Genomic DNA, 43,206 nt, shown 5'->3' on the forward strand with positions numbered 1-43,206 from the left:
CCAACCCGAGGCCCTTCGTGTGGACCAAGACCGCCGAACAGATCCTCGGCAAGCTCGGCCGACTTATTCAACGAACTTCAAATTCGGGACACTAGCTTGCCTTCTTCTTCGCGGTCTTCTTGGCGGCGGCCTTCTTCGCAGGCTTCTTCGCGGCCGGCTTCTCGTCCGCCTCGCCGGCGTCGTCGTCGGACTCCTCGCCGCGTGCGGACTTGGCCGCCTGGACCGAGCGCTGCAGCGCCGCGAGCAGGTCGACGACCTCGCCGGAGGACTTCACCGCAGTCTCGGTCTTCTTGACCTCACCGCCCTCGACCTTGGCCTTCACTAGGGCCTCGACGGCGCCGGCGTAGTCGTCCTCGAACTCATCGGGGTCGAAGTCGCCCGACAGCGTGTCGACGAGCATGTGCGCCATCTTGACCTCGGCGTCCTTGACCTCGCCGGCCTCGATCTTGAAGTCGGGGACGCGGACCTCGTCAGGCCACATCATGGTCTGCAGCACGATCACGTCGCCGCTGGCGAACGAGCGCACCCGGAGTACGGCGACCGTGGTCCGCTGCCGCAGCGCGACGGTGACCACGGCCATCCGGTCGGCGTCGGTCAGCGCCTGCCGGAGCAGCGCGTACGGCTTGGCGCCGGACTTCTCCGGCTCGAGGTAGTAGCTCTTCTCGAACAGCATCGGGTCGATCTGGTCGCTCGGTACGAACTTCTCCACCGCGATCTCACGGCTCGACGTCGACGGCAGCTCGGCCATGTCGTCGTCGGAGAGGATGACCATTTCGCCGTCCTCGGTCTCATAGCCCTTGGCTATGTCGGCGTACGCCACCTCCTCGCCGTCTATCGAGCAGACCCGCTGGTACTTGATCCGACCGCCGTCTTTGGCGTGTACCTGCCGGAACGACACATCGTGACTCTCGGTGGCGGAGTAGAGCTTGACCGGCACACTGACCAGCCCGAACGACACCGCACCTTTCCAGATCGCGCGCATACCAGACAGACTCTCAGGTCTCAGGAACTCATTCCAGCAACTCGGGTTCCCGGGGACCCCAGGCACGTCTGGGCCAGCCCGGTCTGGCTATTGAGACCACTCATGGGCAAGCGAAGGATGACGGTGCCCAAAGCGGACACATCACCGAGACCCGGGAATGTCCCCCTGGTATCCGGCCGGTGCGCTTCCGCGCCTGCCAAATACTTGGGGAGACGGCATCATGCACCTTCGTTCCAGGAGTCTCGCTGCCACCGCCGCATTACTCCTTCCACTCGCATTCCTCGCCACCACGAGCGGTAATGGCCTCGCCGCCTCCAGCTCTGCGCCCGACCCGGGCGATCTCACCGCGACGTCCCTCACGCCGAGCGGCCGCGTCGACGGCTTCAAGTCCGCCTCGGCCGCGCTCGCCAAGTCCAGCCCGGGCCTGCTGAAGCGCACCGACTCGACGCTGGTCCCGGTGATGATCAAGCTCGACCACGACGCGCTCGCCAGCTACCGCGGCGGGATCGAGGGGCTCGCCGCAACCAGTCCGGCCAAGACCGGCAAGGACCTCAACCTGAAGTCCCAGGCGGCGCGCGACTACACGGCGTACATGAAGAGCACCGAGCAGGCGGTTACCAGCGAGCTCGCGAAGGTGGCCCCGAAAGCCGACGTCAGCGGCAGCCAGCGGGTGGTGTACGGCGGGCTGTCGGCGCTGGTGCCGGCCAACAAGGTGAAGGACATCGTCAAGATCGACGGCGTCGTGGCGGTCCAGAAGGACCAGCTGAACAAGCTGCAGACCGACGCCAGCGCGGCCTTCCTCAACACCCAGCCGGTGTACAACGCCCTCGGCGGGCGGGCCACTGCGGGCAAGGGCGTGATCTACGGCAACCTCGACAGCGGCATCTGGCCCGAGCACCCGTCGTACGCCGACAACGGCACCCTGTCCGCCCCGCCCGCCCCGGCCCGTGAGTGCAACTACGGCGACAACCCGCTGACCCCGGCAGTCGACGTGTTCGTCTGCCAGAACAAGCTGATCGGCGGCGCGCACTTCACCGACACCTACGACGCGGCGATCGGCGACGACACGTACGCCGGTACCGCCCGTGACAGCAACGGCCACGGCACCCACACCTCCTCGACGTCCGCGGGTGGCGTGGTCAACAGCGCGCCGGTCTTCGGCGTCAACCGCGGCCCGATCGCCGGCATGGCGCCGGGTGCCTGGGTGATGGAGTACAAGGTGTGCGGACCCCAGGGCTGCTTCTCGTCCGACTCCGCCGCAGCCGTCGCCCAGGCGATCCTGGACGGCGTCGAGGTCATCAACTTCTCGATCTCCGGTGGCACCGACCCGCTGACTGACCCGGTCGAGCTGGCCTTCCTCGACGCGTACGCCGCGGGCGTCTTCGTCGCCGCCTCGGCCGGCAACGCGGGCCCGGGCGCCGGGACGGCCAACCACCTCTCTCCGTGGGTGACCACGGTCGCCGCCTCCACCCAGAAGCGTGAGTTTGCGAACACGCTGTCGCTGACCGCCGGCAACGGTGACACCTTCACCGCCGACGGCTCGTCGATCACCGCGGGTGCCGGGCCGCTCCCGGTCGTGCTGAGCTCGGCCCCGCCGTACAGCAACAACATCTGCAGCGCCCCGGCCGCGCCCGGCACCTTCACGGGCATGATCGTGGCCTGCCAGCGCGGTGGTGGACCGGGCCGAGTGCAGAAGGGCTTCAACGTCCTCCAGGGCGGTGCCGCGGGCATGGTCCTCTACAACCCGACGCTGGCCGACGTGGAGACCGACAACCACTGGCTGCCGACCACCCACCTCGCCGACGGCACGGACTTCGTCGCCTTCATGAACAGCCACACCGGCGTCACCGGCTCGTTCACCGCCGGCGTGAAGCGCAACGGGCGCGGCGACGTGATGGCGGCGTTCTCCTCGCGCGGACCGGCCGGGAAGTTCATCAAGCCCGACGTCACCGCGCCCGGTGTCCAGATCCTTGCCGGCCACACGCCGACCCCGGAGGACGTGGCAGGCGGCCCGCCTGGAGAGCTATTCCAGGCGATCGCGGGCACCTCGATGTCCTCGCCACACGTGGCGGGCGCGGCGATCCTGCTCAACGCCGCCCACCCGACGTGGACGCCGGGCCAGATCAAGTCCGCGCTGATGACCAACTCGATCGTCGGCGTACTCAAGGAGGACCTGGTGACCCCGGCTGACCCGTTCGACATGGGTGCGGGCCGGATCAACCTCGAACGCGCCAACCTCGCGCCGCTGACCTTCGACGAGAGCGCTGCGGACTACGCCGCATTGACGGGCGATCCGGTGCACGCGGTCGACCTCAACCTGCCGTCGATCAACGCGCCGGTGCTCCCCGGTCAGCTGACCACGACCCGGAACGTCAAGAACGTCACCGGCCAGCAGCTGACCTTCAACGTCGTGGCGAGCGCCCCGGCGGGCTCGAAGATCACGGTCTTCCCGAAGACGTTCAAGCTGAAGAGCGGAGCGAGCCGGAACCTGACCATCACGATCGAAACCGACGCGCCGATCGGCGTACAGCAGTTCGGCCAGATCAAGATCACGGCCACGAACCCCGCGTTCAGGCAGATGCACCTGCCGGTCGCGTGGATCCACACCCAGGGCACGGTCGCGCTCAGCCAGTCGTGCATCCCGCCGACGATTCCGAAGGGCGACCAGACCACGTGTGACGTCGTGGCGACCAACAACTCCTTCGACAGCCAGGCCATCGAAATCACGTCCAAGGTGTCGAACCACCTCACGATCGAGGACGTGACCGGCGCCCAGCAGCCCGACCTGCGGACGGCACACCTGCCACTCCGGACCCTGGCCGGTGCCAAGCTGGGCGTGCCGAGCGTGGACCCGGGTGCGTTGTTCGGGTACATCCCGCTGTCGTCATTCGGAGTCACGCCGATCCCCATCGGGGACGAGGAGATCATCAACTTCAACTCGCCGGCGTTCTCCTACAACGGCAAGTCGTACACCCGGTTCGGCATCGACTCCAACGGCTACGTACTGGCCGGCGGTGGCACCTCGCAGGACAACAACTGCTGCGACCTGCCGGCGGGTGCCAACCCGGCGCCGCCGAACAACATGCTGGCGCCGTTCTGGACCGACCTCGACGGCACCGGTGCGCCGGGTGTCTTCGTGGCCACCCTGACCGACGGGGTGAACACCTGGATCGTCGTGGAGTACCAGGTCAACGTGTTCGGTACGACGAGCAACCGGACGTTCCAGACCTGGATCGGCGTCAACGGGACGCAGGACATCACCTTCGCCTACAACCCGGCCAACCTGCCGGCCGACCCGAACGGCCAGCCGTTCCTGGTCGGCGCGGAGAACGAGGCGGGCCAGGGCGACATGGTGGCAGTGCTGCCGACCGGCGACCAGCGGGTGACATCGACCGATCCGGCGCCCGGTGGCACCGCGACGTACTCGATGTTGATCAATGGGGTCAGCGTTGGCACCGGTACCGTCACGACCACCATGACCGCGACCGGTGTACCCGGGAAGACCATCGTCCGGACGCCGGTCGCCATCACACCCTAGGAACGGGAGGGGTCCCACCCCTTCGGGTGGGTTGAGGGCGGCGACCAGCCAGGTCGCCGCCCTCGGCTCGTTCTTAGAGCTTGTGGGCGCCGGGGCGGCCGTCTTCGACGACGAAGGAGGCGTGGGTGTACTTCGGTGCGTCGCGGCGGCTGACGGTGGTGACCATCTGCAGGTCGGTGCGCAGCTCGTCGCGGTCCAGGCGGCAGCGGACGTAGCCGCGGCGGTCGCCGTCGAAGAACTTGATGTGCGGGTTGAACTTGATCATCGGGCCGTAGTACGGACCGTAGACCTCGCCGTCGCCGTTGCTGCTCAGCGAGGTGCCGACGAACTCGGTGGCCAGCAGCTTCGAGTCCGGGCGGTCGAAGTCGGCGTGGATGTCGTTGACGAACGTCGAGTGCCAGTCGCCGGTGAGCACGACCGGGTTGCGGGTGCCGGCCTGCTGCCAGGCGCGGGTCAGCCGGTTGCGGGCGGCCGGGAAGCCGTCCCAGGCGTCGTGCCAGAGCAGGTCGCCGGCGGTCCCGTCGTGATCGAGCCGGCCGACCATCACGTTGCTGGCCAGCACGTCCCACCGTGCCTCCGAGCTCTTGAGGCCGTCGTACAGCCAGCGTTCCTGGTCCTTGCCGAGCATCGTGACCGCGGGGTCGTACGCCGCGTCGCAGGCGTCGGCCTCGCCCCAGCCGCAGGGCGGGATCGAGCGGTATTGCCGGCCGTCGACCAGGTCGAACTGCGCCAGCCCACCCCACTTCACCCGGCGGTAGATCCGCGGCTCGGCGAGGTTGGCCGGACGCCGTACCGGCTGGTGCTCGTACCAGGCCTGGTACGCCGCGGTGCGGAGCGCGGTGATGTCGCCTTCGTACTGCGACTGGGTGTTGGCGTAGTCGTTCTGGACCTCGTGGTCGTCCCAGGTCACCAGCCACGGGAAGCGGGCGTGCGCGGTCTGCAGGTCCGGGTCGGACTTGTACAGCGCGTACTGCATCCGCCACCGCTCGACGTCGCGCGGCGCGGTCTGCAGCACCGCAGGCACCGGCGTCTTGCGGTAGCCGCCATCGGCCGGGATCCCGCCCTCGTAGACGTAGTCGCCGAGGTGCAGGACCAGGTCGAGGTCCTCCTCGGCGAGGTGGGCGAGGGCCGAGTAGTAGCCGCTGGCCCAGTCCTGGCAGGACGCGAACGCAAAGCTCATCGCCGCGTGCCGGCCGGTGCGGCGCGGGGTGGTGCGGGTGCGGCCGACCGGCGAGACATCGTGGCGGTAGCGGAACCGGTAGAACCACTCGCGGTCCGGCGCCAGGCCTTCCACCTCGACGTGTACCGAGTGCGCGAGCTCCGGCAGGGCCCAGCTGCGGCCCTCCATCACCACATGCCGGAACCGGGCGTCGCGGGCGATCTGCCACTGCACCGCGACCTTGCGCCGCGGCATCCCGCCGCCGGCCTCGAACGGCTTCGGCACCAGCCGCGTCCACAGCACCATCCCGTCCGGGGTGGGGTCGCCGCTGGCCACGCCGAGCGTGAAGGGGTAGTCGCCCCCGGCAGGCCGCGGCGCGGCCTCGGACCGGCCGACCGGTAGCTGGGCAAGGGCGGCCAGGCCGGCGACACCGCCGGCGACGCCGAGCATGCTGCGGCGGCCCATCGCCGCCTGGCTGGGGTGGGAGGCAGGGGAGATCATGGCGAGCAGGCTAGGGCCGTCAGTTGTCGGTGGCGTTGACCGCTGGGGAAATCCCGGGGCCGTCCGTTAGCCGGCAGGCGGCGTCAGCACCGCCCGCAGCCGGCGCCAGCGGCCGATCTCGCAGCCGTCGGTGAGCTTGTACGACGCGTGGACGGCGCGGCCGCGCCAGGTGCCGGTGATCGTGGCGGTCTCGGGGCCGCCGTACTGCTGGGTGCACATCATGTCCGCCGGTACCGGTGCGAACGGGTCCACGCCGGAGTCCAGGATCTCGTCGAGGGTCGCCGCAGCCGCGGCGGCGTCGGGATGGCTGCCGCCGGGCGGATCGCAGGTCAGCGTCCAGCTGACGACCGGCAGGCCCGGCCCGTCGCTGACCGAGATGGTGAGCAGGCTGGCGGCTGCGGTCTGTTCGGTCACCACCACAGCATCGCTCATCAATCGCTCATCAGGTCGAGATGCCGTTGGAGCACGGCGCACGCGAGGTCGTGGTCGAGCGGCACGTGCGGGTCGCAGAGCCTGCGGCGGAGTCCGTCGACCACGGCCTGGAGGTGGGCCAGCTCGATCTCGTCGAGCTCAGCAGACGTCTCCCAGCGGAACCAGGCCAGTGCGAGCTCGCAGAGCTCGGCGAGCCGGTGTTCGGCACCTTCGGCTGCGGCCGCCAGGGTCGGATCGGTGCGGGCGGCGGCGATCAGGTCTCCGGTGACCACCGCACTGCGGTAGCTGTTCTCATCCAAGGGAAGCAGGCCCTTGAGCAATGAGTGCGCCATCGAGCGTCCTCGCCTCGGGTCTCCCGGCGCGGGTATCCACCCCTGTGGTCCGAACGACCGGGTCGCACGGGTCAGCACATAGCGGAGCAGCCGGCCGCGGTCGTCGAAGTGGTGACGCAGCGAGCTGGTACTCAGGCCGGCCGTCCGGGCGACTCCTCGCGTGGTCGCCGCGCCCACGCCGCCCTGCGCGATCAGCTGGCAGATCGCGTCGTAGAGCAGGTCGGCGCGGAGGCCGGTGTCGAAGTTTCGGGGCATGGCGTTGTGTGTACCCGAACCGACGCGACCGGCGCAGGCGCTATCCACAGGCACGGCGCTCGCGTGACCCGGCCTGAGGGAGGGCGAATCTCTTTTGGTGATCCAGGTGTGTCATCTCGCCGGTTCGTAGTGACACCTGGATCACCAAACCGAAAAGGGCCTCCCCGCGAGCGGTGCCGCCGCGGGTGGTGGCCGGGGTGGGCATGATTGCCTCATGCGTCCGATGCTTGCGACCCGTGGCGATCACGTCCCGACGACGGGGGAGTGGCTGCACGAGGTCAAGTGGGACGGCGTCCGCGCGCTCGCTGACTGCCGCAAGGACCGGATGTGGCTGACCAGCCGCAACGAGAACGACGTGACCGGCGGCTACCCGGAGCTGCACGGGCTGGCCGGCCGCGACCTGCTGCTGGACGGCGAGATCGTGGCGTTCGCCGACGGCCGGCCGAGCTTCGCCGCGCTGGCCGAGCGGATGCACGTCCGCGACACCCGACGGCTGAGCGTGCTGATGGAGCGGGTGCCGGTGACCTACCTGATCTTCGACGTGCTCCGCATCGACGGCCGGGCGCTCGACCGGGAGCGCCTGGACACCCGGCGCGAGCTGCTGGCGTCGCTGGACCTCGCCGACGTGTCCTGGCAGGTGCCCACGGTGTACGACGACGGCGCGATGCTGCTGCGGGCGACCGATGAGCAGGGGCTGGAGGGGATCGTGAGCAAGCGCCGCAGCTCGCGTTACGACTTCGGTGCCCGCAGCCCGCACTGGCTGAAGTTCCCGCACCGCCGGCGCACCTCGTGGGTCGTGGGTGGCTGGCGGCTGGAGACCGACTCGACCAGCCGGCTCGGCGCCGTACTCGTCGGCGAGCCGACACCCGACGGCCTGATTTTCCGGGGGCGGGTCGGCAGCGGCATCGCCGGCAAGGTCGGGCCGCTCCTCAAACAGCTGCTGGAGCCGCTCGCTAGGCCGACCAGTCCGTTCGCCAACGAGGTGCCGAAGGTCGACGCGCTCGGCACCCGGTGGGTCGAGCCGGTGATCGTGATCGACGTGGAGTCGCTCGGCCTCGGCGGACAGGGGCGGTTGCGGCAGCCGGCGTACCGCGGCGTCCGCGACGACCTCACCCCCACCGACCTGCTTGAAGCCGGCCTCCTAGGAGAAGACCAATGACCAAGTCATCAGGGGGCAGAACCGAGGTACGCGTCGACGTCGAGGGCCGCACGCTGACCCTGGTGAACCTGGAGAAGGTCCTCTACCCGCAGACCGGGACCACCAAGGGGGAGGTGCTCAACTACTACGCCCAGGTCGCGCCGGTGTTGCTGCCCCACCTCGCGCACCGCGCGGTGACCCGGATCCGGTGGCCGCACGGCGTGCAGGACATGAGCTTCTTCGAGAAGAACGCGCCGGCCGGTACGCCATCGTGGGTGCACACCGTCGAGGTGTCGACGACCGGCAGCCGGACCGCGTCGGGCGAGTCCGGCACCCTCACCTTCCCGATCGTCGACGACCTGGCAACCCTCACCTGGCTGGTCAACCTGGCCGCGCTGGAGCTGCACGTGCACCAGTGGACCGTGGGCCGCAACGGCCGCCCGAAGCGCCCCAACCGACTGGTCATCGACCTCGACCCGGGCGAGCCGGCGGGGCTGCACGAGTGCTGCCAGGTCGCGCTCCTGGTCCGCGACAAGCTCGCCGAGCGGAAGCTCGACGCCAAGCCGGTGAGCAGCGGCAGCAAGGGCGTGCACCTGTACGCCGAGCTGCCCGGCAAGCTGGACTCCGAGGGCACCAGCACGCTTGCCAAGGAGGTTGCCGAGGAGCTGCAGGGCGAGCACCCGAAGCTGGTGACCGCCACGATGACCAAGTCCCAGCGCCGCGGCAAGGTGTTCCTCGATTGGTCCCAGAACGCCGGCTCCAAGACCACGATCTCGCCGTACTCGCTGCGCGGGAAGGAGAAGCCCTGGGTGGCCACGCCACACACCTGGGACGAGATCGAGGAGGGCGCCGACGACGAGTTCGGGCTGGAGCAGACTCGGATGGAGGAGGTTCTGGAGCGGGTTCAGGAGTACGGCGACCTGTTCGCGTGATTGCCGTGCGGTGATCCTGGGCAGGAGGGGCCGCATGAAGCTTCCAGTAGCAGTCGTCGCCGCCCTGACCGCGGCCCTGCTCGCCGTCCCCGCGACCGCGAGCGCCGCCGCCCCCACCTGCTTCGGCAAACGAGCCACGATCGTCGGAACCAAGGGCGCCGACCGGCTGGTCGGGACCGACGCCGCCGATGTCATCGTCGGGCGCGGCGGTAAGGACGTGATCAAGGCCGGCCGTGGCAACGACCTGATCTGCGGCGACTCAGGGGCCGACCGGCTGTACGGCGGCGGAGGGCACGACCGGATCGACGGCGGCTTCGGCACCTACGTCGCCGACCAGGGCCCGCCGACCCACGGCCCGGACGTGCTCCACGACGTCATCTGGCCGGGCTCCGGCAACGACGTGATCCGGCCGGGCTACGACAACCGCGTGGTCAACGCCCGCCGCGACCGGATCGTGTACAGCGACGCACCTAAGGCGGTCACCGTCGACGTCGCCCGGCACCAGGTGACCGGGCACGGCCGGGACCGGATCGTGCCCCGCCCGGGCGGCAAGGCCGCGGTCGTGGCGTACGTCGGATCTCGGTTCGCCGACCGGATGATCGGCGGAGCCGGCCGGGACGACTTCGACGGCGGCCGCGGGGGCGACACCCTGCGCGGGAACGGCGGCGCGGACACGCTGGCCGACGGACCGTCGTACTACTGGTCGACCGATCAGGACCGCGACACGCTCGACGGTGGCGCCGGACACGACACGGTGTACGCCGGCGGTGGGCGCGACTCGCTGGTGGGTGGGGACGGGTCCGACGCGCTCTACGACTTCGGCCGGTCGGCGGACCGGATCAGCGCCGGACCGGGCTCGGACCGGGTCGAGGACTACTGGGTGCTGAGCGCCGGGTCGGCCGTGTCCGGTGGCTCGGGCCGCGACGACGTCACGCTCCGTCCGCGGCTGCGCTCCGGCGACACCGCCCGGCTCACCGTCGACCTCCGGTCCGGGAGCTCACGGCTCGTGGGCCGCACCACCGTCACCGCCCGGCTGAGCGGCGTCGAGGACCTCACTGTCCGGGACATGTCGCTCCGCTTCCACGGCACCGGCGCCGACGACATCGTCAGCAACTTCGGGTTCGGCATCCGGCTGGTGGCCAACGGGTACGCCGGCGACGACGTCTTCTTCGCCGACGGTGGCAACGACGTGGTGGACGGCGCCGGCGGTGAGGACTCCGCGCACGTGGGCGGTGGCCAGGACCGCTGTGTCGCGATCGAGAACGCCTTCGACTGCGAGTCCAACGGCTAGCCAAAGTGCCCCTGGTTGGGCGCCCGTTCCGGGCTGAGAATGGTGCTGCGGCCGTCCGGTGACGCCGTTGTCCCTATGGTCCTGCGAGGCCGTCGGCTAGCCGGGTGCGGGAACCGCGTGGTGGGCCCTTCAATGCTGCCGATCCGGTCGCCGGTGACGGTGGTCGGTGTGAGCGCGAGGACTAGATTCGCTTGTTGCCCTGGCGGTTCCCCCGGGCGGTCGCACCCAGGAGTGACCGAACCGATGGAAGGGAGCAGGTGATGGTCTTCGCTGAATCACAAGACGATGAGCAGATCATCGAACGGGTAGCGGCGTTGGACATCGGCAAGGCCGAGATCGTGTGTTGTGTCCGCCTCCCAGCGCCCGATGGCGGCAAGCGTCGGGTGCAGGAGGTGACCACGCACACCACGATGGTCGGTGCGCTGAGCGACCTGGCGGAGCGGCTGGTCGACCTGCGGGTCGAGCGGGTGGTGATGGAGGCCACCAGCGACTACTGGCGGCCACCGTTCTACCTGTTCCAGGCCCACGGCCTGGACCCGTGGCTGGTCAACGCCAAGGACGTCAAGCACCTACCCGGGCGCCCGAAGACCGACGTGCTCGATGCGGTGTGGCTGTGCAAGGTCGCCGAACGCCAGATGCTCCGCGCCAGTTTCGTGCCCCCGCCACCAATCCGCCGGCTGCGGGACCTGACCCGGTACCGGGTCGACCTGGTCGGGGTCCGCGGCGCGGAGAAGAACCGGGTCGAAAAGCTCCTCGAGGACGCCTGCATCAAGCTCTCTGTGGTTGCCTCCGACATCCACGGAGTATCGGGCCGGGACATGATGGCCGCGATGATCGCCGGGGAACGCGACCCCAAGAAGCTCGCCGACCTGGCCCGAACCCGGATGCGACCCAAGATCGGGCTCTTCGAGGAAGCGTTCGCCGGGCTCAAGGTCGGCACCTTCGACGAGCATCACCGGTTCCTGCTGGCCCGGATGCTAGCCCGGATCGACGCCGTCGACGCCGATATCACCGCACTCGACGCCCAGATCGAGGACCATCTGGCCCCTTTCGGTGACGCGGTCGCCCGGCTGGACCAGATCCCCGGGATCGGACCGACCGCAGCCGCGATCATCATCGCCGAGATCGGCACCGACATGACCCGGTTCCCCACCCCCGGGCACCTGGCCTCGTGGGCGAAGTTCGCGCCCGGGATCAAGTCCAGCGCCGGCAAGAACAAGGGCAACGGCTCGACCGGGAAAGGGAACCGCTACCTGGCCCGCGTCCTCGGCGAGGCCGCCGTAGCGGCCGGTCGGACCGATACCTTCCTCGGCGCCCGCTACCGACGCATCGTCCGACGACGCGGGAAGAAGAAGGCCATCGTCGCCGTCGGACGATCCATCCTGGTGATCATCTGGCACCTGCAGTCCGACACCGACGCACGGTTCCACGACCTCGGACCCGACCACTACGACCGCCACGTCTCCACCACCGCCAAACGCCGCAGCCACGTCCGAGGCCTCCAAGCCCTCGGCTACCACGTCACCCTCCAACCCGCCGCCTAACCCAGCAACGACCTTCCCGGCTCCGCTGCGCTCCGCCGGAAGCTGCCGCCTGCCTGGTCACCGCCATTCTCGGACTAGAACTTTCGGCGCGAACGCTGCATCTAACCCAGTGACACGTCCGTCACTCTCTTGGGGGAAGCAGCATGCTGAGACTCGCCGTACTCGCCACCACCGCAACCGTAGCCGGACTCCTCGTCCTCCCACCCGCGACCGCCCAGGCCGCGCCTACCTGCTTCGGCAAGAAGGCCACCATCGTCGGCACCAAGGGTGCCGATCGCCTGGTCGGCACCAGACGTGCGGACGTCATCGTCGGTCTCGGCGGCGAGGACGTGATCAAGGGCGGCCGCGGCAACGACGTGATCTGCGGCGGCGCCGGCTCCGACGCGATCTTCGGCGGGGTCGGGCACGACAAGATCAACGGCGGGTTCGGCACGTACCACCTCGACCGCGGTGGGGAATACGTCGTCGGCGACGTCATCTACCCGGGTACCGGCGACGACCTGGTCAATGCGATGCACGACAACCGCGCGGTCAACGATCCGCGGGACCGGGTGAGCTACGCCGACTCGCCACGCGGAGTGACGGTGAACGCCACGGCCAAGACCGTGACCGCGCCCTACCTCGGCACCGACCGGCTCACCGAGACCAACGTCGCGTTCGTCGGCTCGCCGTACCGTGACACCATGCGAGGCAGCCCGCGGGCCGACCACTTCTGGGGCGCCGGCGGTCCCGACAAGCTCATCGGCGCTGGCGGCAATGACGTCCTCTACGACGACGTGGTGGGTCTGGGGCGGACGGCGGACCAGGACTGGCTGCTCGGTGGCGCCGGCCACGACACCCTCACCGCAGGTCCGGGCTCGGATCACCTCGAAGCAGGCGACGGCAACGACGTCGTCTACGACGGAGGAAGGACGGACGACGAGGTCTTGCTCGGCGCGGGGGACGACTCGCTCCAGGAGTACTGGACCTCCCGGAGCGGCGCCGTGGTCGATGGTGGACCGGGCCGCGACGAGGTCTATCCGAGCCTGGCGTTCCGGAGGGACGGGAAGGAGTACCTGCCGGCGAGCACCGTCGATCTCCGCTCGGGCGTCGCGACGATCCACGCCACGACGCCGGTTACTGTCGAGATCGCGGGCATCGAGGTGCTCCGCTGGGTGGGCGACCTGACCTTCCACGGCACTGCCGCTGACGAGACCGTCAGCCAGTACGGCAGCGGGCGGCTGGTGGCCTACGGGTACGACGGCGACGACCGGCTGGAGGGATCCGAGCGGAACGATCGTCTGGACGGCGGGCTGGGCACCGACTATGCCTTCCCGAGCGGCGGCCGGGACCGTTGCGTGTCGATCGAGGAGTTCGAGGGCCGCTGTGAGGTGATCGAGTGATGCGCGACTTCAAGCGATGCACAGGCTGGACCGGGGCCGCGTTGCTGCTCGCGATGCTGACAGCGCCCGCAGCGGGAGGCGCGGCAGCTGCCGTACCCACCTGCTTCGGCAAGAAGGCCACGATCGTCGGCACCGAGAAGACCGACCGGCTCTTCGGCACCGACGGCCCGGACGTGATCGTCGGCCGGGGTGGGGACGACGTGATCAAGGGCCGTGGCGGCGACGACCTGATCTGCGGCAACTACGGCGCAGACCGGTTGTCCGGCGGTCCGGGCCGGGACAGCCTCAACGGCGGGAAGGGAAAGCTCGTCGACATCAGCCCGGGCGACGGTGAGGAGGCGTGGGGCGTCGAGCACGACGTGTTCCTGCCCGGACCCGGCAACGACTACCTGGTTCTGGGTGTCGACAGACGGGCGACAACCCTCGACCTACCCGACCACGTGAGCTACGCGAACTCGCTCAAGTCCGTGCGCGTCGACATCCCCAACCGCCGGATCACGGGGGAGGGCATCGACCTGCTGGCCGGAGCGAGGGTTGCCGTCACCGGGTCAAGCCAGGGAGACGTCATGCTGGGTGGGCCGGGCGCGGACCACTTCCGTGGGCATGGCGGGCCGGACATCCTCCTGGGCCGCGGTGGCAACGACAGTCTCTTCGACCACACCAGCCCGGACGCCGTCGCCAACGGTGACCGACGGGAACGCGACCGTCTCGAGGGTGGCGACGGTGACCGGATCGAGTCGCGGGGCGGCATCGACGTACTGATCGGGGGGCCGGGGCGCGACGAGCTCCGGTCCTTCGGGGACTCGCCGGACATCGTGCTGGGCGGACCAGGAGGCGACTTCATCCAGGACAACTGGGTCCGGGGGCGGGGCGCGACTGTCGACGGCGGCTCGGGCCACGACACCCTGTGGCCGGACCTGAGGTTCTGGCAGGACGGCAAGCGGGTCTACCCGCCGACGACCATCGACCTGCGATCGGGCGTGACGACCATCGACGGTGCTGCGACCACGACGATGCAGGTCGTGGGCGTGGAGTCGCTGGAGTGGTGGGATGGTGGGGCGCTGACGTTCCACGGCACCGACGCCGACGAGTTCATCGGCCCGACCGACATTGAACTGCGAGGGCGCCTGCGGGCCTACGGGTACGGCGGCGACGACGAGTTCGGCGGCTCGGCCCGCGACGACTTCATCGACGGCGGCGCCGGCACCGACTCGGCCCACACTCACGGCGGGGTGGACCGCTGCATTTCGGTCGAGCAGACGTTCGATCGGGATTCGTGCGAGGTCAACGGCTGACCCCTGTCAGGTTTTTGTCAGTCGGTGTGGCTAGCGTGCGATGCACAGCCAGCCGACCCGTCCTCACGGAGGAACGATGCAGAGACTCGCCGTACTTGCCACGCTCGCCGTCTTGTCAGCTACCGCCGCGCTCATCGCGCCGCTCCCGGTCGCGGCTGGGCCCGCGCCAGCCGCGACCTGCTTCGGAAAGAAGGCCACGATCGTCGGCACCCCTGGTGACGACCGGATCTTCGGCACCAACGGTCCGGACGTGATCGTCGGTCTCGGCGGCGACGATGTGATCAAGGGCCTGCGCGGCAACGATCTGATCTGCGGGAAGGCGGGCGCGGACCGGATCTTCGGCGGGCCCGGCAATGACAAGTTCGACGGCGGCCTGGGCAGCATCGTCACCGACGGGTCGCCCTGGACCATCAACAATGACGTCTTCCTGCCTGGGCCCGGCGACGATCTGATCGTCCCGGGGTACGACAAGCGCGCCGGGAGTAACGAGAACGAGTACGACCTGATCGTCTACGCCTCCGCCGCCCGCGGGGTGCGTGTCGACCTGTCCCGTGGGCGGGTCGCTGGCGAGGGCACCGACCGGCTCACCAGCACGAGGAAGGTCGCCGTGGTGGGATCCCGGTTCGCCGATCGGATGATCGGAGGTGCCGGGAACGACGCCCTCTACGGGTACGCCGGTGCCGACGTACTCGAGGGCGGTGGCGGCAACGACAAGCTGTCCGACCACCAGAATCCCTGGACGTTCTCGCGCGGGGAGGGTGCCGATGCCGACCGCCTGCTCGGCGGCGCCGGGGCCGACATCATTGAGGCGAACAAGGGTGTGGACACGATCTCCGGAGGCAGTGGCCCCGACGAGATCTACGACAGCGGTGCGTCCGCGGACCGGATCTTCGCCGGGCCTGGTGATGACCTCATCTGGGAGTACTGGACCAGCCAGTCCGGAGCCGAGGTCCAAGGCGGCGACGGCAAGGACTTCCTCCAACCCCATCTGCGCGTCGCCGCCCCGACGACGATCGACCTACGGTCCGGCGTGACCACGATCGAGGGGAGCTCGACCACGACGCTGCGCGTGTCCGGAGTCGAGGACATCTCCTGGTCGGACGCGCGGTTCACCTTCCACGGCACCAGCGCGCCCGAACGGATCTGGATGGACCACTCGTCGAGCGGCCCGCTGGCGGCGTACGGGTACGGCGGCAACGACCTCTTCCATGGCTCTCGCTTCGACGATCACCTTGACGGCGGCGCTGGGACCGACACCGCTTGGGGAGGCGACGGCGAGGACCGGTGTGTCTCGATCGAGGACGAGGACGACTGCGAGATCAGCGACTGACGTCGTCCTGCGGTGTCGCCCATTCGGGAACCTCCCGGGTGGGCGACAGCTCCTCCGGCTTGTTGGGCCGGAACAGCCAGAGCGCGTAGCCGATGACCAGCCACCCGGCCACGGCGTCGAGAACCCAGTGGTTGCCGGTGCCGATGATCACGAACACCGACACGAAGGCGTAGGTCCAGGCGAGCCGTCGCCAGAACACGTGTACGCCGGCCCAGGTGACCGCGACCGCCACCCACAGCGCCCAGCCGGCATGGAGTGACGGCATCGCGGCGAGCTGGTTGGTGAGCCCGCCGAGGCCCTTCGGCGCGGAGGCGTCGCCGCCCCACCAGCCGGAGGCGGCATGCAGCTTGAGGACGTCGGTGTAGCCGACCAGCCGGGGCGGAGCCATCGGGATCAGCAGGTAGAGGCCGAGTGCCAGCACGGTCGCGACGACCAGCGCTCGCCGGGCCGGGCTGTAGACATCGGGGTGGCGCAGGTAGAGCCAGACCAGGACGATCAGCGTGACTAGGTAGTGGGCGGTGGCGTAGAAGTAGCTGCCGGCCAGGCCGAGCCAGTTGATGTCGACGAACCAGCCGGTGATCGTCCGCTCCACATCGAGGTGCCAGCCCCGCTCGAGTTTGAGCAGCCAGGCGGCGCGCTCCTTGGCGGCGCCGACGTTCTCGCTCGCAAGCGTGCGGCTGGCGCTGTAAGCGACGTACAGAATCCCGAGGATCCCGAACTCCATGACCCCACGTCGCACCCCCGTGCGCCTGGCGTCGACGACTGTTGCAGAAGCCATGAAGTTCATCTTGACAAATATGACCAACTGAAGCACCCGGATAACCCCCGAGTCGCCCCCGAAAGTTTCCCCGAGGGCCACCCCGTGGTGGTGGCCCTCGGCGAAGATCCGCGCCCCGTTTGGGCTACTTGCGGTAGGTCGTCGCGCCGGCCGCGCTCACGCCACCCGACCGGGGTGCGCCCGAGCCGTTGCTCGACCGTGCGGCGCGGGTGTCCTGCTCGAGCTGGTTCAGCCAGCCGTCCCAGCGCTGCCGCATCGGGAAGATCAGCCCGCCACCGACACCGACGACGAGGATGCCGCCGATCGTGGCGAGTACGGCGATCAGCACCGGCAGCGTGACCGAGAGCCCGACGCCGACCTGGTTCAGCGCCGCGATCACACCGAGCGCCACGATGAATCCGCCGACGATCTTGGTCAGCAACCCGCCGTACGACAGGCCACCCAGGGTCGCGCCGAGGATGTCCTTCACCGCGTTGGCGACCGCTGCGGCCACCACCACGATCACGATCGCGACCAGGGCCTTCGGCAGCCAGGCGACGATGTCGTTGACGATCTTGCTCACCGGGTTCGTCGGACCGAAGGCGCTCAGCGCGAGCTGCAGCCCGATCAGCAGGACGAAGTAGTAGACCAGCTTGGTGATCAGCGAGATCGGCTTGATCTGTGCGTTTCTGAGTACGTCGTCGGCACCGGCCTTGTCGAGCAGCTTGGTGAACCCGACCCGCTCCAGGATCATGCCCACCGCCTTGGCGACGAACTTCGCGACGATCCAGGCGACGAACAGGACGACGAGGAAGACCAGCAGCTTCGGTACGAAGCTGGCTACGGAGGTCCAGGCGTCGTCGAGCCCGCCCTCCCAGTCGATAGCCATCGGTTGGCTCATGAGAACTCCTCCCGAGAAGGGAATCGGACATTCAGGGCAGTGCCCCGATGTCACAGATGCATTCGCATCTGCCGGGAGTTAACGCTCAATCAAGGGTTGAGGTCATGCCTCAGACGTCACAGATGTCCCATATGTCTCATCGTAGTCCTGCATCGACGCCTCGATCACCCGGAACGCGTGCTCCCGGCCGTAGCGGCGCTGGATGGTCACAGGAGGGACCTCGCCGCCGGTGATCTTGTAGGTCTCGAAGTAGTGCACGAGGCGGTTGACCAGCGCTGTCGGGAGCTCGACCAGGTCCTGGACGTCGCCCCAGATCGGGTCCTTGGCCAGCACCGCGATCACCTTGTCGTCGGCCTCGCCGTGGTCGACCATCTGCAGCCCGCCGACCACGCGCGCGGTCAGCAGGATGTCGGCACGGTCGATCGGGCGCTCGGAGATCACGCAGACGTCGAGCGGGTCGCCGTCACCACTGGTCGCGCCCGGGCACAGGTCGCGGACCCGGTCGCCGGCGTAGGTCTGGGGGATGAAGCCGTACAGCGTCGGCGGCGAGGACGACGTCATCTGCGGCCGGTCCACCTTGAGGTACCCGGTCGGCTTGTCGACCTCGTACTTCACCACGTCGAACGGGGTGATCTCGATGTACGCCGTGACCATGACCGGCGGTTCCGGGCCGGGCTCGACGCCGTGCCAGGGATGAGGTCGCCACTGGGTGAAGTCCGTCACGGTCGATCAGTCTAGAGACTGACGACACTAGGGTCGGCCGTATGCGAAGAGTGGAGTTCGAAGGCTCCTTCAACTTCCGCGATCTCGGCGGCTGGCGGACCGGCGACGGGCGGGAGGTGCGCTGGGGCCGGCTGTTCCGCGCCGACTCTGTCCACCTGCTGACCGATGCCGACGTCGAGCGCGCGGTCGGCGAGGTGGGCATCCGGACCATGGTCGACCTGCGCAGCACCGCCGAGATCGAGGCCGGGGGAGTCGGTGCGCTCGCGCAGCGCGTCGCAGACCGGCAGCACCTCCCGGTCACCTCGCGCGGACCCGTGCCGATCGACGCGCCCCGGGCGGTGGCCAACCCCGACCGCTCCCCGACCCGGATGTTCGAGCAGTACGCCGCGATGCTGGAGGTCTCGGGTGCCGTGATCGCCAGGGCAGTGGAGCGGCTGGCCGGCGCCGACGCGCTCCCCGGCGTCTTCTTCTGCGCGGCCGGCAAGGACCGCACCGGCGTCCTGGCCGCCGTCGTACTCGGCGCGCTCGGTGTCCGCGACGACGACATCATCGAGGACTACGTCCTCACCGGCGCGTCCATGGAGCAGCTGATCGGCCGGTTCGCCAGCATCGCCGCCGCGCCCGACCTCTACCGCAGCTACCCGCCCAGCCACTTCGCGCCGTACGCCGAGACCATGGACCGCCTGCTAGCCCACGTTCGCGAGAGGTACGGCTCGTTCGCGGCGTACCTCCGCGCGAACGGCGTCTCCGCCGCCACCCTGGACCGCCTGGCCGCCCAGCTCGTCGGGTAACGAAAACGGCCGATCTCCGTGCACGCCCGTCGGAACCTCGCCAGACTGACAAGTCGGGCAGTCAACTGACGCGCGGAGGCACGCCATGGTCAACGTCACCGACCCACCGACCAAAGGGCTCAGCCCAACGACCGATGTCTCCTTCCACTACTGGCTCCGCGTCTACTGGCTGCTGCTCGGCATCGCGGTGGTCGCCGTGGCGTCGCTGCTGCCGGACTATCTAGGCGACACCGGCCCGACCGCGGTCTGGGTGATTCTGCTTCTGGTCAGCGCCGCGCTCACCGTCGTCGCGCTCGTGTCGACCACCCGCATGCAGAAGCAGCTGCACGTCCGCCCTCCCCGACTGCGCTGGCCCGCGCTGGTGCTCACTGCCCTGGTCGCAGCGCACTTCGGCGACGCGGCGAGCATGAAGGGCGAGACGAAGTCGATCCTCGAGATCGAGCTGGCCGGCAGCAGCAAGGCCTGGGACGCGTGTGATTGCGACGACGCGTTCACCTCCGCGGTCCATCAGGACTTCTGGTTCATCCCGGCCTACGTCCTGCTGCTGGCCCTGATCGCGTTCTGGGCCGGCGCCTACTTCCGCCTCCCGGCGATGCGGCGGGCACGCAAGTACGTCGTGATCGCGGTTGTCGTCGCCGGTGCGCTGGACGTCGTCGAGAACATCCTCATGCTGAACGCCGGCGGGAGTGACCGGCCGTGGCTGTTCGCCGCGGTCTGCGCGTGGGCGAAGTTCGCACTCCTGCTCGTCGCGATCGGCTACGCACTCGCCGGTGCCTTCGCGTGGTGGTCCACCCCGCGCTGGGTGCGGCTCGCCTCCTGGGCGCTGCCGGCCTATGCGAAGAAGTCCGTCAACGAGACCTCGGAGACCGAGGAGTCCAAGGTGGCCGACGAGGCCACGCCCGGCGCGCCCGAAGGCACCCAGATCGTCCGCGAGGCGATCCCGAGGAACGACCCGGCGCACGGGATCGCGCTCTCCGGTGGCGGCATCCGCGCATCCTCGATCAGCCTCGGCGCGCTCCAGGTCTTGGATGGCGACGGCACCCTCGGGTGGACCACGGCGCACCAGGTCACCGCCGTCTCCGGCGGATCGAACATGGCCGCGGGCTGGAGCATCTCCCGGTCGGGCTACACCCATGACGACGGCGGGAACGCGGAACGGGTGCCGCTCGGCTCGCTGGACACCCAGCCCTGGCAGATGCAGGACAGCGGCTGGCTGACCATCGAGGAGCGGCACCTGGTCGACAACCTGGGCTACCTCGCGTCGAACCAGCCCCGCGGGTCCGCCACCGACCCGGCCGCGCCCAACGCGACGCGGCAGGCCGGCCGCGAAGGCGACCAGCCCGTCGCCACCGCGCCGTACCGTCCAGCTGCGTATGCCACGGTCATCGCGGGCCTCACCGTCAACACGATCGTCCTGCTCAGCATGCTGTGGGCGATCACCCGGCCGGTCGGCTGGGCCCTGCGTGGCTTGGCCGACCAGAACGGCGACCTCGAGAAGGGCGCGCTCCACGACCTGGTCACGGAGCACTCGATGGCCGTGCCCGGCCTGTCCTTCCTGGCCATCGGATTCCTGTTCCTGATGGCATGGGTCGGGGCCGGCCAGTTCTTGATCGGTCCGGCCAAGCGGCATGCGTGGGCGCGGACCCTGATGCGGGGACTCAAGGGCGCGGCGTACGGCGCGCTCGGGCTGGGCGCGGTGCTTGCCCTGACGCTGTGGGGCTTCGTCGAGCTCGTCGGCGCGGTGGCCTATCTGTCGCTGCCCGCACAGTTCGCCGCCGCCGCCGGAGCGGCCGGCGTGATCGGGTCGGTGGTCAGGATCCTCAGGAAGCCCGCCGCTCGGTTCGCGCCCATGCTCGGCGGACTCGCCTTCCTGGTGGTCGCGCTCTGCCTCGCGGCTCTCGCGACCTGGAGTGCGGCCCAGCACGGGGTTAGCTGGGCGGGCGAGGACCTGACCGACTGGAGATCGGGCTGGAACTGGGTCGCGGCGCTTGCGCTGCTGGCCTTCCTGCAGCTCGCCGTCAGCCCCGAGCGGTGGTCGCTCGCGCCCTTCTACCGCGGGAAGCTGCGGCTGGCCTACGCGACGTACCGGACCGCGAGCGATGACGGCCGGCAGAGCGTTCGCGCCTACGAGAACGACAACCTCGCCGGAGACGAGAAGAGCCTCCGGGAACCGGGCCTGTCCGCCTTCAACGGTGTCGGCACGGAGGCGCGCACGCCGCTGGTCGTCTGCACGACCGGCACGGTCTCCTCGCGCGCCGTGCGGACGCACTACGGCACGCCGGCGCTGAGTGTGACCTTCGACCCCGACCGGGTCACGCTGCATCTGCCGCAGGACGGCCGAGGCAACACGCTCGAGTACGCCGCGTCCACCAAGGTCGTCGACCGACTCGGCAACAAGCTGGGCAAGCGGGTGACCACGATGCTCGCTGTGGCGATCTCCAGCGCCGCGGTCTCGCCGGCGATGGGCAGGATCCGGATCGGGCCGACCAGCATGCTGCTGACGTTCTTCAACATCCGGCTCGGTGTCTGGGTCGCCAACCCGCGCTTCGTCACCCAGCTCGAGGCGGCCGGCCTGCAGGACGAGCCCGAGCTGCGGTATCCGCGCACCGGGCTCGGCTACCTGTTCAAGGAGTTCTTCGGGATCCACGACCTCGACGACCCCTACCTGTATCTCACCGACGGCGGGCACTGGGAGAACACCGGGCTGGTCGAGCTGCTCCGGGTCCCCGAGGTCACCGAGATCGTCTGCGTAGACGCCGACTCGGGCCCGGGCGACGCCACCAGCTCGCTCGGCAAGGCCATCGCGATCGCGCCGAGCGAGTGCGACATCCGGATCGACATGAGCCTCGACCCGCTCCGCGCTGCCCCGAGCGGGTCGCGAGTTCCGGCGTACTCGCCACGAACCGTCAACATCGGCTTCTTCTCGAAGGGCGCCGGTGTGTTCACCGGCCAGACCCGGGTCGGCGTGCTCTGGTACGCCAAGCCCGGTCTGACCAAGGGCATGCCCGCAGCCTTGCTCGCCTTCCACGAGCGAAACCCGAGCTATCCCCGGATCAGCACCCTCGACCAGTTCTTCGACACCGCGACCTTCGTCGCCTACCGCAACCTCGGCCGGTACAACGCGCACGAGATCCTGCTGGCGCGGCGAAAGCTCACCGAGACCCTCGCCGTACTCCTCGCCATCAGTGACTCGCAGGCACTCGACGACAAACTCAGCGAGCTCGCGCCGTCGCACTGGGTGATCCAGGAGCTCGCCCGCGCCGCTCACGGCGCCGCTGGCCGCAACCCTCAGGTCAGGGCGGACAAGGTTGCCGCCTACTGCAGGGCGGTGAGCGCCGCACTCGTCGGCTGACAGCCCGCGGTCACCGTTTCGATGTGCACGGCTCCGCACCATAGGCGGCGACGATCAGGTCCGCGCACTGCCTTGCATGGCGGGCGAGCTGCCGTCGGGTGGGGATGGCGGCATCGCCGAGGAGCATGGCGCGGTTGATCGGTTCACCCATGACCAGCCAGTTGAACTGACGGCCGACCACCTCGGGTCGGGGCGCAGTCAGCAGCCCTGCCTTTGCGGCAGCCTGGAACGCCCGGGTCAGGGTGTTGATGGCGCGCTGCGGCCCGGCGTCGTGCAGTACCTGAGCCAGTTCGGGGAACCGGGGAACCTCGCCGATCACGACTCGCCGGAGCTGGATGAGACGCGGGGTCAGGACCGCTTCGAGCTGTCGGAGGGCGTGGGTGGCGAGCTGGTCGCGAAGCTCGTCAAGATCGCTTGGAGCGGGAAGCTCGTCGGGGACCTGATCTCCGGCCATCGTCGTCATCTCCGAGACCAAGGCGATGAACAGGTCCTCCTTGTTGCCGAAGTGCCGGTAGACGGTCGGCTTGGAGACCTTCGCGAGGGAGGTGATCTCGTCCATGCTCGCTCCGCGGTATCCCTCGCGCAGGAAGATCGCTTCGGCTGCGGCGAGGATCGAGCGACGTTTGTCGTCCGAGGGGGGCCGCCCCCGCCGGCCGGGCGTCTCTGAGCTCATGCGCAACCTCCGATGCGGTGACGTTGACATCCTAAACTAAACCGTTTAGTTTCGTAATAACGACACTGAGTGGTGTTGTTATTGCGGGCGGTGAAGGAGGAGCTGTGGAGACCGTTACGTCACCGGACGGCACGACGATCGCGTACGACAAGCTGGGTGAGGGGCCGGCGCTGATCATGGTGACCGGGGCGAGCTGCTTTCGCCGGTTCCTGCCCGTCGCATCCGACGCGAAGGCCCTGGCCAAGAGGTTCACCGTCTACAGCTACGACCGCCGCGGCCGCGGCGACAGCACCGATGCCGGATCGTGGTCGATCGACCGGGAGATCGACGACATCGAGGCGCTGGTCGATGCGGCGGGTGGCGAGGCCCTGGTCTACGGCCACTCTTCCGGCGCCGTCCTGGCGCTCGAGGCCGGTCGCCGGCTGCCGGGCAAGGTCACGAAGGTCGCTGCCTACGACGCGTCGTACGTCCACGGTGAGGAGGAGCGAGTCGAGTACGCCGGGCTCAGCGAGGAGGTTGACCGGCTGCTGGCGGCGGGGGCGAACGGCAAGGCGATGCGGCGCTTCCTCACTGGTATCGGGATGCCGCGTGCCTTCGTGGCCCTGCTCCCGGCGATGCCCGGCTGGGCAGCCATGAAACGACTGGCCCCGACCTTGCGGTATGACATCGCCCTCACCCGGGACGAGCCCCAGCGTGAGCGGCTGCAGGCGCTCAAGGTGCCGACCCTGCTGCTGGTCGGCGGCAAAGGTCCGGCCACCCTGCGCGGCACCCACACGACTCTGTCGTCCATCCTCCCCGACGCTCGCGCCGTGGTCGTCGAAGGCCAGGACCACATGGTCAGCATGAAGGTTCTGCTCCCCATCCTGACCGACTTCTTCACCACCGACTGAGATCACGAGCGGCCGAATCCGGCTCCCGGCGGCGCCGCGCGTGGGACGATGACGGATTGACACCGTGAGCCCGCTCGCCAGTCGGCGGACAGTGGGACCGGATGGACTCGGCAGGACCTGCTCGCCCTCGCCTCACTGCTCATCGGGACGGTGCTGGGCATCATCGGCCTGATGTCGGGCTGAGGAGACCGCCCGTTCAAGGCGTATCCGCGTTGGCGCCTGAGGTCTATGGTGGCGAAGAGGCTGTGGACAGCGACCGAGGGAGCCCCTGTGACGACCACTCCGATCAGCACACCGGCCCACCTGCTCGAGGACCTGGAGCCCGTCGTGGCCGAGAACCTCGACCGCCATCTCGCGCTGGCCCAGGAGTGGCATCCCCACGACTACGTGCCCTGGAGCGAGGGACGGGACTTCGCGTTCCTCGGCGGTGAGGACTACGCCCCGGAGCAGTCGCGGCTGTCGAGTACCGCCAAGGCAGCGATGTTCACGAACCTGCTGACCGAGGACAACCTGCCGTCGTACCACCGCGAGATCGCCACCCGCTTCGGCCGCGACGGCGCGTGGGGCACCTGGGTCGGCCGGTGGACCGCCGAGGAGAACCGGCACGGCGTGGCGCTGCGCGACTACCTCGTGGTCACCCGCGGCGTGGACCCGGTCGAGCTGGAGCGGGCCCGGATGGACTACATGACCTCGGGCTACGACTCGGGCGACAAGACCGCGCTGGAGGCGGTCGCCTATGTCTCCTTCCAGGAGCTGGCCACCCGCGTCTCGCACCGCAACACCGGCAAGGTCACTGGCGACCCGATCGCCGACAAGCTTCTCGCCCGGATCGCCAAGGACGAGAACCTGCACATGGTCTTCTACCGCAACATCGTGGCCGCGGCGCTCGACATCGCGCCCGACGCCACCATGCGCGCGATCGCCGACGAGGTCATCGGCTTCGAGATGCCCGGTGCCACGATGGCGGGCTTCCGCCGCAACTCGATCATCATCGCCAAGGCCGGCATCTACGACCTACGGCTCCACCACGACGAGGTGCTGATGCCAGTGCTGCGGCACTGGGGCGTCTTCGAGCGTGACGGCCTCGGCGCCGAGGGTGAGCAGGCCCGCGACGACCTGGCGAGGTTCCTGGAGGCGCTCGACACCCAGGCCACTCGCTTCGTGGAGCGCCGGGCCGAGACCCGCGCCCGAGTCGCGGCGAACGCGGACCAGGAGAAGGCCGCCCGGCTTGCGGCCGACATCGCGACCTGACGTACCCGCGGAGTATGCACATCGCGCGACCCGGAGGATGCTTAACGCATGACCGATCGAGACGAGTTTCGGGCGTGGGTCGAGGGTGCTCTGTACGATGCGGAGTTCGCCCTGCACAACGGAGACGCCGCCCCGCGACGAGCGCTCTGGTCCCGCAACGAGCCCGTGAGCGTCTTGGGTGCCTGGCGCAATGCCCATGGCCAACAGGAGATCGACGAGCTCTTCATCTCTCTTGGCGCCAGCTTCTCCGACTGCACGTCCTACACCTTCGACCTCCAGGCCTTCGATGTGGTGGGCGACATGGCCTACACAGCAGGCCTGGAGCACACTTCCGCTTCGGTTGACGGTCAACCGCGCACCTACACGCTGCGTGCGACTCAGGTGTACCGCCGCGAAGCCGGCCAATGGCGGGTCGCCCATCGCCACGGCGACACGGTCAACGACTAACCGTCGCTGACTTGCGCATCCCCTGCCTAGCTGGTCCGTGCCGCGGTGCGGTGGGGCCGGATCGGCGTGGCGATCAACGACGGCTCGCCGAGCAGTTCTTCTGAGTTATCCACAGGGCGGTCGATTGGCGTTGGCGGCGGGTGTCTCGGCTGGCGTATGAATGTTGCGAACAGGATCTTCTGCCTCGGGACAGGACCGCCGATGACCGTGACCTTCAGCGACACCCCGGTCGAGCTTGTCGAGCAGCTCGACGGCCGGGTGCGCGAGGTTGTACGGCGTGAGGGGGTCGACCCGCAGCGCGACAACGGCGTAGTCCGCCGGATCGCCGAGGCCATTGTCGAGGCCCATGACCAGCTCAGCCTGACCGGTGCGGTCGCGCCGATTGAGGACCCGCGGGGCGTGATCGACGAGCTGGTGGCACGGGTCGCCGGGTTCGGCGCGCTGCAGCCGTTCCTCGATGACCCGGCGGTCGAGGAGGTCTGGATTAACGACCCGAGCCGGGTCTTCGTAGCGCGCGGCGGCCGGCACGAGCTGACCAACCTGGTGCTGACCCAGGCGCAGGTCGACGAGCTCGTCGAGCGGATGCTCAAGTCCAGCGGTCGCCGGATCGACATCAGCCAGCCGTTCGTGGATGCGATGCTGCCCGAGGGTCACCGGCTGCACGTCGTACTCGAAGGCATCTCGCGCGGCTTCTCCGCGGTCAACATTCGCAAGTTCGTGCTGAAGGCGGCCCGGCTACACGATCTCGTCGAGCTGGGCAGTCTGTCGGTGCCGGCCGCGGCGTTCCTGGACGCCAGCATCCGGGCCGGCCTCAATGTGCTGGTCGCCGGCGGCACCCAGGCCGGCAAGACCACGATGCTGAACTGCCTGGCCGCGGCGATCCCGGGCGGCGACCGGGTGGTCTCGTGCGAAGAGGTCTTCGAGCTGCGCTTCCCACACCCCGACTGGGTGCCGATGCAGACCCGGCAGTCCGGGCTCGAAGGCACCGGCGGGATCCGGCTGCGGGAGCTGGTCAAGGAGAGCCTGCGGATGCGGCCCAGCCGGATCGTCGTCGGCGAGGTCCGCGCCGAGGAGTGCCTCGACCTGCTGCTCGCGCTCAACGCCGGGCTGCCCGGCATGTGCACGCTGCACGCCAACAGCGCCCGCGAGGCGCTGGTCAAGATGTGCACGCTGCCGCTGCTGGCCGGCGAGAACATCTCGGCGCGGTTCGTGGTGCCGACCGTCGCCGCGTCCGTCGACCTGGTGGTCCATCTCGGCATCGACGAGCGCGGAGTACGCCGTACCAACGAGATCGTCGCGGTCCCGGGCCGCGTCGAGAACGACGTCATCGAGACCGAGACGATCTTCGCCCGCACCGGCAACGAGCTGCGGCTGGTCGGCGGGATGCCACCGCGGCCGGAACGGTACGAGCGTGTCGGTATCGACGTGCGCGGGCTGCTGTCGGGGGCGCGCTGATGGGTGCTCTGGTCGGGCTGGGGGTCGGCGTAGGGCTGATGCTGATCTGGTCGGCCTTCTTCCTGCCGCGCCGGTCGAGGTCCGCCGGCCGCGGGCCGGGCTGGCCGGCCCGGCTGCTGGCGCGGGCCGGGATCGGCGGAGTGTCGCCGACCAGCTTCGTGCTGCTGTGCGCGGGCCTGGGAGTCGCGGTCGCGCTGGTGATCCTGGTCGTGTCCGGTACGCCGCCGGTCGCCGTGGTCTTCGGCCTGCTGGGCGGCTACCTGCCGGTGGCGGTCGTGGCCGGCCGGGCGCGGCGCCGGCAGCGTGAGTTCGCCGAGGTCTGGCCGGAGGCCGTCGACAACCTCGCCAGCGCCGTGCGTGCCGGCATGTCGCTGCCGGAGGCGCTCGCCGGGCTCGCGGTGCGCGGGCCGGAGCCGCTGCGCGGCGCGTTCGAGCAGTTCGCACTCGACTACCAGGTGACCGGCCGCTTCTCCGACTGCCTCGACCGGCTCAAGGAGGCGCTGGCAGACCCGGTCGGCGACCGGGTCGTGGAGGGGCTCCGGATCGCGCGGGAGGTCGGTGGCGGAGAGCTCGGCCGGCTGCTGCGCAACCTCTCGTCGTACCTCCGCGACGACGCCCGCACCCGGTCCGAGCTCGAGGCCCGCCAGGCGTGGGCGGTCAACGGCGCCCGGCTGGCGGTCGCGGCGCCGTGGCTGGTGCTGCTGACGATGTCGTTCCAGTCGCAGGTGATCCAGCGCTACTCCTCGCCGACCGGGGTGCTGATCCTGGCCGTCGGCGCCGCGGTCTGCGTGGGCGCCTACCGAGCGATGGTGCATCTGGGTCGGCTGCCGAGCGAGCGGCGGATCCTCGCATGAGCCTGACGCTGTGGGGGATCCTGCTCGGGCTGACGGCCGGACTCGGCGTACTGCTCGTGCTGTCCCGGCTCGCCGCGATCCGGCGTACTCCGCTGGAGACGCGGGTGCTGCCCTACGTCCGTGACCTGCCGCAGGTCGGGCGCGTGGTGCCGATGCGTGCCGCCTCGTCGAAGCAGTCGGCGTCGGCGTTCGCCAGTGTCTTCGGGCCGCTCGTTCAGGGCGCGGCGGAGTCGGTCGAGCGGGTGCTCGGCGGCGCGGCCTCGGTACGCCGCCGGCTGGAGCGGGCGGGCATCGACAAGACCGTCCACGAGTTCCGCATCGAGCAGGTGCAGTGGGGCCTGGTCGGCTTCGCGGGCGCGGCCGTCCTGGTCGGGCTCCGCCTGCTCCGCGACCCGGGCAGCGCACTTCCAGGGCTGCTGGTCTGCCTCCTGGCGTTCGCGTCCGGGGTGCTGCTCCGGGAGAACCGGCTGACCGCCCAGGTGAAGGAGCGCGAGCGCCGGATCCTGGCCGAGTTCCCGGCCATCGCCGAGCTGCTGGCGTTGTCGGTGGCGGCGGGGGAGTCACCGGTCGCGGCGCTCGACCGCGTCGTCCGCCGCAGCCACGGTGAGCTGTCCGGAGACCTGGCGAAGGTGCTGGCCGAGGTCCGCACCGGCGAGCCGGTCGGCTCGGCCTTCGACCGGCTGGCCGCCCGCGCTGGGCTTCCGCTGGTTGCCCGCTTCGCCGAGGGGGTCGCGGTCGCGGTCGAGCGGGGCACCCCGCTAGCCGACGTACTCCACGCCCAAGCCGCCGATGTCCGCGAGGCCGGCCGCCGCGAGCTGATCGAGGCCGGCGCTCGCAAGGAGGTCGCGATGATGGTGCCCGTCGTCTTCCTGGTCCTGCCGGTCACCATCATGTTCGCCTTCTGGCCCGGCTTCGTCGGGCTCAGCCTGACCACACCTTGAAACCACGGGGAGAAGACACATGAGAACCGTCGAATACGCACTCATCCGGCTGTACGTCGCCGCCGTCCTGCGCACCCGCGACGAGCGCGGTGACGTCCCCGGCTGGGTGATGATCACGGTCATGTCGGCGACCGTCGTCGCCGCCTTGACCGGCATTGCCAGGCCTGAGCTGTCGAGCATGCTGGAGAACGCGCTCGCCACGGTCAGCGGACGGTAGCAACGTGGCCGGACCCGCGCGGCGCCGAGACGAACGCGGCTCCGCGGTCGTGGACTTCGTGCTGGTGATGCTGATCCTGATCCCGCTGTTCCTCGGGATCCTGCAGCTCGCCCTGGTCCTGCACGTCCGCAACACCCTCGCCTCGGCGGCCTCCGAGGGCGCCCGGTACGCCGCCACCCAGGACCGCGGCCTCGGCGACGGTGAGGCCAAGGCCCGCACCGAGATCAGTACGGCGATCTCGGGCCGCTATGCCAGCAGTGTCGACGCGTCGTCGACGACCGTCGAGGGTGCCCCCGGCGTGGTCGTCGCCGTCGAGGCGGAGGTTCCGCCGCTCGGGCTCTGGGGTCCGGCGGTCAGGATCCGCGTCGAAGGACACGCGATCGAGGAGGTGACCGAGCCGTGAACCGCCGCGACGAACGGGGCAGCGCGCTGATCGAGGTGTCCTGGCTCGGCATCCTGCTGATGGTCCCGCTCATGTACGTCGTGCTGTCGGTGTTCGACGTCCAGCGCGGCGCTTTCGGCGTCACCGCCGCTTCCCGGGCCGCCGCTCGTGCCTATGCGCTCGCGCCCTCACCGGCCGAGGGCGAGGCGCGGGCGGCTGCCGCGGCACGGCTGGCGATGCGCGACCAGGGCCTGGACGCCGACTCGGCCGAGATCGACGTCGGCTGCGTGCCGGACCCGGGTGACTGCCACCTGCCCGGCTCGGTGATCACCGTCGACATCCGGACCCGCGTGGACCTGCCGCTGCTGCCGGCGATGCTCGGCAGCGACACCCCGAGCTTCCGTCTCGACGCTCACCACCGGGTGCCCTACGGCACCTACCGCGAGGGCCACAGATGACTCGCGACGAGCGCGGTCAGACCACGCCGATGATCGTCGGCTTCTTCTTCATCCTCGCGATCCTGGTGGCGGTCGTGGTGGACGCGTCGGCGGCGTACCTGCAGCGGCAGTCGCTGGCGACTCTCGCCGAGGGCGCCGCCCTGTCCGGTGCCAATGGCGGCGTCACCGGCGCGAGCTCGTACGCCGACGGCATCGGCGAGCAGCGCGCGGATCTCGACGCGACCGCCGCTCGGGCAGCGGTCGCCCAACACCTCCGCGAAGCCGGCGCCTACGAGCGATACCCGGACCTCGCCTACACCGTCGCGGTCACCGAGGACGGCGTCGTGGTCCGGATCACCGCCGGCCTCGACCTGCCGCTGGCCGTCCCGGGCACCGCGGGTGGCGCCACAATCGGAGCCAAGGGTTCGGCTGCGTTGGAGATCTCCGGCTAGCGGACGGGACGGCCGCCTGAAGGGGGTGTCCTCCGGTTGGTGATCCAGGTGTGTCACTACGGACCGCGTAGTGACACACCTGGATCACCAAGGCCGAAACGGCCCGCCGAGCCGCGTCGCCGGACCGTGGGCCGTGAGCGCCGGTCTCATCCCTCCCGCGGTGCCGTACTGTTGCTCCTTGTGGCAGGACCCGACTTCGACCAAGAGATCAAGCAGCTTCAGGCGACCATGCGCACCATCGAGCAGGTGCTTGATCTGGACAAGATGCGCGGCGAGATCGCCGAGTTGGGAGAGCAGGTCGCGGCACCCGACCTGTGGGACGACCAGGACAACGCGACCCGGGTGACCGGACGGCTGTCGGCGCTCCAGGGCGAGGTCGACCGGTTCACTGAGCTCAACGGCCGGGTCGACGACCTGGAGGTGATGGTCGAGCTCGCGCAGGAGGAGAACGACGCGGAGTCTCTGGCCGAGTCCGGCGCCGAGCTGGGCCGGGTGAAGAAGGCGGTCGAGGCGCTCGAGGTCCGCACCCTGCTGTCCGGCGAGTACGACGACCGCGAGGCGATCGTCACCATTCGCTCCGGCGCCGGTGGCGTCGACGCCGCGGACTTCGCCGAGATGCTGATGCGGATGTACACGCGCTGGGCGGAGCAGCACAAGTACCCGGTCGAGGTCTACGACGTCTCGTACGCCGAGGAGGCCGGCATCAAGTCGGCCGAGTTCGCGATCCACGCCCCTTATGCCTACGGCACCCTCTCGGTCGAGGTGGGCACCCACCGGCTGGTGCGGATCAGCCCGTTCGACAACCAGGGACGCCGGCAGACGTCGTTCGCCGCGGTCGAGGTGGTCCCGGTCCTGGAGCAGACCGACGAGATCGAGGTCGACGAGAACGACATCCGCACCGACGTGTTCCGCTCCGGCGGCCCCGGCGGCCAGTCGGTCAACACCACCGACTCGGCGGTCCGGCTGACCCACATCCCGACCGGCATCGTCGTCTCCTGCCAGAACGAGAAGTCGCAGCTCCAGAACAAGGCGTCCGCGATGGTCGTCCTCAAGGCCAAGCTCCTCGCCCTGAAGAAGGCCGAGGAGGCGGCGCTGAAGAAGGACCTCAAGGGCGACGTCGCCGCGAGCTGGGGCGACCAGATGCGCAACTACGTGCTGAACCCGTACCAGATCGTCAAGGACCTGCGGACGACGTACGAGACGGGCAATCCGCAGGCCGTCTTCGACGGCGACATCGACGCCTTCCTCGAGGCCGGCATCCGCTGGCGCCGCGGCGCCGCCGGCCAGAACTGACGCCAACCAGTCGGACTCAGCAGGCGCGCCGGACCTCACCCGAGCAGTCGTCGGCGCCCGGGCCGCCGTCGACGGTGTCTCGCCCGTCGTCACCCTGGACGCGGTCGTTGCCCGCCCGGCCGTACAGCCTGTCGTGACCACGCTCCCCGTAGATGTCGTTGGCGCCGGCGGTGCCCCAGATCGTGTCCCGGCTCTGCGACCCCTGGGCGTTCTCGAAGCCACGGCCTGTGAACGCAGTTCCGGAGTTCCAGCGACCCTTCCCCGAGGCCATGTCCAGGCTGAAGCCACCGCCGGATGCGTTGACGAACTCGATGTTGTCGGTGCCCTGCTGACCGAATGCCTCGAACCGCCCGCCGAGGATGCTGAACTCGTCGTTGCCGGGCCCGCCGAAGGCACTGACCCCGGCCCAGACGGAGAAGTAGTCCTCACCCGGGCCACCGCGGAGCTCGGCCCGGCGGTCGGCGAGCAGGCCGTCATGGCCGCGACCGCCGCGAACCACGCTCCCCGCGCCGTAGACATCGATGCTGTCGTTGCCCCCGAGTCCCTGGATGTCGTCTCGGCCGCCCCAGCCGTTGATGCGGTCGGGACCGTCGGAGCCGATGATCGTGTCGTCGTGGTCGGTGCCGATCACCTCCTCGACGTCGAAGACCTGATCACTGCCCTCACCGAGGGCGACGTGCTTGGTTAGGTTGACCCGGATGCCCTCATCGGCCCCATCGAACTCGACCTCGTCGTACTGGCCGCCTCCGCTCAGGATGTCGTTGCCGTCGTCTCCTTCGAGGTGATCGGCTCCGGCATCGCCGCGCAGCCGGTCGTTGCCGCCCATGCCGCGTAGCCAGTCGGCGCCGGCACCTCCGCAGACCAGGTCGTTGCCGGTGCCGCCCTGGAAGTGGTCGTTCCCGGCGCCGAGGTAGACCACATCGTCGCCTCGGGTGCCGGCGAGTACGTCACGACCCTCGGTGCCGACGATGGTGGCGCGCTTGCCGGCACAGGTAGGTGCGGCGTTGGCGGGCGCGGCGACGACGGTTGCGGCGGCGGTCAGGCTGGCGACGACGCAGCCGACGGCGATGGTCTTGAGCATGGCTTCCCCCTGGAATGAGCGTGCAGACCAGGGGGAGGCTACGTCATTCGGGCCGCGCTGACTGCCGATTCGCCGACCAGAGCAGGCTGCCGAAGGCGACCACGAGCGCCACGTTCACCGGGATCGCCACCTCCGCGATGTTGCCGATGTGCGCAATCGGCCAGGCGAGGATCGCGGCCAGCACCACAGCTCCTTGCCAGCGGTGGCCGAGCCTGGCCAGCCCGACCGCGACCAGGGCGAAGGACAGCGGGAAGAACAGCCCCAGCGGCTTGATCAGGTTCGCCGCGCCGGACTGATCGACGAGTGCGGTGTCGCCGAGCGACATGTGGATGGTGTCGAAGCCGTAGGCGACGTTTCCGGCCATGCCGATCAGTCCGGTGAGGACAATGGCAGCCTTCAGCCTCGACTCGGGAGGCAGCCAACCGGCCACCCGGAGTACGACGAAGCCGTAGGCCATCGCGCCGAGGACGTGGAGTACGCCGGCGGTGGCGTCGTCCCAGCCGCGAGCGGCGTACGTCGTGTCGGCGGCGAGGTAGACCAGGGGCGCCACCGCGAGCGAGGCGGTCAGCAGGCGCTCGGTGGGAGTGGTGGCGGCCCGTTCGGCCGTGTGCAGGGCAGTGGTGGTCATCGGACTTCCTTCCGTTTCGTGAGAGCAGTGAGCCATCACCGTGTCGCCGCGACCGCCGGCGTCGCCACGGGGCTAGCCCTGGACCGCCCAGCCGCCGAAGAAGCAGGGAAAACCCTGGGGAGCGGCCGCCTGATCGCGTGCCACGATGTCGCCATGGACTCCCGCGGACCGCGCGGTCTCGTGCCGATGTTGCTGGTCAGCGGCGTCGTCGTGCTGGTGGCCCTCGGACAGGCCCGCGGGATGTGGCTGGCGAACCTGCACAACGGGCTGCTGGCACTCGCGTTCACCCTGGTCGGCGCGTACGTGCTCTTCCAGCGCCCCGGTCACCGCGAGGGCCTGCTCTTCATGGCGACCGGCGTCGTCGAGGCAGTGATGTTCTACGGACGCCAGGTCGGCCACTGGTCGACCTCACCCGACAGCTGGGTCGATCGCTGGTTGGGGTGGCTGGGCGTGTGGCCGATCGCGGTGGCACTCGCGCTCGCGACGCTGTCTGTCTTCTGCTTCCCCGACGGCCGGCTGCCGTCGCCGCGCTGGCGCTGGGTCGCGGCGGCGGTCGTGCTGATCGCGGCTGTGTGTGCGGCGCTGTCGGCGCTGTGGCCGGTGGAGTACGCCGCTACATCGATGCCGCTCGAGCACCCGGTGAACCCCGAGGCATCGCAGTCGGTCAGCACCGTGTGGGACGCCCTCGCGCACCCGTCGTACGCGATCTTCCAGGTGCTGTGGGTGGTGGCGATCGTCGCCCGCTGGCGCGGGGCGACCACGCCGGTACGGCGCCAGCTGGCGTGGCTGGTGCTTGCGGCGGCCGTCTCGGTCGTGGCGCTGGCGGTCGGCCTGGCCGTCTGGCAGACACCGCGTCCGGGGCTGCTGACGGCCTGCCTGGTCCCGGTCGCGGCCGGGCTGGCCGTCGTGCACGGCCAGCAGGCGAGGGCGTACTCCGCGCTCAGCTGGCTCTCCCGGTCGGGTGCCCGGTCCGACGATCTGCCGACGAACCTGGCGCGGGCGGTGGCCGAGGCGCTGGCCGCGCCCGCCGCCACCCTGTGGATCAGGGTCGGCGAGCGCGAGCTGCACGCGGTCGGGGTGTGGCCGGAGACCGACGCCTACATCGCGCCGGCCACCCTGGCCGATCTCCGGGCAGCACCCGACCTGCACCTGCGGCCGGTGGAGCGTCAAGGCGAGGTCACTGGAGCGATCACCGTCGACCGGCCACGGGCCGACCGGCTGTCGCTGGCCGAGGCGAAACTCCTCGACGACCTCGCCTCCCAGGCCGCCCTGGTTGTTGACCACCTGAACCTGGCCGACGTCGTCGCCGGCCAGCGCCGGGCCGGCTTCCTGGATGGGCTCAGCCCGCGGGAGAACGAGGTGCTGGAGCTGATGGCGCGGGGCCTGTCGAACGCCGCGATCTGTCAGGAGCTCCACCTCAGCATCAAGACGGTCGAGCCGGTCGTCAGCGCGATCTTCGTCAAGCTCGGCCTGCACGCCGACGCCGGCAGCAACCGCCGCGTGCTGGCCGTCCTGGCCTACCTCCGCAGCTAGCCCATTCGGTGGTCGAGCAGCTGGCGCAGTTAGTTCTTGGGTGGTCGAGCAGGTTGCGCAGCAACCGTCGTCGAGACCACGTCCGGGTTGGTGGTCTCGACGACGGCCCCAGTATCGCGGCCGCGTGGCCGCGCCCGCGATGCTGCGGTTGCTGGCGCTCGCTGCTCGACCACCCGAGCTAGCGGGCTGCCTGCAGAACGGCCGAACACCACTGGTCGGCAGCTTTCGGGAGTCCGGCGACCGCCTTCCGGGTGACCGCACACGCGAGCCAGCCGTCACCGAACAGTCCTCGGTACGACGCCGTCACGCTGCTCTTCCCCCGACAGGTGACCGCGGCCGACGGCGTACCGAAGGCGGCGGCCCGAGGGATTGCCTTACATGCCTTGGGACGCTTCGCCTCGGCGACCAGCTCGCGCGCCCGGGCACGCGTCACCTGAGGTGCGAAGACCCAGGCCTGCGCCTCCGCGCCGGACTCGCTCACGAACCGGCACCCGAACTCGTGCGACACATCGGTGACGCTCGCGGCGAGCTCGACCGAGTCACCGTTGCCATAGTGGGCGGTGCGGGCGACCTCGGCGCCGAGCGCCGACTCCGCTGCCGACTTGGGGATCGCACCGCAGAAGTCGGCCCGGGCGACGGTCACCGACGAGGTGTCGAGATCGCCGAGAGCGGTGGCGGGCGGCGCGGCCGAGGGCTCGCTCGGCTCGTCGCCCGAACCGGTGCAGGCCGCCGTCGTACACACCACGAACGCGGCCACGAACAAGCGAGCCGCGGAGGCGGGAACGAGCGGGCGCATGGCCACACCATAAGCGAGGTCAGAGTTCCTTCAACTGGCCTCCGTCCACGACGAACCGGGCACCGGACGTGCTGGCCGAGCGCGGCGAGAGCAGGAGCGCGACGACGTCCGCGATCTCCTGAGGGTCGATCAGCCGACCGGTTGTGAGGTTCATCGCCGTGGCCGCGCCCGAGGCGAGCACCTCTTCGCGGGTGCTGCCGGTCGCCTCGGCAAAGATGTCCGCCGCGCCACCGGGGTCGGTCCACCACGGGGTCTCGACCGGGCCGGGAGCGACCGTATTCACGCGGATGCCCTGCGGGCCGTACTCCGCCGCCAGCGACTTCGTCAGGTGCGCCAGCCCCGCCTTCGCGGCGCCGTAGTCGACGTTCACCGCTGCCGGCTGCTGAGCCATGGTCGAGGTCACGTTCACGATCGAGCCGCCGCCGCGTGAGAGCAGATGCGGTACGGCGGCCCGGATCGCGCGCACCGTCGCGAACAGGTTGAACTCGAACATCTCTCGCCAGTCGTCGTCGGTCGGCGCGAGGAACGAGAACCGCGGCAGCTGCGTGCCCGGCGGCGGGCCGCCGGCGTTGTTGACCAGGCTGTCCAGGCCGCCGAACGCCTCGACCGCCCGTTCGACGGCGTGCGCGGGCGCCTCGGGATCCATCAGGTCGACGGGGACGTGCAGAAGCCGCGGGCCGGCGAGAGCGTCGAGCTCAGGGCTGACCTTCCGGGACGCCGCCACCACGCTCGCCCCCTCCTCGAGCAGGGTCCGGGTGATCGCCAGCCCGATTCCCCGCGAGGCGCCGGTGACGACGGAGACGTGCGAAGCGAGCTTGAGGTCCATGAGTGTCCTTCCGTGGAGGTACTGACACATCGAGCCTTCCTCGCCGTCCCGCGGAAGACCGGCGGCAATCGGACGTCGCATATACGCGGAGGCTGTGCGGATCGCTGTGACCCGTCACCTACACTCGGCCGGGTGATTCGCTTCGAGAAGGTCACGAAGACGTATGCCGGGCAGGCCCGCGCGGCGCTGGACCAGATCAACGTCGATATCGAGAAGGGGGAGTTCGTCTTCCTCGTCGGCACGTCCGGCTCCGGAAAGTCGACATTCCTCCGGCTCGTGCTCCGCGAGTACCGCCCCACCTCGGGTCGGGTGTACGTCGCAGGCAAGGAGATCAACCGGCTCGCCGGCTGGAAGGTCCCCGGTCTCCGCCGCCAGATCGGCACCGTGTTCCAGGACTTCCGGCTGCTGCCCAACAAGACCGTCTCGGAGAACGTCGCCTTCGCGCTGCAGGTGATCGGCCGCTCGCGTTCCTACATCGACAAGGCCGTCCCCGAGACTCTCGACCTGGTCGGCCTCGATGGCAAGGGCGACCGGATGCCCGACGAGCTGTCCGGCGGTGAGCAGCAGCGGGTCGCGATCGCCCGCGCCTACGTCAACCGGCCGATGATCCTGATCGCCGACGAGCCGACCGGAAACCTCGACCCGACCACCAGCGTCGGGATCATGAAGCTGCTGGACCGGATCAACCGCGCCGGTACCACCGTGCTGATGGCGACCCACGACGCCGGCATCGTCGACCAGATGCGCAAGCGCGTGGTCGAGCTCGAGGACGGCGTGGTCGTCCGCGACCAGACCCGCGGCGGCTACGGCCTCGAGCAGTGACCCTTCCGTACTTCCCGTCCATCGAGTCCATCGAGAGGGCAACCTTCTGATGCACCTTCGCTACGTGTTCTCCGAGCTCGGCCAGGGTCTGCGCCGCAACCTGTCGATGCATGTCGCCGTTGTTCTGACCCTGTTCGTCTCCCTGACCCTGGTCGGCCTCGGGTTCCTGCTCAACGAGCAGACCAAGGAGGCCGAGGACTACTGGGGCAGCCAGCTGCAGATCACGGTCTTCCTGTGCACCGAGAACGACCCCAACGTCAAGTGCGTCAGCGACGTGACCGACGCGCAGCGGGACGCCGTACTCAAGGTCGTCGAGGACAACCCCGAGGTCGCCGGCCACCACGAGGAGAGCAAGCAGGAGGCCTTCGACAAGGTCAAGAAGCTGCTCGGCGAGGACCTCTTCGAGGGGCCCAACCCGCCGGCGACCGCGGAGGCGATGCAGGAGACGGTCTGGATCGAGTTGAAGGACCCGAAGGAGTACGAAGGGATCGTCAGCGCCGTGATCGGCCTGGACGGCGTGTCCGGCGTCCGCGACCTGCGCGACGAGCTGGACCCGATCTACTCCTCGATCGACGCGCTCAAGTACGGCGCCTGGGGTATCGCGATCTTCCTGGTCCTGGCCGCGCTGCTGCTGGTCGGCAACACGATCCGGCTGGCTGCGTTCGCGCGTCGCAAGGAGATCGGGATCATGCGCCTGGTGGGCGCCTCCTCGCTGTACATCACCCTGCCGTTCTTGCTCGAAGCGCTGGTGACCGCCTTGATCGGCGTGGCCCTCGCGGCGACGGCGCTGCTGTCGTTCTGGTTCTTCGTGATCGACCAACAGGTACGCGGAAAGATCCGGATCACGCCCTGGATCGGCTTCGACGCAGTGGTCGGCGCGGTCTTCTGGGTCACCGTTCTCGCGGTCGTGATCAGCGTTGTTCCGACACTCCTACTGACCCGCAAATACATCAAAGTGTGAGTTCGCCCGGTTACCTTCGAGGAGTTCCCAAGAGAGATTGACAGGTCCCGAACAAACAAAGGCATAAAGGTGCGTTCCTTCCCCCGTACCCTCCCGCGCCCGTTAGCCCAGGGCCGCGTTGCAGCCGCTACCGCGGCCTGCGTGCTTGCCGTTGGCATTGTCGCCGTCCCCTTCGCTCACGCAGACGACCCCGACGAGCTGAAGGAGAAGGAGCGGCGCGTCCAGCGACAGCTGAACAGCGCTCATGACGCCCTCGAGGAGTCCAGCGCGACCGCGCGTTCGGCGTACGCCAAGCTGAACAGCGCCAAGGTCGAGCTCACCGCGGCCCAGCAGCAGCTCGCGCGCACGCGCGGGAAGCTGGCGGCCGCGAAGGTGCGCGACGCCCAGATGCAGACCAAGCTCGAGAACGCGATCGCCAAGCTCAAGCTGGCGCGCACCCAGCTCGCGGCCGGTCGGCTCGACGTACTCGAGCAGCGCAAGGAGTTCGGCCGGACCATCGCCTCGCTGTACGCCAACGGGGACCCGCAGCTGCTCGGCCTGGCCGGGATCCTGCGCTCGGGCGACGCCTCCGAGATCACCCGGCGCAACGCGGCGGTGGACATGGCGGCCTCCCAGGAGGACCGGCGGTACGACGAGCTCAAGGCCGCCGAGGTGCTGCTCGAGGTCAACGAGACCAAGGTGGAGGACGCCAAGGACGAGGTGCAGCTGCAGCGTGAGGCCGCAGCCGACCATCTCGACCTGATGGAGACGCTGGAGCAGCAGGCCGAGGACGACGCCGCGAGCGTGCGCCGCCTGGTGACCGCCCGCTCCGAGGCCGCGACCGACGCCTTCCAGGCCAAGCAGGCGGACCTGGCGACGCTGCGTGAGCTGAAGGCCGAGCAGGAGCGGATCAAGGAGAAGCTCCGCGAGGCCGCCGAGAAGGCGCGCGAGCTCGCCGAACAGGCCAACCAAGACGCGGAGGGTGGCTCGCCGCACGGCGGACCGCAGTCGGGCGACGGCTATCTGGGCTACCCGGTCGCCGGTGCGGTCACCTCGCCGTTCGGCTACCGGGTGCACCCGATCTACGGCTACTACTCGCTGCACGACGGCACCGACTTCGGCGCCGGCTGTGGCCAGCCGCTGTACGCCGGCGCGAGCGGCACCGTGATCTCGTCGTACTACCAGACCGCCTGGGGCAACCGGCTGATCATCGACCACGGCTTCGTCCGCGGCGTCGGCCTGGCCACGATCTACAACCACGCCAGCAGCTACACCGCCGGCGTCGGCGACCGGGTCGAGCGCGGCGAGGTGATCGGGTACGTCGGCACCACCGGCTGGTCCACCGGCTGCCACCTCCACTTCACTGTCACCAGCAACGGCAACCCGGTCGACCCCCTGAGCTGGTTGTAAGGCTGCGGGCCTGGCCGCCGGTTGAGGAGGTTGCGCAGCAACCGTCTCGAAACCAAGGCGACTACCGGAGCGAAAGCCGCTTGCGGTCAGTTGAAAGAATGGGCGGATGGCCAAGGAGCAGGGGCGCAAGCTCATCGCGCAGAACAAGAAGGCGCGACACGACTATCACATCGAGGACACCTGGGAGGCCGGGCTGGTCCTCGTGGGTACCGAGGTGAAGTCGCTGCGTGAGGGCCGGGCATCGCTGGTCGACGGGTTCGCCGAGATCGACGGCGGCGAGGTCTGGCTGCACGCCGTACACATCCCCGAGTACGCCCAGGGCACCTGGACCAACCACTCCGCGCGCCGCAAGCGCAAGCTGCTGCTCAACCGCGCCGAGATCTCCAAGATGGAGCGGAAGATCGGCGACAAGGGCTACACGCTGATCCCGCTTTCCCTCTACTTCAAGGACGGCCGGGCCAAGGTCGAGCTGGCGCTCGCGAAGGGCAAGAAGGAGTACGACAAGCGGCACTCGCTCGCCGAGCGCCAGGCTACGCGCGAGAAGGAGCAGGCGATCGGCCGCCGGCTCAAGGGGTACACCGACTGACAGCGCGCTCGGCTGGCCGGGAATCTCGGTGGGGCGGATCAGCGTTGAGCACGTAGACTGGATCGACCGGCTGCACGACTGGGCCGGCGTACAACTCAAGAGGGGCTGATCGGTTTCGACTTGGGACGTTAGTTCCAGGGGAAGCGGGTCGAGAAGCCAGCGTCATCTCGTAAACGATCGCTGGAAACCAATAGTTGCCGACTCTAAGCGCAACAACTTCGCTCTCGCTGCCTAAGCAGTGATCGAAGGGTCAGACCGGGCATCCGTCTCCGTCCCGGACCCTGGCCTCATCTAGGGGACTTGCCTTTCAACCCTCGTCACGGAGGTTGATCGGGACTTTTTCGTGACTGGGCCTGTCGGCGACGTGTCTGTGCGAGCGCCGGGGCCGAGAAAACGCCATCACCGACTGCACCCGGAGAAGACCTGGTTCGACGCTCGAGGACGCGGGTTCGATTCCCGCCAGCTCCACGAGATCGAGGGCGAAGTGTGTTCGCAGAACTGCGCGATCCACTTCGCTCTCGTCATTTGTGCGCGACTTCGTCGCGCGGGCGGGGGCTTCGCCACCCGCACCCCCGGATCGGGCCAGCACGATGACTGGTCTCGGTGACCGAGCGTCATCGCAACCAGCCGTCGCGGACAAGGCAGATGCCGAGCTGGAGACGGTTACTGGCCCCGAGCGTCGTCATCAAGGACTGGATGCGTCGCTGGGCCGTGCGGTAGCCAATGTCCAGCTGGCGGGCGATGGCCTGATCGGTGAGACCAGCGGCGAGAAGTCGGATCAGGTGATCGTCAACGACCAGTTCATGCTCGGCCAAGAGTGGGCGATCCCTGGTGAGGGGCACCGCTCGGATCCAGAGAGTCTCGAACAGGGCGTGCAGGGCATCCAGCAGGCCACAGGGGTGCACGATGATGGACGAGTCGAGGGCCTCGGGATCTCCATGGAGTTGGATCATCCCGATCCGCCGGTCGGCCAGGATCATCTTGATGGGGACTTCGGAGGCGACTCGGCCGAGTTCCCCTGCGGCGATGCTTTCGGTGATGTCCTCGACCCGGCCGGGTAGTTCCAGGCTGGTGCGGTCATAGAGCACGCGATAGCGGACTTGGGTTTCCTGTATCACCTCGAACTCGACTGGATTGCGTACTGTCGTCGGGTCGACGTACGGCGGCTTGTCGCAGATCATGACCTCGTGTCGCGCGGAGCGCTGGATCTGTTCGACTCTTTGCCGAGTCGCATCAAGTCCGGAGACGATCTCGACGAGCTCGTGCCCGTCGACGGCACGCTCCGCTCGGCGCCAGCGCCTGCCGAGGTCCTCCACGCTGGCCCGGACTCGACGCAGATCCTCCTGACGGGCGAGGATCAGCGTCTCTAACGCCATCTCTGGGGCGACCGCGACGTAGCGCACCGGTTTGTTGGGCAGCCGGCTGACAAGCCCCGACGTGCGGAGCGCGGCTACAGCGGCCTGAAGACGGCCGCGCGACAGGTCAGGTCGCCACTCGTGGAGTTGGGTGATCGTGGCTGCATGCCGATCGACGAGCAGCCCGTACACGTCACCTTCGACCGGACTCAGTCCCAGCGCCTTGAGACTCTCGGCGTCGCTTCGGCTCATTGTTGTCTCCATCTGCGACTCACCCTGCCTGGCGTGTTCACGCCGACGGCGTCTACACGCCTTGCCGATCGGTTCCCAGTGCGAGCCTCGAGAGCTAGCGTCGCACACCTGGCTCTCGGCCTGTCCAAAGGAGGAACGCGGTGCTAGTCAACAAGCGACGCAGGTGGCTGCTCAGATCGGTGATCGGGTGGATGGCGGTGGTTGGGCTGGTCGTCACCGGCGTGACCACACAGGCCCTAACCGGAGCGGCGGCCGACCCGCCCTCACTGGCGAAGAAGATCAGGCCTGAGCTGACGAAAGCCTTCGAGGCCAAGACCACCACCGACTTCTGGATCCGCTTCCAGGACGAGGCCGACCTGACCCAGGCGAGCAAGCTCTCCAACTGGAACGAGCGTGGTGCGGCGGTCGCCGCGGCGCTGCGCAAGACCGCGGCCGAGAGTCAGGCAAAGGTCCGGGCCGAGCTCAACGGTCTGCACCTGAAGTACCAGACCTTCTGGGCCTCGAACGCGATCCGAGTCTCCGGCGGCTCGATGAGCGTGGCGCAGAGCCTCGCCGAGCACGCCGAGGTCGAGGGCCTCTACGCCCCTATCGCCTACGAAGCGCCGAAGGTCACCCCCGCTCAGACCGTGCAACAGGTCAACTCGCTCGAGTGGGGCCTGGCAAACATCAATGCCGACGACGTCTGGTCGCAGTACGGCGACAAGGGCGCGGGCATCGTGATCGCGAACATCGACACCGGTGTCCAGTACGACCACCCGGCACTGGTGAACAAGTACCGCGGCAACAACGGCGACGGCACGTTCGATCACAACTACAGCTGGTTCGACGCCGCCGGCACCTCCCCGGACGCACCGTCCGACACCAACGGCCACGGCACCCACACGATGGGCACCATGGTCGGCGACGACGGCGCCGGCAACCAGATCGGCGTCGCACCAGACGTCAAATGGATCGGGGGCCTTCGCCCCGGATCTTGGACACGGTGGGTGGTTGATTACGCCGCGGTGGGCAGCGTAGTGGCCCGGCGGGCCTCGTAGGTGGACGGGGACA

40 protein-coding genes and 1 other RNA gene are annotated in these 43,206 nt (G+C 69.3%); 28 read left to right on the forward strand and 13 right to left on the reverse strand.

Annotation, left to right across the window (positions count from 1 at the left end; translation table 11 throughout):
* Positions 1 to 91: 91 nt before the first annotated feature.
* Positions 92 to 982, reverse strand: a complete 891-nt coding sequence (gene ku, locus DDV73_RS16330; protein ID WP_109508332.1) for a non-homologous end joining protein Ku — start codon at positions 980 to 982, stop codon at positions 92 to 94.
* 220 nt (positions 983 to 1,202) lie between these two features.
* Here ku and DDV73_RS16335 point away from each other — a divergent pair, with 220 nt between their 5' ends.
* Positions 1,203 to 4,520 (forward strand): S8 family serine peptidase, encoded by a 3,318-nt coding sequence (locus DDV73_RS16335; RefSeq protein WP_109508333.1) that lies wholly within the window; start codon positions 1,203 to 1,205, stop codon positions 4,518 to 4,520.
* A 73-nt stretch (positions 4,521 to 4,593) separates the two neighbouring features.
* On the opposite strand, the gene DDV73_RS16340 is transcribed toward DDV73_RS16335, so the two are convergent.
* The 3 genes from DDV73_RS16340 to DDV73_RS16350 form a co-directional block, all read right to left on the reverse strand.
* Positions 4,594 to 6,180: an alkaline phosphatase D family protein gene (locus DDV73_RS16340; RefSeq protein WP_109508334.1), complete on the reverse strand. Its 1,587-nt coding sequence runs from the start codon at positions 6,178 to 6,180 to the stop codon at positions 4,594 to 4,596.
* Between the two features lie 66 nt (positions 6,181 to 6,246).
* Positions 6,247 to 6,612, reverse strand: a complete 366-nt coding sequence (locus tag DDV73_RS16345; RefSeq protein WP_109508335.1) for an SSI family serine proteinase inhibitor — start codon at positions 6,610 to 6,612, stop codon at positions 6,247 to 6,249.
* Positions 6,612 to 7,199, reverse strand: a complete 588-nt coding sequence (locus DDV73_RS16350) for a TetR/AcrR family transcriptional regulator (RefSeq protein WP_109508336.1) — start codon at positions 7,197 to 7,199, stop codon at positions 6,612 to 6,614. The genes DDV73_RS16345 and DDV73_RS16350 overlap by 1 nt, the downstream gene beginning before the upstream one ends.
* A 214-nt stretch (positions 7,200 to 7,413) precedes the next feature.
* Here DDV73_RS16350 and DDV73_RS16355 point away from each other — a divergent pair, with 214 nt between their 5' ends.
* The 7 genes from DDV73_RS16355 to DDV73_RS16385 all read left to right on the forward strand — a co-directional run bounded on the left by DDV73_RS16355 (position 7,414) and on the right by DDV73_RS16385 (position 16,111).
* Positions 7,414 to 8,358 (forward strand): ATP-dependent DNA ligase, encoded by a 945-nt coding sequence (locus DDV73_RS16355; RefSeq protein WP_109508337.1) that lies wholly within the window; start codon positions 7,414 to 7,416, stop codon positions 8,356 to 8,358.
* Entirely contained in the window at positions 8,355 to 9,269 is a 915-nt protein-coding gene (gene ligD / locus DDV73_RS16360; protein WP_109508338.1) for a non-homologous end-joining DNA ligase, read from the forward strand. The genes DDV73_RS16355 and ligD overlap by 4 nt, the downstream gene beginning before the upstream one ends.
* A 34-nt stretch (positions 9,270 to 9,303) precedes the next feature.
* Complete coding sequence (locus DDV73_RS16365; protein WP_109508339.1) at positions 9,304 to 10,560, forward strand: calcium-binding protein; 1,257 nt, start codon at positions 9,304 to 9,306, stop codon at positions 10,558 to 10,560.
* Between the two features lie 260 nt (positions 10,561 to 10,820).
* Complete coding sequence (locus DDV73_RS16370; protein ID WP_109508340.1) at positions 10,821 to 12,104, forward strand: IS110 family RNA-guided transposase; 1,284 nt, start codon at positions 10,821 to 10,823, stop codon at positions 12,102 to 12,104.
* Positions 12,105 to 12,247: 143 nt separating this feature from the next.
* The gene (locus tag DDV73_RS16375; protein WP_109508341.1) at positions 12,248 to 13,486 is read left to right on the forward strand and encodes a calcium-binding protein; all 1,239 of its coding nucleotides are present in this window, start codon (positions 12,248 to 12,250) and stop codon (positions 13,484 to 13,486) included.
* Entirely contained in the window at positions 13,486 to 14,781 is a 1,296-nt protein-coding gene (locus tag DDV73_RS16380) for an SDR family oxidoreductase (protein WP_109508342.1), read from the forward strand. The genes DDV73_RS16375 and DDV73_RS16380 overlap by 1 nt, the downstream gene beginning before the upstream one ends.
* 76 nt (positions 14,782 to 14,857) lie before the next feature.
* On the forward strand, positions 14,858 to 16,111 hold the full coding sequence (locus DDV73_RS16385) for a calcium-binding protein (RefSeq protein ID WP_161962426.1): 1,254 nt from the start codon (positions 14,858 to 14,860) through the stop codon (positions 16,109 to 16,111).
* Here the strand turns inward: DDV73_RS16385 and DDV73_RS16390 are convergent.
* The 3 genes from DDV73_RS16390 to DDV73_RS16400 all read right to left on the reverse strand — a co-directional run bounded on the left by DDV73_RS16390 (position 16,101) and on the right by DDV73_RS16400 (position 18,492).
* Complete coding sequence (locus DDV73_RS16390) at positions 16,101 to 16,889, reverse strand: phosphatase PAP2 family protein (RefSeq protein ID WP_161962427.1); 789 nt, start codon at positions 16,887 to 16,889, stop codon at positions 16,101 to 16,103. The two genes, DDV73_RS16385 and DDV73_RS16390, sit on opposite strands and share 11 nt — an antisense overlap.
* Positions 16,890 to 17,013: 124 nt before the next feature.
* Positions 17,014 to 17,769 carry a mechanosensitive ion channel family protein gene (locus tag DDV73_RS16395; RefSeq protein ID WP_206050921.1) on the reverse strand — a complete coding sequence of 252 codons (756 nt, stop codon included), beginning with the start codon at positions 17,767 to 17,769 and terminating at the stop codon, positions 17,014 to 17,016.
* A 102-nt stretch (positions 17,770 to 17,871) separates the two neighbouring features.
* Entirely contained in the window at positions 17,872 to 18,492 is a 621-nt protein-coding gene (locus DDV73_RS16400) for an inorganic pyrophosphatase (protein ID WP_109508346.1), read from the reverse strand.
* A gap of 41 nt (positions 18,493 to 18,533) precedes the next feature.
* Between DDV73_RS16400 and DDV73_RS16405 the strand changes: the two genes are divergently transcribed.
* Positions 18,534 to 19,283, forward strand: a complete 750-nt coding sequence (locus DDV73_RS16405) for a tyrosine-protein phosphatase (protein ID WP_109508347.1) — start codon at positions 18,534 to 18,536, stop codon at positions 19,281 to 19,283.
* Between the two features lie 85 nt (positions 19,284 to 19,368).
* Positions 19,369 to 22,635: a hypothetical protein gene (locus DDV73_RS16410; RefSeq protein ID WP_109508348.1), complete on the forward strand. Its 3,267-nt coding sequence runs from the start codon at positions 19,369 to 19,371 to the stop codon at positions 22,633 to 22,635.
* Positions 22,636 to 22,645: 10 nt separating this feature from the next.
* Here DDV73_RS16410 and DDV73_RS16415 read toward each other — a convergent pair whose 3' ends face one another.
* Positions 22,646 to 23,308 (reverse strand): TetR/AcrR family transcriptional regulator, encoded by a 663-nt coding sequence (locus DDV73_RS16415; RefSeq protein WP_109508349.1) that lies wholly within the window; start codon positions 23,306 to 23,308, stop codon positions 22,646 to 22,648.
* A 104-nt stretch (positions 23,309 to 23,412) separates the two neighbouring features.
* On the opposite strand from DDV73_RS16415, the gene DDV73_RS16420 reads away from it, so the two are divergent.
* From DDV73_RS16420 to prfB, 11 genes are all read left to right on the forward strand, one after another.
* Positions 23,413 to 24,198, forward strand: a complete 786-nt coding sequence (locus tag DDV73_RS16420; RefSeq protein WP_109508350.1) for an alpha/beta fold hydrolase — start codon at positions 23,413 to 23,415, stop codon at positions 24,196 to 24,198.
* 270 nt (positions 24,199 to 24,468) lie between these two features.
* A complete protein-coding gene (locus DDV73_RS16425) occupies positions 24,469 to 25,449 on the forward strand; it encodes an acyl-ACP desaturase (protein WP_240617324.1) in 981 nt (326 codons plus the stop codon).
* Positions 25,450 to 25,497: 48 nt separating this feature from the next.
* Complete coding sequence (locus tag DDV73_RS16430) at positions 25,498 to 25,896, forward strand: nuclear transport factor 2 family protein (RefSeq protein ID WP_109508352.1); 399 nt, start codon at positions 25,498 to 25,500, stop codon at positions 25,894 to 25,896.
* Between the two features lie 201 nt (positions 25,897 to 26,097).
* On the forward strand, positions 26,098 to 27,351 hold the full coding sequence (locus DDV73_RS16435) for a TadA family conjugal transfer-associated ATPase (RefSeq protein ID WP_170126033.1): 1,254 nt from the start codon (positions 26,098 to 26,100) through the stop codon (positions 27,349 to 27,351).
* A complete protein-coding gene (locus DDV73_RS16440) occupies positions 27,351 to 28,205 on the forward strand; it encodes a type II secretion system F family protein (protein ID WP_109508354.1) in 855 nt (284 codons plus the stop codon). Before DDV73_RS16435 ends, DDV73_RS16440 begins: the two co-directional genes overlap by 1 nt.
* Positions 28,202 to 29,146 (forward strand): type II secretion system F family protein, encoded by a 945-nt coding sequence (locus DDV73_RS16445; protein ID WP_109508355.1) that lies wholly within the window; start codon positions 28,202 to 28,204, stop codon positions 29,144 to 29,146. The genes DDV73_RS16440 and DDV73_RS16445 overlap by 4 nt, the downstream gene beginning before the upstream one ends.
* Positions 29,147 to 29,165: 19 nt before the next feature.
* Positions 29,166 to 29,363, forward strand: a complete 198-nt coding sequence (locus DDV73_RS16450) for a hypothetical protein (RefSeq protein ID WP_109508356.1) — start codon at positions 29,166 to 29,168, stop codon at positions 29,361 to 29,363.
* Between the two features lie 4 nt (positions 29,364 to 29,367).
* Positions 29,368 to 29,766, forward strand: a complete 399-nt coding sequence (locus tag DDV73_RS16455; protein ID WP_240617325.1) for a TadE family protein — start codon at positions 29,368 to 29,370, stop codon at positions 29,764 to 29,766.
* The gene (locus DDV73_RS16460; protein ID WP_109508357.1) at positions 29,763 to 30,203 is read left to right on the forward strand and encodes a hypothetical protein; all 441 of its coding nucleotides are present in this window, start codon (positions 29,763 to 29,765) and stop codon (positions 30,201 to 30,203) included. Before DDV73_RS16455 ends, DDV73_RS16460 begins: the two co-directional genes overlap by 4 nt.
* On the forward strand, positions 30,200 to 30,634 hold the full coding sequence (locus DDV73_RS16465; RefSeq protein ID WP_109508358.1) for a pilus assembly protein TadG-related protein: 435 nt from the start codon (positions 30,200 to 30,202) through the stop codon (positions 30,632 to 30,634). The genes DDV73_RS16460 and DDV73_RS16465 overlap by 4 nt, the downstream gene beginning before the upstream one ends.
* A 180-nt stretch (positions 30,635 to 30,814) precedes the next feature.
* Positions 30,815 to 31,927, forward strand: a complete 1,113-nt coding sequence (gene prfB, locus DDV73_RS16470) for a peptide chain release factor 2 (protein WP_109508359.1) — start codon at positions 30,815 to 30,817, stop codon at positions 31,925 to 31,927.
* Positions 31,928 to 31,943: 16 nt separating this feature from the next.
* Here prfB and DDV73_RS16475 read toward each other — a convergent pair whose 3' ends face one another.
* Positions 31,944 to 33,008 carry a calcium-binding protein gene (locus DDV73_RS16475; protein ID WP_109508360.1) on the reverse strand — a complete coding sequence of 355 codons (1,065 nt, stop codon included), beginning with the start codon at positions 33,006 to 33,008 and terminating at the stop codon, positions 31,944 to 31,946.
* 43 nt (positions 33,009 to 33,051) lie between these two features.
* Positions 33,052 to 33,636, reverse strand: coding sequence for a hypothetical protein (locus tag DDV73_RS16480; protein ID WP_109508361.1), 585 nt, complete (start codon positions 33,634 to 33,636; stop codon positions 33,052 to 33,054).
* A gap of 153 nt (positions 33,637 to 33,789) precedes the next feature.
* Between DDV73_RS16480 and DDV73_RS28800 the strand changes: the two genes are divergently transcribed.
* Positions 33,790 to 35,169: a helix-turn-helix transcriptional regulator gene (locus tag DDV73_RS28800; RefSeq protein WP_206050922.1), complete on the forward strand. Its 1,380-nt coding sequence runs from the start codon at positions 33,790 to 33,792 to the stop codon at positions 35,167 to 35,169.
* Between the two features lie 178 nt (positions 35,170 to 35,347).
* On the opposite strand, the gene DDV73_RS16490 is transcribed toward DDV73_RS28800, so the two are convergent.
* Together DDV73_RS16490 and DDV73_RS16495 are read right to left on the reverse strand one after the other, a co-directional pair.
* On the reverse strand, positions 35,348 to 35,965 hold the full coding sequence (locus tag DDV73_RS16490; RefSeq protein ID WP_109508362.1) for a hypothetical protein: 618 nt from the start codon (positions 35,963 to 35,965) through the stop codon (positions 35,348 to 35,350).
* Positions 35,966 to 35,984: 19 nt separating this feature from the next.
* On the reverse strand, positions 35,985 to 36,872 hold the full coding sequence (locus tag DDV73_RS16495) for an SDR family NAD(P)-dependent oxidoreductase (RefSeq protein WP_206050923.1): 888 nt from the start codon (positions 36,870 to 36,872) through the stop codon (positions 35,985 to 35,987).
* A gap of 51 nt (positions 36,873 to 36,923) precedes the next feature.
* Here DDV73_RS16495 and ftsE point away from each other — a divergent pair, with 51 nt between their 5' ends.
* The 5 genes from ftsE to ssrA all read left to right on the forward strand — a co-directional run bounded on the left by ftsE (position 36,924) and on the right by ssrA (position 41,020).
* Entirely contained in the window at positions 36,924 to 37,613 is a 690-nt protein-coding gene (gene ftsE, locus DDV73_RS16500; protein WP_109508364.1) for a cell division ATP-binding protein FtsE, read from the forward strand.
* 49 nt (positions 37,614 to 37,662) lie between these two features.
* Positions 37,663 to 38,574: a permease-like cell division protein FtsX gene (gene ftsX / locus DDV73_RS16505; RefSeq protein WP_109508365.1), complete on the forward strand. Its 912-nt coding sequence runs from the start codon at positions 37,663 to 37,665 to the stop codon at positions 38,572 to 38,574.
* Positions 38,575 to 38,715: 141 nt separating this feature from the next.
* Positions 38,716 to 39,963, forward strand: a complete 1,248-nt coding sequence (locus tag DDV73_RS16510; protein ID WP_109508366.1) for a M23 family metallopeptidase — start codon at positions 38,716 to 38,718, stop codon at positions 39,961 to 39,963.
* A 106-nt stretch (positions 39,964 to 40,069) separates the two neighbouring features.
* A complete protein-coding gene (gene smpB / locus DDV73_RS16515; protein ID WP_109508367.1) occupies positions 40,070 to 40,549 on the forward strand; it encodes an SsrA-binding protein SmpB in 480 nt (159 codons plus the stop codon).
* Positions 40,550 to 40,650: 101 nt separating this feature from the next.
* Positions 40,651 to 41,020, forward strand: a transfer-messenger RNA (tmRNA) gene (gene ssrA / locus DDV73_RS16520).
* A gap of 143 nt (positions 41,021 to 41,163) precedes the next feature.
* Here ssrA and DDV73_RS16525 read toward each other — a convergent pair.
* Positions 41,164 to 42,156, reverse strand: a complete 993-nt coding sequence (locus tag DDV73_RS16525) for a helix-turn-helix domain-containing protein (RefSeq protein ID WP_161962428.1) — start codon at positions 42,154 to 42,156, stop codon at positions 41,164 to 41,166.
* A gap of 140 nt (positions 42,157 to 42,296) precedes the next feature.
* Here DDV73_RS16525 and DDV73_RS16530 point away from each other — a divergent pair, with 140 nt between their 5' ends.
* The gene (locus DDV73_RS16530) at positions 42,297 to 43,193 is read left to right on the forward strand and encodes a S8 family serine peptidase (RefSeq protein ID WP_240617326.1); all 897 of its coding nucleotides are present in this window, start codon (positions 42,297 to 42,299) and stop codon (positions 43,191 to 43,193) included.
* Positions 43,194 to 43,206 lie beyond the last annotated feature (13 nt).

Source organism: Nocardioides speluncae, assembly GCF_003121585.1.
GTDB lineage: Bacteria > Actinomycetota > Actinomycetes > Propionibacteriales > Nocardioidaceae > Nocardioides > Nocardioides speluncae.

What these genes read in the sequence shown, in the direction of transcription:
- ku (WP_109508332.1), bottom strand. Translation starts at nt 982, where the DNA reads ATGCGCGCGATCTGGAAAGGTGCGGTGTCGTTCGGGCTGGTCAGTGTG.
- DDV73_RS16335 (WP_109508333.1), top strand. Translation starts at nt 1,203, where the DNA reads ATGCACCTTCGTTCCAGGAGTCTCGCTGCCACCGCCGCATTACTCCTT.
- DDV73_RS16340 (WP_109508334.1), bottom strand. Translation starts at nt 6,180, where the DNA reads ATGATCTCCCCTGCCTCCCACCCCAGCCAGGCGGCGATGGGCCGCCGC.
- DDV73_RS16345 (WP_109508335.1), bottom strand. Translation starts at nt 6,612, where the DNA reads ATGAGCGATGCTGTGGTGGTGACCGAACAGACCGCAGCCGCCAGCCTG.
- DDV73_RS16350 (WP_109508336.1), bottom strand. Translation starts at nt 7,199, where the DNA reads ATGCCCCGAAACTTCGACACCGGCCTCCGCGCCGACCTGCTCTACGAC.
- DDV73_RS16355 (WP_109508337.1), top strand. Translation starts at nt 7,414, where the DNA reads ATGCGTCCGATGCTTGCGACCCGTGGCGATCACGTCCCGACGACGGGG.
- ligD (WP_109508338.1), top strand. Translation starts at nt 8,355, where the DNA reads ATGACCAAGTCATCAGGGGGCAGAACCGAGGTACGCGTCGACGTCGAG.
- DDV73_RS16365 (WP_109508339.1), top strand. Translation starts at nt 9,304, where the DNA reads ATGAAGCTTCCAGTAGCAGTCGTCGCCGCCCTGACCGCGGCCCTGCTC.
- DDV73_RS16370 (WP_109508340.1), top strand. Translation starts at nt 10,821, where the DNA reads ATGGTCTTCGCTGAATCACAAGACGATGAGCAGATCATCGAACGGGTA.
- DDV73_RS16375 (WP_109508341.1), top strand. Translation starts at nt 12,248, where the DNA reads ATGCTGAGACTCGCCGTACTCGCCACCACCGCAACCGTAGCCGGACTC.
- DDV73_RS16380 (WP_109508342.1), top strand. Translation starts at nt 13,486, where the DNA reads ATGCGCGACTTCAAGCGATGCACAGGCTGGACCGGGGCCGCGTTGCTG.
- DDV73_RS16385 (WP_161962426.1), top strand. Translation starts at nt 14,858, where the DNA reads ATGCAGAGACTCGCCGTACTTGCCACGCTCGCCGTCTTGTCAGCTACC.
- DDV73_RS16390 (WP_161962427.1), bottom strand. Translation starts at nt 16,889, where the DNA reads ATGGCTTCTGCAACAGTCGTCGACGCCAGGCGCACGGGGGTGCGACGT.
- DDV73_RS16395 (WP_206050921.1), bottom strand. Translation starts at nt 17,769, where the DNA reads ATGAGCCAACCGATGGCTATCGACTGGGAGGGCGGGCTCGACGACGCC.
- DDV73_RS16405 (WP_109508347.1), top strand. Translation starts at nt 18,534, where the DNA reads ATGCGAAGAGTGGAGTTCGAAGGCTCCTTCAACTTCCGCGATCTCGGC.
- DDV73_RS16410 (WP_109508348.1), top strand. Translation starts at nt 19,369, where the DNA reads ATGGTCAACGTCACCGACCCACCGACCAAAGGGCTCAGCCCAACGACC.
- DDV73_RS16415 (WP_109508349.1), bottom strand. Translation starts at nt 23,308, where the DNA reads ATGAGCTCAGAGACGCCCGGCCGGCGGGGGCGGCCCCCCTCGGACGAC.
- DDV73_RS16430 (WP_109508352.1), top strand. Translation starts at nt 25,498, where the DNA reads ATGACCGATCGAGACGAGTTTCGGGCGTGGGTCGAGGGTGCTCTGTAC.
- DDV73_RS16435 (WP_170126033.1), top strand. Translation starts at nt 26,098, where the DNA reads ATGACCGTGACCTTCAGCGACACCCCGGTCGAGCTTGTCGAGCAGCTC.
- DDV73_RS16440 (WP_109508354.1), top strand. Translation starts at nt 27,351, where the DNA reads ATGGGTGCTCTGGTCGGGCTGGGGGTCGGCGTAGGGCTGATGCTGATC.
- DDV73_RS16445 (WP_109508355.1), top strand. Translation starts at nt 28,202, where the DNA reads ATGAGCCTGACGCTGTGGGGGATCCTGCTCGGGCTGACGGCCGGACTC.
- DDV73_RS16450 (WP_109508356.1), top strand. Translation starts at nt 29,166, where the DNA reads ATGAGAACCGTCGAATACGCACTCATCCGGCTGTACGTCGCCGCCGTC.
- DDV73_RS16465 (WP_109508358.1), top strand. Translation starts at nt 30,200, where the DNA reads ATGACTCGCGACGAGCGCGGTCAGACCACGCCGATGATCGTCGGCTTC.
- DDV73_RS16475 (WP_109508360.1), bottom strand. Translation starts at nt 33,008, where the DNA reads ATGCTCAAGACCATCGCCGTCGGCTGCGTCGTCGCCAGCCTGACCGCC.
- DDV73_RS16480 (WP_109508361.1), bottom strand. Translation starts at nt 33,636, where the DNA reads ATGACCACCACTGCCCTGCACACGGCCGAACGGGCCGCCACCACTCCC.
- DDV73_RS28800 (WP_206050922.1), top strand. Translation starts at nt 33,790, where the DNA reads ATGGACTCCCGCGGACCGCGCGGTCTCGTGCCGATGTTGCTGGTCAGC.
- DDV73_RS16490 (WP_109508362.1), bottom strand. Translation starts at nt 35,965, where the DNA reads ATGCGCCCGCTCGTTCCCGCCTCCGCGGCTCGCTTGTTCGTGGCCGCG.
- DDV73_RS16495 (WP_206050923.1), bottom strand. Translation starts at nt 36,872, where the DNA reads ATGCGACGTCCGATTGCCGCCGGTCTTCCGCGGGACGGCGAGGAAGGC.
- ftsX (WP_109508365.1), top strand. Translation starts at nt 37,663, where the DNA reads ATGCACCTTCGCTACGTGTTCTCCGAGCTCGGCCAGGGTCTGCGCCGC.
- smpB (WP_109508367.1), top strand. Translation starts at nt 40,070, where the DNA reads ATGGCCAAGGAGCAGGGGCGCAAGCTCATCGCGCAGAACAAGAAGGCG.
- DDV73_RS16525 (WP_161962428.1), bottom strand. Translation starts at nt 42,156, where the DNA reads ATGAGCCGAAGCGACGCCGAGAGTCTCAAGGCGCTGGGACTGAGTCCG.